Source organism: Vibrio sp. SCSIO 43155, assembly GCF_023716605.1.
GTDB classification, from domain to species: Bacteria; Pseudomonadota; Gammaproteobacteria; order Enterobacterales; family Vibrionaceae; genus Vibrio; species Vibrio harveyi.
The window spans coordinates 2130354-2186829 of the sequence record NZ_CP071852.1; the positions used below are offsets into that span (position 1 = coordinate 2130354).

Annotated in this window: 72 protein-coding genes and 2 pseudogenes (2 of these 74 only partly in view); 7 read left to right on the forward strand and 67 right to left on the reverse strand. The window is 39.6% G+C overall.

Annotated elements, in window-relative coordinates:
* The 33 genes from J4N44_RS09810 to J4N44_RS10065 all read right to left on the reverse strand — a co-directional run.
* Positions 1–525, reverse strand: partial view of a hypothetical protein gene (locus tag J4N44_RS09810; RefSeq protein ID WP_074050591.1) — the 5' portion only. It extends 9 nt beyond the left edge of the window; 525 of the gene's 534 nt are visible here — the first part of the coding sequence; the start codon lies at positions 523–525; its stop codon lies beyond the left edge, outside the window.
* A gap of 87 nt (positions 526–612) precedes the next feature.
* Positions 613–1134: a hypothetical protein gene (locus J4N44_RS09815; RefSeq protein ID WP_074050592.1), complete on the reverse strand. Its 522-nt coding sequence runs from the start codon at positions 1132–1134 to the stop codon at positions 613–615.
* A 140-nt stretch (positions 1135–1274) separates the two neighbouring features.
* Positions 1275–1730: a hypothetical protein gene (locus J4N44_RS09820; RefSeq protein ID WP_206225550.1), complete on the reverse strand. Its 456-nt coding sequence runs from the start codon at positions 1728–1730 to the stop codon at positions 1275–1277.
* Between the two features lie 143 nt (positions 1731–1873).
* Positions 1874–2362: a hypothetical protein gene (locus tag J4N44_RS09825; protein ID WP_074050594.1), complete on the reverse strand. Its 489-nt coding sequence runs from the start codon at positions 2360–2362 to the stop codon at positions 1874–1876.
* 139 nt (positions 2363–2501) lie between these two features.
* Positions 2502–3362 carry a hypothetical protein gene (locus J4N44_RS09835; protein ID WP_074050596.1) on the reverse strand — a complete coding sequence of 287 codons (861 nt, stop codon included), beginning with the start codon at positions 3360–3362 and terminating at the stop codon, positions 2502–2504.
* Between the two features lie 692 nt (positions 3363–4054).
* On the reverse strand, positions 4055–4420 hold the full coding sequence (locus J4N44_RS09845; protein WP_306301152.1) for a zinc ribbon domain-containing protein: 366 nt from the start codon (positions 4418–4420) through the stop codon (positions 4055–4057).
* A gap of 182 nt (positions 4421–4602) precedes the next feature.
* The gene (locus tag J4N44_RS09850; protein ID WP_252044379.1) at positions 4603–4887 is read right to left on the reverse strand and encodes a MazG nucleotide pyrophosphohydrolase domain-containing protein; all 285 of its coding nucleotides are present in this window, start codon (positions 4885–4887) and stop codon (positions 4603–4605) included.
* Positions 4888–5037: 150 nt separating this feature from the next.
* Positions 5038–5673: a hypothetical protein gene (locus J4N44_RS09860; RefSeq protein WP_252044380.1), complete on the reverse strand. Its 636-nt coding sequence runs from the start codon at positions 5671–5673 to the stop codon at positions 5038–5040.
* Between the two features lie 118 nt (positions 5674–5791).
* Entirely contained in the window at positions 5792–6559 is a 768-nt protein-coding gene (locus J4N44_RS09865) for a hypothetical protein (RefSeq protein WP_131815243.1), read from the reverse strand.
* A gap of 125 nt (positions 6560–6684) precedes the next feature.
* Positions 6685–7890, reverse strand: coding sequence for a hypothetical protein (locus J4N44_RS09870; RefSeq protein WP_252044382.1), 1206 nt, complete (start codon positions 7888–7890; stop codon positions 6685–6687).
* Positions 7891–8024: 134 nt separating this feature from the next.
* Positions 8025–8378, reverse strand: coding sequence for a hypothetical protein (locus J4N44_RS09875; RefSeq protein WP_041852923.1), 354 nt, complete (start codon positions 8376–8378; stop codon positions 8025–8027).
* A 152-nt stretch (positions 8379–8530) separates the two neighbouring features.
* The gene (locus tag J4N44_RS09885; RefSeq protein ID WP_205461632.1) at positions 8531–9193 is read right to left on the reverse strand and encodes a hypothetical protein; all 663 of its coding nucleotides are present in this window, start codon (positions 9191–9193) and stop codon (positions 8531–8533) included.
* Positions 9194–9373: 180 nt separating this feature from the next.
* A complete protein-coding gene (locus J4N44_RS09890) occupies positions 9374–9604 on the reverse strand; it encodes a hypothetical protein (RefSeq protein WP_005446124.1) in 231 nt (76 codons plus the stop codon).
* A gap of 1 nt (position 9605) precedes the next feature.
* Positions 9606–10073 carry a Tse2 family ADP-ribosyltransferase toxin gene (locus tag J4N44_RS09895; RefSeq protein ID WP_252044383.1) on the reverse strand — a complete coding sequence of 156 codons (468 nt, stop codon included), beginning with the start codon at positions 10071–10073 and terminating at the stop codon, positions 9606–9608.
* Between the two features lie 150 nt (positions 10074–10223).
* Positions 10224–10871: a hypothetical protein gene (locus J4N44_RS09905; RefSeq protein WP_252044384.1), complete on the reverse strand. Its 648-nt coding sequence runs from the start codon at positions 10869–10871 to the stop codon at positions 10224–10226.
* Positions 10872–12015: 1144 nt separating this feature from the next.
* A complete protein-coding gene (locus J4N44_RS09925; protein ID WP_353505863.1) occupies positions 12016–13500 on the reverse strand; it encodes an MATE family Na+-driven efflux transporter in 1485 nt (494 codons plus the stop codon).
* Positions 13501–13624: 124 nt separating this feature from the next.
* On the reverse strand, positions 13625–14233 hold the full coding sequence (locus J4N44_RS09935) for a hypothetical protein (protein ID WP_047517920.1): 609 nt from the start codon (positions 14231–14233) through the stop codon (positions 13625–13627).
* Positions 14234–14374: 141 nt separating this feature from the next.
* A complete protein-coding gene (locus tag J4N44_RS09945) occupies positions 14375–14656 on the reverse strand; it encodes a hypothetical protein (protein WP_252044385.1) in 282 nt (93 codons plus the stop codon).
* 8 nt (positions 14657–14664) lie between these two features.
* On the reverse strand, positions 14665–14913 hold the full coding sequence (locus J4N44_RS09950) for a hypothetical protein (RefSeq protein ID WP_103187132.1): 249 nt from the start codon (positions 14911–14913) through the stop codon (positions 14665–14667).
* 158 nt (positions 14914–15071) lie between these two features.
* Positions 15072–15485, reverse strand: a complete 414-nt coding sequence (locus J4N44_RS09960) for a hypothetical protein (protein WP_045598181.1) — start codon at positions 15483–15485, stop codon at positions 15072–15074.
* Positions 15486–15648: 163 nt separating this feature from the next.
* Positions 15649–16239 carry a cold shock and DUF1294 domain-containing protein gene (locus tag J4N44_RS09970; RefSeq protein ID WP_252044386.1) on the reverse strand — a complete coding sequence of 197 codons (591 nt, stop codon included), beginning with the start codon at positions 16237–16239 and terminating at the stop codon, positions 15649–15651.
* 149 nt (positions 16240–16388) lie between these two features.
* Positions 16389–16700, reverse strand: coding sequence for a hypothetical protein (locus J4N44_RS09980; protein WP_005448175.1), 312 nt, complete (start codon positions 16698–16700; stop codon positions 16389–16391).
* A complete protein-coding gene (locus J4N44_RS09985; RefSeq protein ID WP_252044388.1) occupies positions 16697–17323 on the reverse strand; it encodes a nucleotidyltransferase domain-containing protein in 627 nt (208 codons plus the stop codon). Before J4N44_RS09985 ends, J4N44_RS09980 begins: the two co-directional genes overlap by 4 nt.
* Positions 17324–17325: 2 nt before the next feature.
* Positions 17326–18135, reverse strand: coding sequence for a pentapeptide repeat-containing protein (locus J4N44_RS09990; RefSeq protein WP_252044389.1), 810 nt, complete (start codon positions 18133–18135; stop codon positions 17326–17328).
* A 132-nt stretch (positions 18136–18267) separates the two neighbouring features.
* A complete protein-coding gene (locus J4N44_RS09995; protein ID WP_252044390.1) occupies positions 18268–18789 on the reverse strand; it encodes a hypothetical protein in 522 nt (173 codons plus the stop codon).
* A gap of 140 nt (positions 18790–18929) precedes the next feature.
* Entirely contained in the window at positions 18930–19379 is a 450-nt protein-coding gene (locus tag J4N44_RS10005; RefSeq protein ID WP_252044391.1) for a RipA family octameric membrane protein, read from the reverse strand.
* 141 nt (positions 19380–19520) lie between these two features.
* On the reverse strand, positions 19521–20063 hold the full coding sequence (locus J4N44_RS10015) for a hypothetical protein (RefSeq protein WP_252044393.1): 543 nt from the start codon (positions 20061–20063) through the stop codon (positions 19521–19523).
* Positions 20064–20203: 140 nt separating this feature from the next.
* The gene (locus tag J4N44_RS10025; protein ID WP_063344807.1) at positions 20204–20821 is read right to left on the reverse strand and encodes a LysE family translocator; all 618 of its coding nucleotides are present in this window, start codon (positions 20819–20821) and stop codon (positions 20204–20206) included.
* A 156-nt stretch (positions 20822–20977) separates the two neighbouring features.
* A complete protein-coding gene (locus J4N44_RS10030) occupies positions 20978–21346 on the reverse strand; it encodes a VOC family protein (RefSeq protein ID WP_045392357.1) in 369 nt (122 codons plus the stop codon).
* 678 nt (positions 21347–22024) lie between these two features.
* Complete coding sequence (locus J4N44_RS10040; protein ID WP_029858146.1) at positions 22025–22450, reverse strand: hypothetical protein; 426 nt, start codon at positions 22448–22450, stop codon at positions 22025–22027.
* Positions 22451–22598: 148 nt separating this feature from the next.
* Positions 22599–23030 carry a hypothetical protein gene (locus tag J4N44_RS10045; protein WP_252044394.1) on the reverse strand — a complete coding sequence of 144 codons (432 nt, stop codon included), beginning with the start codon at positions 23028–23030 and terminating at the stop codon, positions 22599–22601.
* A gap of 138 nt (positions 23031–23168) precedes the next feature.
* Positions 23169–24380, reverse strand: a complete 1212-nt coding sequence (locus tag J4N44_RS10055; RefSeq protein WP_069530165.1) for a DUF3644 domain-containing protein — start codon at positions 24378–24380, stop codon at positions 23169–23171.
* A 156-nt stretch (positions 24381–24536) separates the two neighbouring features.
* A complete protein-coding gene (locus tag J4N44_RS10065; RefSeq protein ID WP_226975262.1) occupies positions 24537–24941 on the reverse strand; it encodes a hydrolase in 405 nt (134 codons plus the stop codon).
* 250 nt (positions 24942–25191) lie between these two features.
* On the opposite strand from J4N44_RS10065, the gene J4N44_RS10075 reads away from it, so the two are divergent.
* Positions 25192–25515 carry a hypothetical protein gene (locus tag J4N44_RS10075; protein ID WP_025769024.1) on the forward strand — a complete coding sequence of 108 codons (324 nt, stop codon included), beginning with the start codon at positions 25192–25194 and terminating at the stop codon, positions 25513–25515.
* Between the two features lie 335 nt (positions 25516–25850).
* Positions 25851–26113 (forward strand): annotated as a pseudogene (locus tag J4N44_RS28260) (hypothetical protein).
* 206 nt (positions 26114–26319) lie between these two features.
* On the opposite strand, the gene J4N44_RS10090 reads toward J4N44_RS28260, so the two are convergent.
* The 4 genes from J4N44_RS10090 to J4N44_RS10125 form a co-directional block, all read right to left on the reverse strand.
* Complete coding sequence (locus tag J4N44_RS10090; RefSeq protein WP_252044395.1) at positions 26320–27423, reverse strand: hypothetical protein; 1104 nt, start codon at positions 27421–27423, stop codon at positions 26320–26322.
* Positions 27424–27585: 162 nt separating this feature from the next.
* Positions 27586–27936 (reverse strand): nucleotide pyrophosphohydrolase, encoded by a 351-nt coding sequence (locus J4N44_RS10100; protein ID WP_010448889.1) that lies wholly within the window; start codon positions 27934–27936, stop codon positions 27586–27588.
* 778 nt (positions 27937–28714) lie between these two features.
* Positions 28715–28972: a GrpB family protein gene (locus tag J4N44_RS10115; RefSeq protein WP_240701386.1), complete on the reverse strand. Its 258-nt coding sequence runs from the start codon at positions 28970–28972 to the stop codon at positions 28715–28717.
* 151 nt (positions 28973–29123) lie between these two features.
* The gene (locus J4N44_RS10125) at positions 29124–29651 is read right to left on the reverse strand and encodes a CbrC family protein (protein WP_005445729.1); all 528 of its coding nucleotides are present in this window, start codon (positions 29649–29651) and stop codon (positions 29124–29126) included.
* Positions 29652–29882: 231 nt separating this feature from the next.
* Here J4N44_RS10125 and J4N44_RS28210 point away from each other — a divergent pair.
* Together J4N44_RS28210 and J4N44_RS10140 are read left to right on the forward strand one after the other, a co-directional pair.
* Positions 29883–30167, forward strand: a pseudogene (locus J4N44_RS28210) (PAAR domain-containing protein); the annotation flags it as partial.
* A gap of 872 nt (positions 30168–31039) precedes the next feature.
* Entirely contained in the window at positions 31040–31549 is a 510-nt protein-coding gene (locus J4N44_RS10140; protein WP_017191342.1) for a hypothetical protein, read from the forward strand.
* Positions 31550–31725: 176 nt separating this feature from the next.
* Here J4N44_RS10140 and J4N44_RS10150 read toward each other — a convergent pair whose 3' ends face one another.
* Positions 31726–32271, reverse strand: coding sequence for a GNAT family N-acetyltransferase (locus tag J4N44_RS10150; protein WP_017634131.1), 546 nt, complete (start codon positions 32269–32271; stop codon positions 31726–31728).
* A gap of 236 nt (positions 32272–32507) precedes the next feature.
* On the opposite strand from J4N44_RS10150, the gene J4N44_RS10160 reads away from it, so the two are divergent.
* A complete protein-coding gene (locus J4N44_RS10160; protein WP_252044398.1) occupies positions 32508–32792 on the forward strand; it encodes a type II toxin-antitoxin system TacA family antitoxin in 285 nt (94 codons plus the stop codon).
* Positions 32789–33067, forward strand: coding sequence for a type II toxin-antitoxin system RelE/ParE family toxin (locus tag J4N44_RS10165; RefSeq protein WP_069523642.1), 279 nt, complete (start codon positions 32789–32791; stop codon positions 33065–33067). The genes J4N44_RS10160 and J4N44_RS10165 overlap by 4 nt, the downstream gene beginning before the upstream one ends.
* Before the next feature lie 682 nt (positions 33068–33749).
* On the opposite strand, the gene J4N44_RS10180 is transcribed toward J4N44_RS10165, so the two are convergent.
* From J4N44_RS10180 to J4N44_RS10290, 15 genes are all read right to left on the reverse strand, one after another.
* Positions 33750–34484 carry a hypothetical protein gene (locus J4N44_RS10180; protein ID WP_252044399.1) on the reverse strand — a complete coding sequence of 245 codons (735 nt, stop codon included), beginning with the start codon at positions 34482–34484 and terminating at the stop codon, positions 33750–33752.
* Between the two features lie 145 nt (positions 34485–34629).
* Entirely contained in the window at positions 34630–35535 is a 906-nt protein-coding gene (locus J4N44_RS10190) for a hypothetical protein (protein WP_181146209.1), read from the reverse strand.
* Between the two features lie 149 nt (positions 35536–35684).
* On the reverse strand, positions 35685–36464 hold the full coding sequence (locus J4N44_RS10200) for a hypothetical protein (protein ID WP_252044400.1): 780 nt from the start codon (positions 36462–36464) through the stop codon (positions 35685–35687).
* A gap of 120 nt (positions 36465–36584) precedes the next feature.
* On the reverse strand, positions 36585–37106 hold the full coding sequence (locus J4N44_RS10205) for a GNAT family N-acetyltransferase (protein ID WP_252044401.1): 522 nt from the start codon (positions 37104–37106) through the stop codon (positions 36585–36587).
* A 149-nt stretch (positions 37107–37255) separates the two neighbouring features.
* Positions 37256–37570, reverse strand: a complete 315-nt coding sequence (locus J4N44_RS10215; RefSeq protein WP_171343458.1) for a hypothetical protein — start codon at positions 37568–37570, stop codon at positions 37256–37258.
* 140 nt (positions 37571–37710) lie between these two features.
* Positions 37711–37992 (reverse strand): hypothetical protein, encoded by a 282-nt coding sequence (locus J4N44_RS10220; protein WP_252044402.1) that lies wholly within the window; start codon positions 37990–37992, stop codon positions 37711–37713.
* A 156-nt stretch (positions 37993–38148) separates the two neighbouring features.
* Entirely contained in the window at positions 38149–38697 is a 549-nt protein-coding gene (locus J4N44_RS10230) for a hypothetical protein (protein WP_252044403.1), read from the reverse strand.
* A gap of 111 nt (positions 38698–38808) precedes the next feature.
* Positions 38809–39225: a GNAT family N-acetyltransferase gene (locus J4N44_RS10235; protein ID WP_252044404.1), complete on the reverse strand. Its 417-nt coding sequence runs from the start codon at positions 39223–39225 to the stop codon at positions 38809–38811.
* 140 nt (positions 39226–39365) lie between these two features.
* Entirely contained in the window at positions 39366–40022 is a 657-nt protein-coding gene (locus J4N44_RS10245; RefSeq protein WP_252044405.1) for a hypothetical protein, read from the reverse strand.
* Between the two features lie 146 nt (positions 40023–40168).
* Positions 40169–41113 (reverse strand): Abi family protein, encoded by a 945-nt coding sequence (locus tag J4N44_RS10250; protein WP_252044406.1) that lies wholly within the window; start codon positions 41111–41113, stop codon positions 40169–40171.
* A gap of 231 nt (positions 41114–41344) precedes the next feature.
* Complete coding sequence (locus tag J4N44_RS10260; protein WP_025523672.1) at positions 41345–41845, reverse strand: hypothetical protein; 501 nt, start codon at positions 41843–41845, stop codon at positions 41345–41347.
* A gap of 144 nt (positions 41846–41989) precedes the next feature.
* Positions 41990–42814 (reverse strand): hypothetical protein, encoded by an 825-nt coding sequence (locus J4N44_RS10270; protein ID WP_252044407.1) that lies wholly within the window; start codon positions 42812–42814, stop codon positions 41990–41992.
* A 228-nt stretch (positions 42815–43042) separates the two neighbouring features.
* Entirely contained in the window at positions 43043–43318 is a 276-nt protein-coding gene (locus J4N44_RS10275) for a hypothetical protein (protein ID WP_107286947.1), read from the reverse strand.
* Positions 43319–43577: 259 nt separating this feature from the next.
* Positions 43578–44066 carry an HNH endonuclease gene (locus tag J4N44_RS10280; protein WP_252044408.1) on the reverse strand — a complete coding sequence of 163 codons (489 nt, stop codon included), beginning with the start codon at positions 44064–44066 and terminating at the stop codon, positions 43578–43580.
* Positions 44067–44721: 655 nt separating this feature from the next.
* Positions 44722–45141, reverse strand: a complete 420-nt coding sequence (locus J4N44_RS10290) for a hypothetical protein (RefSeq protein WP_005536771.1) — start codon at positions 45139–45141, stop codon at positions 44722–44724.
* A gap of 253 nt (positions 45142–45394) precedes the next feature.
* On the opposite strand from J4N44_RS10290, the gene J4N44_RS10300 reads away from it, so the two are divergent.
* Positions 45395–46042: a hypothetical protein gene (locus tag J4N44_RS10300; RefSeq protein ID WP_252044409.1), complete on the forward strand. Its 648-nt coding sequence runs from the start codon at positions 45395–45397 to the stop codon at positions 46040–46042.
* A gap of 162 nt (positions 46043–46204) precedes the next feature.
* On the opposite strand, the gene J4N44_RS10310 is transcribed toward J4N44_RS10300, so the two are convergent.
* The 14 genes from J4N44_RS10310 to J4N44_RS10425 all read right to left on the reverse strand — a co-directional run.
* Positions 46205–46618, reverse strand: a complete 414-nt coding sequence (locus tag J4N44_RS10310) for an RDD family protein (RefSeq protein ID WP_140364920.1) — start codon at positions 46616–46618, stop codon at positions 46205–46207.
* 158 nt (positions 46619–46776) lie between these two features.
* On the reverse strand, positions 46777–47286 hold the full coding sequence (locus J4N44_RS10320) for a hypothetical protein (RefSeq protein WP_252044411.1): 510 nt from the start codon (positions 47284–47286) through the stop codon (positions 46777–46779).
* Positions 47287–47434: 148 nt separating this feature from the next.
* Positions 47435–49030 (reverse strand): tetratricopeptide repeat protein, encoded by a 1596-nt coding sequence (locus J4N44_RS10330; protein ID WP_252044413.1) that lies wholly within the window; start codon positions 49028–49030, stop codon positions 47435–47437.
* A gap of 248 nt (positions 49031–49278) precedes the next feature.
* The gene (locus J4N44_RS10340; protein WP_252044414.1) at positions 49279–49494 is read right to left on the reverse strand and encodes a hypothetical protein; all 216 of its coding nucleotides are present in this window, start codon (positions 49492–49494) and stop codon (positions 49279–49281) included.
* Between the two features lie 301 nt (positions 49495–49795).
* Complete coding sequence (locus J4N44_RS10345; protein WP_252044415.1) at positions 49796–50452, reverse strand: hypothetical protein; 657 nt, start codon at positions 50450–50452, stop codon at positions 49796–49798.
* A 164-nt stretch (positions 50453–50616) separates the two neighbouring features.
* A complete protein-coding gene (locus J4N44_RS10355) occupies positions 50617–50883 on the reverse strand; it encodes a hypothetical protein (protein ID WP_252044416.1) in 267 nt (88 codons plus the stop codon).
* Positions 50884–51104: 221 nt separating this feature from the next.
* A complete protein-coding gene (locus J4N44_RS10365) occupies positions 51105–51389 on the reverse strand; it encodes a MazG nucleotide pyrophosphohydrolase domain-containing protein (RefSeq protein WP_038863851.1) in 285 nt (94 codons plus the stop codon).
* Between the two features lie 122 nt (positions 51390–51511).
* A complete protein-coding gene (locus tag J4N44_RS10370) occupies positions 51512–52156 on the reverse strand; it encodes an 8-oxoguanine DNA glycosylase OGG fold protein (RefSeq protein ID WP_252044418.1) in 645 nt (214 codons plus the stop codon).
* Between the two features lie 146 nt (positions 52157–52302).
* Positions 52303–52602 (reverse strand): hypothetical protein, encoded by a 300-nt coding sequence (locus J4N44_RS10380; protein WP_025613421.1) that lies wholly within the window; start codon positions 52600–52602, stop codon positions 52303–52305.
* Between the two features lie 166 nt (positions 52603–52768).
* Positions 52769–53713, reverse strand: a complete 945-nt coding sequence (locus tag J4N44_RS10390; protein ID WP_252044419.1) for a D-2-hydroxyacid dehydrogenase family protein — start codon at positions 53711–53713, stop codon at positions 52769–52771.
* Positions 53714–53849: 136 nt separating this feature from the next.
* Positions 53850–54248 (reverse strand): hypothetical protein, encoded by a 399-nt coding sequence (locus J4N44_RS10400; RefSeq protein WP_252044420.1) that lies wholly within the window; start codon positions 54246–54248, stop codon positions 53850–53852.
* 135 nt (positions 54249–54383) lie between these two features.
* Entirely contained in the window at positions 54384–54926 is a 543-nt protein-coding gene (locus J4N44_RS10405; RefSeq protein ID WP_252044421.1) for a DinB family protein, read from the reverse strand.
* Positions 54927–55068: 142 nt separating this feature from the next.
* Entirely contained in the window at positions 55069–55677 is a 609-nt protein-coding gene (locus J4N44_RS10415; RefSeq protein ID WP_047517920.1) for a hypothetical protein, read from the reverse strand.
* Positions 55678–56334: 657 nt separating this feature from the next.
* On the reverse strand, positions 56335–56476 hold the final stretch of the coding sequence (locus tag J4N44_RS10425) for a hypothetical protein (RefSeq protein ID WP_252044423.1). Its footprint extends 635 nt past the window's final position; only the last 142 of its 777 coding nucleotides appear in the window; its start codon lies beyond the right edge, outside the window; its stop codon occupies positions 56335–56337.

Consider the following 56476-nt stretch of genomic DNA (forward strand, 5'->3'; position numbering starts at 1 on the left):
CTGTGCCTTTGCCGCTCTTCTAGGTGCACTATCAATATGAAAGTCAGTCTTTAATATCCACTCAGCACCATCCACTTTATTCATAAACTCTTCTATAGGGTCGAACCTCTTTTGAAAAGTCTTTCCCTTTACTTTTCGAAGGTGATCTTTGAGGAAAGAAGTTATTCCCTCGATAGGGCAAAACACTATTTTCATAAGTTTCCCCTCATGCATAAGACCGCAATAAGCTCCGGAAAGACCCTCAAAATGCTTATCTACGAGCTGTTCAATTTCCCCCTCTGGACGTGCATGACCAAAATTGAAATTAAACTGATTGTCGTGACTTACTTTGTATTCAAACCGGAGCCCATTATTATCGACGCCATCTGCACCCTTATCGCCAAGCTCCAATTTATGCCCAAGGTAATTAGCCAGCATTATCTCGCCAATTTTTCCTTTAGCTAACCCATTTCCTAGCCCCAATTCTTTCGCACACTTCAGTGCATTTGAAAGATGATTTACTAACTCTTCATATTCTTTAGACATAATTAAAAATATAACGCCCGATTAAGTAGCCCGAAACGCACAATGATAGTTTCTGCATAGCGCTGTAACCATTGAAATACCTGCAAACTAAAAATGCCATGCGTTGAGGGTCTGTTTAAATTGCTTGTTATGTGCCCCTTCTTTAAGTGTTAACTTCTCGCCGTTCAAAAAGCGCTTATGGTGCACATACGGTTCTAGTAAAGTCCACGACTTAGAGAAATCTGGTCCCCACATTTTAGCGAAATGTTCTTTGCTGATTAATTCAGACATAGCCATGTATGATAACCGTTGCATTAAGATGCTTACCCTATATGCCGGATCAATTGTCTCTCTCGACCATTGAACTTCATAATCAGTACTACCTAATTCACCATGAGCGTAAACTCCCGCTTCATGTATTTTTTGCGAGTCAGGTTTAATATTTTTCATCTCCTCCATAGCCCAGAGAAGCAGACTACTATCTCGATTTTTAACTTCCACCCGAATCGTGCGATAAGCAAAAATCACAGATACTAGAAGAAAAACGTTTATAAACAACATTAGAATGGAAGTAATCGCTGAAACGCCAGACCAATCAAGAGGTGTATGTACAACTTTTATAGAATCCATTTATTCCTCGAAACTCAAAAAACACATAACGCCGCATTAAGGTGTGAGCGGCGCTTGGCTATACTTGAGCGAAGCGAAACTGCCAAGCGTTGCGAATCACTCTTAAATGCTTTGTTATGCTTCTGGATTCAAGTTCCAAGCTAACAGTTTTCGGCATACTCACCGATTTGAACAATAACTTTTTCTAAAATGGATAAATACTCATAGTTAGCTGTGTACTTGGTCTGAAAACCATAATCAGCTTGAAGCGCTTTCACATACTTTCTTTGTTCCTGACATCGTTCAGACATCAGTTTGTACAGTGTGTTTCGGTTTTCAACTACTTTTGAATACTGAGTTTTCAATTCAGACAACTCATTTTGTGCTTCTTTCAACTCCCTAGTAAGATGTTTGTTATCATTTTCAAATTGAATTTTATACATCTCTAAGTTTTTAGTTGCTAACTCTAGGTTTTTCTTATCCAACTCAGTCTGAACATTGTAATAAGCAAGACCGAGCCCAAAGACAAGCGCTCCGATAACAAAGCCACCAATCCAAAACTCTTTAGTCCCGATTCCTTTCAAAACATCCTGAATACTAGGTGCACTTACTGCCATAGTTATTCCTTACTTGTTGGGAAGCATAACGCCCAATTAAGGTGTGAGCCACGCTACCACGACACTCAATTTGGACGCCTTAAACACTGAACTAGAACCAAACCAAAAATGCCAAACGTGGTGAATCACTCTTAAATTGTTTGTTAGGCATTTATTTGCGGCGGATAGATGGCATCAGCTCGTTTGAAGTGTTTAGTTTTAGATAATTTGTAACCACTATTCACACCAAAGTGCGACTGAACTTGAGCCGACGTATATCGGTAGAATACATATTCACCATTTTCATCTTCCGCATGCCTATGCACACTATTTGTCCCGAGCACAACAATTAGCTCATCGTATTTTTCTGGCTTTCCTAGATCTATATTTTTAGCATCACTTGAATTGCTAAACTTAACTTGTATTTTGCTTTGTCCATCCGTTGCGTCAAAATCCTGCTTCGTTCTTTCGTCTACGAGTTTGAGGTTTTTAAACACTACTGTACAGAGATACTCACCAATATCACCTAAAACGTTGTACGATCTGATAACTTCAAGTTCTCTTAACTCTCGTAATAATTCGAAGTACTCATCCAATTTAGCTTTTTCTTTGTTGACCATATCACTAAATACCATTTGAGATAGATGTTGCATAACTCATGTTGATGCCTAACGCCTTGTTAAGGTGAGAGGCACGCAATACATAAGCCTCCGCATACCACCTTAATCACTAAAACCGACGCATAGTAAAAATGCCACGCGTGCCGAATCACTCTTGAACAATTTGTTATGTTTAATCTGCCAACGCTTTATTGTAGGCTCCACATTGCTCTTTTAAGGGGCATGGGTCTGGATAACTCACTGACATGCATAAACCACTATGAACGCTTAGATTTTCGACTGGCTTTATTGAGCGCATATATCCCCGCCCTTGATAAATACCACATAAGACCTTGCTCTCAGATAACTCCAGAGCACTATATAGAAAGTCAAAAACACGCTCTTGCAACGTTAAAACGTATGCGTACACACCATTTATATATTCCACAAAGTCTTCGATAATGAGTGAGTTACTACCAGCCCCTAAGGCGGAGTGCATATAGCGAATTTTCTGGGTTTCATGCTCCATGCTACAACGCCCCAAACTACCATGAGTAAACTCTGTTCTATACGTTCTTAATTGGCAGAACCATTCATTATAAGCGGTCGACAGCAGGTTATTCAGCTCAACTGGAAACCCCTCACCATACTGTTTTTGATTGGCTTTCGAAAACAATTTACTTGTGGACTTTTTCTGAACACCTTGCACAGATTTATAAACGCCGTAGATAACATCACGAACACCATCTAACGCGGCATAAAGCTCGTTTATGCAACACTCTGAAACAGCAGCAAACCTTCGGCTGTATATAGCAGGAGTATGACCTTTGTCTTCAAGTTCCTGCCTGTCAATTTCGAATCCCTTCGCTAAATCATTTGCGACCTCGGCTAAAGTAAGAAATTTCTCTAAATGATCTGCCGTAGCTTTAATACCTGCTCTGTACTTTCGCTCATCATCCAAATTTGAACAGGGAAACAACCCAACTTTTTGTACCGCATTCATCTGCTCTGGAGCAAACATCAATAAAAACTTCTCATGACCACCAAGCTTCATATTAGCTCCTTAAACATAACGCCGCATTAAGTGGTGAGCAACGCAGACCACTGAACTAAAAGCATAGTGCCGTAAACACCGAAGCTAAAGCAAACCGAAAATGCCAAACGTTGGGAATCCGTCTTAAATGCTTTGTTAGCTTATTACCCGACAAGCCCACCAAACCTAAGCACCACCTTACTTTGCACAAGGCACTGGACTTGATTCCAAGCACTTAGACGATAACTTCAAGTGATGAACTTTGAATTGACTTGAACCAAACTAGAAACGCCAAGCGTGGCGTCTCACAGAACTTCATCCACTGAAGCTGAGATTATACTTGCTACTTTCAAATGCAGGACTCAAATATTAGTGCTGATTAGGCGGACTAAACATTACCGCTAAGCAGCCACAGAATCACGTTCATGAAAGATTAAAACAGCGCCACTTCAATACAACAGTCAATCTGATTCGGAAGATTTTAGGTTGCCCAATTTTGAGTTAGAAACGATTAAAAGCACAGAATTACAACCAACGCACTGATCTACCATGAGCTAGATTTGCTTGATTTTGATGTTCATAAGCTAACGCCCTGTTAAGGTGTGAGCAACGCAATACCAAAGCTCCCGCAAGCCACCTTAAACACTAAACGCAACGCATAGTAAAAATGCCACGCGTTGCGAATCACTCTTAAACAGTTTGTTATGCCTATGCTAGCCACCTAGAAAATCTAATATTTTTTGTCCAGTACCTAGACCTCGTTTGTAAAACTCAGTGTGACCGCAGCTACTGCATGATAAGAAATAAAAACGGTGTTTGTTGTAATTGAAAAATGTACTCCAGAATCCACCACTGGCTCTTAGCTCACCAACCTCATATGACTCTGAACCACATTTATCACAGCAGTATTCAAACTTCGATTTCACTTTGTCATTTCCTAACAGGTGGTTTGCCATCTGCTTGTTTGCAAGCTCTTTGCCTAAAGACCCGCACTTTTCACACTTCAATGATGAGTGTTCATTGCTATGCCCGCACCCAAAGCACTCCCATTTACTATCCATATTACCTCTTATAGGCATAACGCCCAATTAAGGGGTGAGCCACGCGACCACGATACTCAATTTAGACGCCGTAAACACTAAGCTTGACCCAAACCAAAAATGCCAAGCGTGGGGAATCCCTCTTAAATTGTTTGTTATGCGCGAAGCTAAAGTTAAACAAATAAATCAAGTTTATTAAACAACTAGCTCAAACATGGTTTTCAGCGATCATACTTAACTTTGTTTAAGTGTTCCTTTAGAGCATGAGTTCTTTCAAGATCAACACCATGAATATTTGCTAACGCACTAATGTAATAGAGAACGTCATACAGTTCCTCAGCAATGCTGCCTTTCAATTCGCTAAGGTCAGGTTGCCCGACTTTTTCCTTACGAATTGCTTCTGAAAGCTCACCAACTTCTTCAATTAACTTGAGGAAATACTTGTCTGCCAACTCTGGCTTATGGTCAAACTTCTTAATATGAGCTTGCAATTCTGATAGTTTCATAATGTCCTCATTGCCAATTTGTAGACTAGCGCATAACGCCCTGTTAAGGGGTGAGCAACGCAATACCCAAGCCGCAGCATACCACCTTAAACACTAGAACCAACGCATAGTGAAAATGCCACGCATTGCGAATCCCTCTTGAACAGTTTGTTATGTAGCGGTTTGCTCCTTAAAACTAACAATAAGCCTTTGCTCAATTTCAGATAAGCGGCTATACACCATCCGGATGTCACTTCCTGCAAACTGAGCCCCCATCAACGCTGCATCAGTTAGGTCATTACATTGTGTTAAACAATATTCAAGATCCTGTTTCACCATAGAATCTAGAACCGCACCATACTGGTTAAGAAAGGCATTGATTGCTTTTTTTAATTCTGTGGTTCGTTCATCGAGTTTACAATAATCATCGACGAACTCTTGTGTGGGATCGATGTAGCCACCTTTTTCAGGCTGTAACTTTCGATTCATTGATACAAAAGCAGAAGCTGCCTCTAGTTCCAATTCAAACAAAAACTCTGACTTTTTTAAACGAACTTTAAGCAACTCGGAATCTGTCAGTAACTGACTACGCAAGATCTCTAACGCAGTTTCATGCTTTTTTTGAAGCTCAGACAGCTCTTTTTCATGAGCGCGTTTCAAATTATCTAATTTTTCTTGGTATTCCGCTTTTTCTCTGATGGCTATACGAGTAGACCAAACCTTCCCTAACCAGCTTGATAATCCTGTTATTGCTACAGACCCTGTACCAAGAACAACAACTATGTGCTCCAATATAAATTCTGTCATTTTTTACCGTATTATTTATAGCTACATAACGCCGCGTTAAGGTGTGAGTAACGCAATACAAAAGCCTCCGCATTACGCCTTAAACACTAAAACCAACGCATAGCAAAAATGCCACGCGTTACGAATCACTCTTAAACGCTTTGTTATGTGAAATTTTCCCCAATCTTTCAGATACATAGTCCTCTAGCCCATCAACAAACTCATAACGAATGTTGAGTATATGCAGCGCAAAGTCAATCGCACCTTTATTGCAAGCGGTGTTAATTTTGTCGTCTTCACCTCGAGCTAAAGGGAATAGGTTTGTTATATTATTCCTTAGCACAGCAAGCTCGTAATAGAGCGTATTGTAAAACCTCTGATTGTTATCGTTTCGTCTACAAACCCAGTCAAGCCTAGAGCTATGTACTTGCAATTGATTTAGAATATTTGCCAAGTATTTTGCAACCTCGGGAGTAGCGTATCGAATACACTCTTGAATGGTCGTCAAATCACTAGTATTGAGCTCTGGCGGGCTTATCTGCTCTCTGGCTTGTCTCGCTTTCTGATAGAAATTAGCCTGTTGTAAAACTTCTGCACTACTATCAACGTACCTAAGTAGAGAGTCTAATTTTTGTGGTAATAATGCCCTAGCGGCTACAAATTCTCGAGCTCTCTGTATTTCAGCAGTAAAACTGGCAATATTAAAAGCTGTAATGCTTGATATAAACGCTAGAACACCTGTGTTTAAGGTTTGCCAATCTAACCACACTTGGTGCACATATTCCCAATCTCCGTAGAACCAAGGTACAACACACATCGAGATAAAATATAAAAATGTTGCCGGGACACCTATGTAATTTAATAACCAAACAAAAGACTGTGGTCTTAACAAACCAATACGACTCAAAAAAGTTTCCTCATTTTACATAACGCCGCATTAAGGTGTGAGCGACGCTTGGCTATACTTGAGCGAAGCGAAAATGCCAAGCGTTGCGAATCACTCTTAAATGCTTTGTTATATTCGTTTTTAAGTTATCGACTTTCAAATATTGGTACATCCGTAACAGCAAAGCCATCGACAAAGTGTTTAGGAAAAAGAACACCCGCCCTACCCGTTTTTTCGTTCCAACCAGGATTTTGAGTGGCTAGAAACTGTCGTACTATTTGATCGGTTGGTTCATCTAAACACATTAGAACGTAAGCAATAAAATCTTGAACCGTTTGATAATCTTCAAGTGCTTGTTCAGGGGAAGAAATACTCAGTGACGCAGTATGCACCTGAGTAAACATATCTTTGAACTCAGCAAAGATAGGCGTATTTCCTTGAAAATAGCATGTGTCATATACCGACTTTTTAGGGTCAATATTGCCATGTAAGAGATCATTCCGCTTGTTAAATAGCGAATGTAATTTCTTACATGAATCTGCATTGTTGTAATCTACGGGATGAGCGAAGCCACTACAGTTTCGATGTAGCTGCTTAACTCGTATATCTATATTCTGCCTTACAATACTCTCATATAGGCGCTGATCTTTTTTTACATCACTATCCGCAAGCAAAAATATCAAAGTATTTACGAAAGACTCAGCATACACTGGGGCGAGAATTCTGATCCCAAATGCTAAAGATGTCGCTTGAACATAACGTGCGGATAGTTCTTCAAATACACCCTTGTTTTCCGGACGAACCTTCCCCTCTGCGGGGCAACTATCAAGTTCTAGTGCTTCAAGAGCACTAACTTGATATTCGATCATAGATTTATTGTGATAAAAAGGATTAGCAAATAAACTCCACTTTTCTAATGTCGTTCTAAATTGACTAATCTCTTTTTTGTAGTTCATAAAGTCTTGCTTTATGTCACTTAGGAACGAATCTAATGCATATTGATGATCTAAGAATTTAAAACCATGCATTACCTCAATTCTGTAGTTCGCGCACATTATATCTACAGTTTTGTTTTCATAGTGAAGCGTATAATGCCAATGAAACAAATTATCACTATGCTGGTTTTTAAATAAGTTTTGCATCCCGTTTGGAGCGCCAAAACGTGCGTTGAGGTAACAATAAATATCTACAGGCTTTACATTCTTTATCAGAAACCACAATGCAATTCCCTCTTGATCTGCACTTTCACAGACACTAGCTTGAACTGTCCCTGCTTCTTTCAAATCTAGATACTCTTTGGCAAGCTCTTTTGTAGGTCTGCACTCAAATTTAGATATATCAAACTTATCCATTATTACCTCGGAGAATATAACGCCCTGTTAAGGGGTGAGCAACGCAATACCTAAGCCGCCGCATACCACCTTAATCACTTAAACCAACGCATAGTGAAAATGCCACGCGTTGTGAATCCCTCTTGAACAGTTTGTTATGTAGCGATGCTCGCAAGGACACAAACCAAGAATGCAGGCACGCCAGCTATGAGCAGTTTGATACAAAAGGCTGTATTTTCTGAGAACCGCTCATCATCGATTTCGTCCGCAACACTACGGTCAACCATTGAGTCTGTAATCCTATCAACCTTGTCGTCAGACTGCCCCATACCACCCAGAGGTGGATACATGAAAAATAAGGCTGTCGTTCCCCATATAAGCATTACGATGAAAAATGCATAGTCCGATACAAACTTAAGTCCAAAGAAGCCTGTAGACATCTCTAGACCAACAACTATTACGGCTGCTATTACATTCGCAACCAATACAAATCGAACTAAACCAAGCATTTATACTCCATTTCTTACCTAGCTACATAACGCCGCATTAAGGTGTGAGCAACGTACTACAAAAGCCGCCGCAAGCCACCTTAAACATTAAACGCACCGCATAGTAAAAATGCCACGCGTTGCGAATCACTCTTAAATGCTTTGTTATGTGTTTAATCTCTCTCCCAACTTGCCAAACAACCTGGTTCCGGAATGTACTGGCTTTCTGTTTCACTTCCAAGAGACTCAAGAGAAGTCAATGACTGTGTCACAAGCCTTGCTTTCTCATTCAGAGCTTTCTGAGATTGCCCATAATTACTCAGGTCGTTTCCACTCAAAGTTACGCCTGATGAAAACTTAAGAGCAATATCTAAGATATGCTTATGAATAACAATTCCACTTTTCTCATAAAAACATCTTACAAAGATTCCCCCATCTGTAAACAGCTTACCGGTATCATCTAACTTTGTAAGGCGGAGGTTATCGTAGTATTTGAATGAGATGTCACGCTTACCGATAAGGAAATAAAGTGTGGCTTTCGCATTTGATTTTATAAAAGCACACTTCCAAGAGGAAGTTCTAGGAATAAAAGCTTCAAAACCTAAGTCTTGCAGATTCTCAATAAGGGTATCTCTAGTTATCGGCGCCTCTTCAATACTATCAAACTCGACACCAAACTTTGTGATAACTTCTGACACCTTTGCTAGTTCACCGGTAGCTAAGAGATGCCTTAAATGATCCGCATCAGTTTTGTGCTCAGGACAGGGAACTAGTGGAATATCAAACGTTAGTCCGGCGATATTCACTTTGATATAACGAACGACTTTAGAACTCATAAAACCACCACAGAATGAAATACGGTTAATTATACTCATTCTGTGACGTTATTTAAACACATAACGCCGCATTAAGGTGTGAGCAACGCTACCACGAAACTAACCATACCGCCGTAAACACAAAACCCAACGATTAGCACGAAAAATGCTAAGCGTTGGGAATCACTCTTAAATGCTTTGTTAGCTCTCTGCTTGTTCAGGTAGCAACTGCTCAAGCTTCAAACCATATTCTGCTTCATTGCTTTTATATTCATCTTTCAAATATTCAAAAAACTGAGTCAAATGAACTAAGTGTTCCTCATAATCTTCACGTTCTCTCAAAGTTTCACTATGTAACAAGTTTTGATTATATAGAACAGCGTCTCTAACTGCCGATAATAGCATCGGTACATATGGCTTAGGTATATTCATCTTACGCAGCCTCTCTTACTGCTAACTTCGCTAATTTACTTAATAGTAACTTAAACTTTGACAAGGGCATATCATAAGCAGGAGCGATAGTGTAATTATACGCACCAAAACGAGGGTTATACTGATCTTTAACTATCGCCAACCCAGAAGGTAAAGGTGTGCCCTCTGGTATCCGATAGTGCTGCCAATTTGGCCCCTGTGGTATCCCTGGTCTATCAAACGTACTGATGCCTCTTGGCCGGTCCTTCACTAAAACTCTCGCATCAGCTCCCATTCCTTGAATAGTAATATCAGCAGGTCTAGGTCTACCATTTGAAAGAAGGAGAGTATCTTCAATTAGTTCAAAAAGCCCCATACCTTTTTTAACATTTAGTCCTCTCCACAAATTAAGAGGTACTTTACCTTCATAATAGTTATGAATTTGCCCCTTATCTAACAACACATCTTTTAGCAATGTAACAGTTTCCATGTTTCCTCCTTTTGCTTAAATTTCCGAGAGAGCTAACGCCCTGTTAAGGTGTGAGCAACGCAATACCGAAGCTGCCGCATACCACCTTAAACACTAAAACCACCGCATAGTAAAAATGCCACGCGTTGCGAATCACTCTTAAACAGTTTGTTAGCTTTTGTTTAGCTCGCCCCAAAGCTTAAGAGCATCTGCAAATGGCAAAACAACGTCTGCATAAACCCAACAAGAAAAAGATAAAATAATACAGAACCAGCCTATAGATACACAATTGTTGTGAGTGAATTTAGAAAACCCTTTACCTGATGATATCTGTGATGATGCACTTCTCAACATAAAGGTAAATGCAAAGAGTAATGCTGGTATTAATAATGCTGCTAGATATTTAGTATTTCCCTCCAAACCAATATACAACACTACTCCAAGAAATGTGGAACTAGTACCTAGCATAAAAACAATTGGTTTATTCGTAAGCCATTTCAATTTTGGTATGAATGGCAGAGCAGAAAAAATAAAATCCCTTTTTTCTGGCTCGAAATCAAACTTGAGTAGATAAAATTGAATGCCATAAACCAGAAACATGGGTACACAGCCACCTACCAAAGTTTCAAGCCACCAATCCTCTACTGATACTAGTTCTTTAACAAATGGTTCAAGCTCTTGATACTTTGTAAGGTAATCACCGTCAATCAAAAAGCCAGTAAACCAATAGCTAAAAAATGTAAATATTATTATTACTATTGCAGCTACAACTATAAATCTGTATTTAATAAGTAAGTTAAAAAGTGCTGTCAGTTTCATTATTACTTCCAATGTAAATTCTCACTCGTTAAAAAGCTAACGCCTTGTTAAGGTGTGAGGCACGCAATACCGAAGCCTCCGCATACCACCTTAACCACTAAAGTTAACGCATAGTAAAAATGCCACGCGTGCCGAATCACTCTTAAACAATTTGTTATGTGCGTGCTTAAATTAAGCACCTTTACTCTCTGAACAGCTAATCGATATAAGAGGCTACCGCAACTGCACCAAAATAGAGTTCAAGAGCGAAATAAAAAGTACACTTTTGGATACTTTCTTCTTTAAAAGCACTTTAACCATCAGAAGTGTGACAATGATGTATACGATGGCAACTAACATTCTATCCCTACATGTAGCCTGAGCCTAACCATGAACTATTCAAGTGACGAAATTTAGCAACCCGAACAATCAAGATGTTGGAAACGCAAAAAAGATATACAAGGCTGCACCAAATACCGAGCCAGCCATGAACAAACCCAACTTTATTGCAGTACTTTTATTCGATTCCTTTTTGGACATAGTAATTCCTTTTTCCTAATTTAAAATGACTTTTATGTACATCTATACGTCATCAACACCAAAGCACATAACGCCTTGCTAAGGTGTGAGTAACGCAATACAAAAGCTACCGCACAGCGCCTTAATAACATAAGCCACCGCAAAGTAAAAATGCCACGCGTTACGAATCACTCTTAAGCAATTTGTTAGTACATGCGCTACTTCTATTTATGCGCTCCAAGATATTGAAAACTGAGATGATATGAAAGGCTTTGAACACTGAAGTGAGACGGGTAGCTACAAAACTTTACCCCGTCGGGAAGACGAACGTTGGCTAGAAGAAAAACGTACTGAACTCCCCTACTTTTATTGGCTTCAAATTAAAAAAGGATTCGATCCTCGCACTTCGACGGCAACGCCAAAGAAAGACAATTCTGACTTAGTAAAAACCATGAAAAAGAAGAAGCGTCAAAGAAATAGACTAAGAGTTAAAAACCGTAAACGGTGAAATCAAAGCGAATACTCAGCATATAGTGCCACCGGAAAGAACGTGAAAGGCACTAACTTTAAGGTGTAAAGACGAGCGCCAAAACAGATAAACACCAAAACTTATGACCTTTGATGTCAAACCCGTACTAACGCCCTGTTAAGGTGTGAGCAACGCAATACAGAAGCTACCGCATGCTACCTTAAACACTACACGCAACGCATAGCAAAAATGCCAAGCGTTGCGAATCACTCTTAAACAGATTGTTATGTTTTTCTTGCACTGCACCGTGACAAGAACAAAACCGTCATTCTTTCGATTACGATGTATGTGATATAGCAGCCATGTAATGATGGCATCAACTGTCATCCCTACACCAAACATTAAACTAATAGTTTCAAGGTTAGGGGTAAACATGCCGACTTGGTAACACACAAAAGCACTACCATAGAATAAGCTGTTGACTATTAACGATTGATAGAGCATTAGATCTGTACGACCAATACCATAGAAGTAACTATCAATAACGTTATTCAGACTAAATACGATATAAAAAGCTACTAATAACCACACTAGTTCAATGATACTGCTAGGGTCTGCAATACCCATTACATTAGATATAAATCCACTCCACATTGGTGATGTTATTACCCAGACAAGAACAATTCCAACAGTTAGCCAAAGGTAACTCTGAACTCTCACTTTTGATAGACCACTATTTGTAGCGGCATCTTGCGTAACCAACTTACCTAAAGCTAATACTGGAAGTAACAACCACCCCCAAATAAATTGATTTGCTATCCAGTATGTACCTGCCTGCTGAACCTCATTCACTAGTTGTAAGATCATAACAATGAATGCAGTATTACGAACAAGCGACTCTAAACCTGACTTCCACCCTATTTTTACCCACTCTTTAATCCATACACTCTGTCGTGCATGTTTTTTAGAAGAGCTAGAAAATAAACCAGACTTAACAAAGTATATCGTTGTAACAGCAGCTAAGATTGAATTAACAATAATATTGCTAAATGCTACACCATTGACACCAAAGTTCCGGGAAAATGGTAACTGACTGACTAATAAACTATCGCACAAAATCATTAACAGTACTTGTATAGACAACAACTTATACATCGTTTTTTTCTCATTTTTCAAAACAAGAACCAATAAAAAAAAAGCATATATACTTGAAATAAGTATTGCTAATGATTCAAGCCTAATATAAGCCACTGTAGCATCAAACAACTCTTTCTGTTGTTGCATAGCAACAACTAAATTTTCTGTATAAGTGATAACAAAGAGCGTTACAAAAAAATAGCAAGACAGTATGATTTTTAGGGCTTTTTTACCCTTATAGTTAAAATTAGCACTATCCGATAAAGACTTGCCTAATAGATATGACAATGGAACTAATAAAGCTTCACTAAGCACTTCATATCCAACATTTAACCATGCAACTTGTGCTGCGATACTAAATGTCCAAGTATTTGGGATGCTCCCTAAAAAGTAGATTCTTGTTGTAGAGTAAATTAATGGCATAAAGCTAGTTAAAGCCAACACAAGCCAAAGTCGGTAATTTATTGATTTTATATCATTTTTGATCACATAAACTTCCTTGTGATAGAAATCTGCCGAAAACATAACGCCCTGTTAAGGTGTGAGCAACGCAATACTGATGCCACCGCATACCAACTTAAACACTAAACGCAACGCATAGTAAAAATGCCACGCGTTGCGAATCACTCTTAAACAGTTTGTTAGTATTTTATCTTCCAGTAATGTCACTGAAACTTATAACTTTCTCCATAGGATCTACCCAACGGTAGTATTGTTCTCCCATTTTCATAGCACCGTCATAATTACAAGACCTTTCAGAAGGTTCAGCATCAATAGACTTAATATAAAACCTATCGTCATATACTGATTTGTAACAAACTCCAAAGTTAACTAATTCTAGAAGTTTTTCAAACTGCTTTGATTTTTTAAAGCTTTTTAACTTAATCAGCTCAAGTTTTTTATCTTCTTTCACTACAACAAAACTATTGAAGTACTTAATTTGATAGTCTTTCGGATCCAGTTTTAGATTATTGTCTCTTATTGCCATTGCAATCGGCGTAGCTATACTATCAAAGTCAGTCATTCGTCCCATCTTTCCGTCATAGTAAATATCTACTCCGGTAATAACAGCAGGACCAAGTCCATCATTTCTGATAGCCATTTTTGATTTTTCATAATCAAATATCATTATGGGCAGTACTGACATCTTATTATGTTCTTGTGTTAACCAGTACTGTAATCCCGTAAATAAAAGAGCGGAAACAGCAACAACTATCGATACTATTTCAAGTACATTTTTTTTAATTAGCTCTTTCATAACTCTCCCAAAATACTAACGCCCTGTTAAGGTGTGAGCAACGCAATACCGATGCCGCCGCATACCACCTTAAACACCAAACGCAACGCATAGTAAAAATGCCACGCGTTGCGAATCACTCTTAAACAGTTTGTTATGCAATTATTCCTCAACCGCCTCTAAATGATGGAACTCATCATAAAGCTTCCCACTCTCCATGAGAGCAGACTTACTTAACTGTTTAAATTGTTCTAGAGTGAGAGCGTTTTTGGGGCTTGCTCCATCAACCAACTTTACATATATCTGCGCCTTTTCTTCATCAACACTAACATCTAAATTCTCGTCATCAAGAATGGAAACCAGCGCTTGAGCAGAGCAATTTAGTGCCATTTCAAAATACTCTTGATCAACTTCATCACTTTTGAATACTGACAAAATAAACATAAAACCACCTACTCGTTTCTAGACACCATTCTCAAACGCATGCTGCTTAGTTCTTCGATTAAGATTTCAAGCTGCTCGATGGAAGTTGCCACAGGATGACCAGTAATGGAATCGCGAAGGATGTCATGAGAGTCAATGAAGAATAACTCACTTTTAATCACTTCACGATAAGAGCTATCATCCAATGCAGACATAGATGGGATATCCATAGCTCTAATTTTTTCTTCTAATTCAACATAATGAACATCATTTTTCATATTATTTACACTCTCATCGTTGATTGTTGTTCGAATTGCATAACGCCCTGTTAAGGTGTGAGCAACGCAATACCGAAGCCCCCTGCATACCACCTTAAACACTAAAACCAACGCATATTAAAAGTGCCACGTGTTGCGAATCACTCTTAAACAGTTTGTTAGTTGGTGGATGCCAATGCTAACTGAAGACCTTCAACGTCTTTGCACCCAAGGTAAATATTTTTGCCACTAGACAACTTTAATTTAAGGGCTTTACCTACTGAAGCATTGTACAGCCAGCCGTCCTTTAACATACGAACTCCGATGCCCTGATACCACTTAGTTTCATAAATTGAAACTTCTGTAATGCTTGAAACTTCGACTTCCTTACGAAGAAACCCAAGACCAAAATACCAGCAAACTTTATTCCCATTTACTTCGATCGTCATCGAGTAAAACAATGTTCCTATAACAAGGTTGATTGCCAAAGCTATGAGCACACCTCCGATATAACTAGAGGTAAAAACTATAATCGCACTGAGAATCAAAAGGATGGTTATCAATGCTTTGTTAACTTCCGATTGTTTATACATAGCTTCAACTCCTTGAACCAACTAACGCCCTGTTAAGGTGTGAGCAACGCAATACCAAAGCCGCCGCATACCACCTTAAACACTAAACACAACGCATAGTGAAAATGCCACGCGTTGCGAATCACTCTTAAACAGTTTGTTAGCCCACATCTCACCGCTAGCGCTAGAACCAATTGCTAATCAAGTTCTGAACGAACACCGAACCTGATGGCGTGAATGTCCAAACAAATGCTCCAATATTTACGAATATCGTCAGCCACAAAATCGATTTAAATGGCTGTTTTTTCGACTTATGACGAAGTTGATTTTGAGCACATAATGCCCCCATCCAACCACCGAGTAACGATAAAAGATGAAGCGTATTTTCTGGTGTCCGCCATTTGCCGTTTTGAGCGGCATTTTTATCTCTTGCGTACATTACGTAGGTTACAATGGACATCAGGATATAAGCTGCAATGAACAGCTTCTCACCACCTAACATGAGCACAGCTGTACTCGCTAAAACCAAGTAAACGATGCTAAACATGATTGTTGAAGGTACCGAGCCGGAACCTAGAATTGTTACATTAGTGGCATTGTAACGCCCTTTTTTGTCTTCGTTAACTTCAAATTTAACTTCATCATCGACCTTAGGACGTCGACCTTTACTCTGAACCGTTGATATATGGAGAAAAACTCTTAATTCACCATTTAATGCCGAAATGAATCCATAACCTTTTGAGTCATTCCACTCTACAACTTTACCTTTGATCATCGAACTCTACTTTTTATTTCTCTCTTGTGGGCTAACGCCCTGTTAAGGTGTGAGCAACGCAATACCGATGCCACCGCATGTCACCTTAAACACAAAACGCAACGCATAGCAAAAATGCCAAGCGTTGCGAATCACTCTTAAACAGATTGTTAGCCAGCATTTTGTCGGAGAGCACTCATTTCTCGACTTATTTGAATTAAAAGATCTTCTACATCTTTCGATAGTTTCTTGTAGTCTTCCGTGACTTGCTCCTGACTTTTATTAGCCAAGAAGAACAGTTTCTTAGAAGCCTGAATAACTAGATTTACATGCACTGCCTTAGGGTCTATTTGGTTTATAGAAACCCATCTGTTGATCGATTTTTCTGTCAAACTGAATAGAGGTTCCTCATATAAGTGGAAACTATTTACAATCTTCACAGCTTCTCGCTGCGATTCAATTCTATTTCTAAATTCACTCATACTTTATCGACTCTTCTTATCAATGACTGCATCCAGCATTCTATTTGGGGAAGACTTTCAATTGCTGCAAACACTTGAGGCTCTGTAAGAGAACTTCCAACACCTCGTGTGCAGAGAATTCTAGCGGACTCCAGCACATCGAATACTTCTCTATCGATTGGGACACTTAAAGCACCTAGGTTTATGCTAGAGCGTCTTGAAAAATCAGGACGTTCTAAATATGCCAACGAGTAACATGAAGCAAAGTTTCTCATTGCCAAAAACACTGTCGATAAATCAAACTCCCGGGACAACGCCGACTCATTTATTGAGTAACATGCTGATTTGAATATTTCATAGAACTTAACACAATCAGACTCACCATCAGAATAAGCGCTAGGGCAACCCAACTCACTCAAGAAGTTCGAGCTATCTTGTGAGAATACTAATTTCGACTCCAGATGAAGGTGCCAAGCAAAAGGATTACCTTGTTCCCAGAGTTCTTTGACTCGGTCATACGAATAAATTGAATAATCCGATGGATTTATGTTATCTAATTGACCTTTTGCAATGATCAACATGTCAACATCAGAACCTATGTCAATGTCACCTCTACATATAGAACCAAAAGCATAAATATGCACAATTATCTCCTATTAAAACGTTTAATGATAATTGACATAAAGAAGCCAAACATGATCAGTCTTGTAGCAAATACTAGAGCTAAGAAAGCACCAGAATATTCAGATGTCCCATTTATACCAAATAAAATTTGAGGAGACTTTATAAATGATGCCCAATAATTACTAACCATATTGGGGTCACCGTAATGAATCACGTCGTACATTGTTATTGATAGCAGAACTAAAAATACAGCCCTAAATAGCTTGTATGCGCTCTCACCATTCCCCCAAATGAAATCTAACAGTTTGAACTCCAGCCATTCCACAAAGAGAGACGCCCTAACAAATCCCTTATATTTATTCCTATAATACGACTCTTTTGAGCTCCAAGCCTTGTGTAGATGAACTTCTGTAGCCTTTAACTCGATACTAATAGCTTTATTAGCAGCTTTAGCGTCACCAAGCTGCTGATAGTTCGTCCGAAGAGAGCGCGCAAATTTCAACTTTAGATTTTCAGAACTGGGACAACCACTTTCTAAAATATCTGTATCAATTTGAGTTTTTTCAAAAGTTGCATAATCGAACTTACACCCATTGAAAGCAGAACCGACTAGATTGCTATTTATGAACCTACAGCCCGTAAAATCACAAGACTCAAAAGTACAGTTTCTTAAGTATGCAGCGTCAAAAATGCAATACTTGAAATCTACATTTGTAAAAACGATGCGTAGCCCGACAAGGCGCACAAAAAGAGTGTTAGAGTAACCACTACCAACCTCTTCTTCCTTGAACATCTTGTCAGTTAGAGTTTTTCTTTGACTATCATCTAACATGTAATATTAACTCTCGTTTATCGATTTATCGTGCTGGCTAACGCCGCATTAAGGTGTGAGCGACGCTTGGCTATACTTGAGCGAAGCGAAACTGCCAAGCGTTGCGAATCACTCTTAAATGCTTTGTTATGTTTAAAGCATATTCTTGCGCATTAACTCTTTACAAACTCGCCCCAACAACTGGGAGCTATTCTCGATATGTGCTCTCGATTGATTATATACTTCGTCGATATTAACAGTCCTTCTAGCAATCTCGCCTGAATTTGCTGCCCAAATTATTGGCATTTTTTTAATACAGAAATCATTACTATCGAACTCCACTTTTGGGAAGTACAACCCATGAAGCATCTCCATTTTTGATAAGGATTGCTCAAAACGTGAGTATACAATGGGGTCATTCGAGTAATATCCACTTTCACGTTTGAACTTCATAAGCTGAATGTCAGTGACCAATTGATCGCAAGCATTAGTATAAGCAATCGAAGCCTCATAAAACTCTTCGATTTTCTCGCAGATTATCTTCTTTCGCTCACGACGATTGGAGTACCACTGGTTTACGCCTAATACGAATAACGCTACTAAAGTTGAGACGGCGATAGATAAGGTTGTTGCTATATTCTCATCCGAGAACAGTAAGTTAATCGATTCAGACAATGTGAAATTTTCCTCGTTAAACATAACGCCCTGTTAAGGGGTGAGCAACGCAATACAAAAGCTGCCGCATACCACCTTAAACACTAAAACCAACGCATAGTAAAAATGCCACGCGTTGCGAATCCCTCTTGAACAGTTTGTTATATGATCGGTAGCTCAACCCCAAAAAAGATTGCCACTACCTTAATAAACACAACTGTCCACGTAGTGATAAACAACAACATAATGATGGAATAAAGCGCACTTTGGCTTCCGTTTTTATGTTTGATGTTTGTGTGTTGAACCAATCCGAGTTCCGCTTCTAACTCTTTACAGCGAACGTATTTTTGATTACGTATATTTCTGAACTGACGAGCAAACAACCAAGAACATAAAATCAAAAACACCCCAATCAAACAAAACAGCAGTATGACTACTCCCAACTCGTTGTCAGTAATGTTATTTAGTACGAAGCCAAGGAGTACCGAACTAACACCCCAAGTTAACGTTGATACCGACCAAACTAAGTTATCATGATGTTCAGCAGAGTTTTGTGCCATCTCATATTCCAACAGCTTGTTCTCATTATTTACTCTCTTAAACCTTTTCATAATCTCTTTCTCAAATAGATGATATAACGCCCTGTTAAGGTGTGAGCAACGCAATACCTAAGCTTACGCATACCACCTTAAACACTAAAAGCAACGCATAGCAAAAATGCCAAGCGTTGCGAATCACTCTTAAACAGTTTGTTATAGCTCACTAGCCTGTTGTGCCATTAGAACTTTAAGTTCCTTTGCTTTATTGTCGAAAGCTTCTTGAGCCTTGATTAGTTCATCCAGTTTTGGACGCTTGAAACTCCGGTTTTCACGACAATAATCTAGTACTTCATCGCGCAATTTGATTAAGTTTCCGAATTCTTCGAACAATTCAGGGAAGTGTAGCTGTAAAATGGTTTGCAACTTCTGAAAGTCTCCTTTTTCCTGAAGTCGATTTTCAGTAGATAATTTCATTGCATTTTCTGCCGTATTTGCGCCTTTATAAACGGGAATAAAAACCAAGCACACACCCTGTAAGTCAATTTCCCACTTTTGAAAAAGTAGATGCAGCTCTTCCAATTTTGTTCGCTTAAATTCGATATTTTTCAGCTCTAATGTATTTTTGTGCTCAAGCTTTGATCTTTGGTGATTAACAAAACTTGTGACCATCACGCCTAGTAGAGTACCAAGAACCCCCAAACTAGCTGTAATTAAAGGAGTGTAATTTAACACCGTCGACTGTACCTCTGGTTCCACGATTATCTCCTGAGCTATAACGCCCTGTTAAGGGGTGAGCAACGCAATGCCGAGGCTCCCGCATACCACCTTAAACACTAAACGCAACGCATTGTAAAAATGCCACGCGTTGCGAATCACTCTTAAACAGTTTGTTAGTTTTATTGCTGGCGACTCAGTAACAAGCTTGCTCCAGACATAGCCAAAAAAGTTGCACAACCTCTATTGAAGCGCTTTGCCATTTTCGGCTTCGTAAACCATTGCCTTAAGTAAATTCCAAATATCGCATAAATCGATATTGCACCCATTTCTAAAATGAGGAACGTAGCCCCTAAAGCAAAGAACTGTTCATTTACACTCGCTGAAACATCGACGAACTGTGGTAGAAAGGCGGTAAAGATTAAGATCGCCTTTGGATTACCGGCGGCTAGCAAAAATTCTTGTTTAGCCAAACCTAATCGGTTGCGAGTATTTTCTAGTTCAGAAACAGGACTTGCTTCCGAACGCCAAAGATTAAAGGCAATCCACAACAAGTAAGCCGCGCCCACAATTTTAATCGTTAGAAATAGAGTCTCAGAAGCATAGAGCACGACTGCTAAGCCAGAAGCAGCCAAGGCAATCATTACAGCGAATGCAGCAATACGACCAAGCCCAGCAATAAAAGCGGACTTGAAACCGTAACAGCGAGCATTGTTCATGGACAATAGATTGTTTGGACCAGGAGTCATATTGAGCGCAAAACACGCAGGTATAAAGAACAATAACTTCCAGATTTCCACAATATTTCCTCCATAAAACTAACGCCCAATTAAGGGGTGAACAACGCCACCACCCAACCTAACGCATTGTACCGTAGACACTAAATTTGAAGTAGAAACAAAAGTGCCAAGCGTTGTGAATCCCTCTTAAATTGCTTGTTATATGCGTAGCTTCGGCTACATAAAGACTGCTTCAATTTTGTTACCGTCAACATCGCGGACAAACGCTGCATAGTAAGTCTCACCGTATTCTGGACGCAAACCAGGCTTACCGGCACACTCACCACCAAGCTCTAATGCAGTAGCATAAAACTGGTCAACAGCTTCTTTGTTTGGAGCATTGAAAGCAATGTGAGTTCCATTACCTGAAGAGGCTGCATTTTCACATGGGCGACCTACCCAAAACTCAAAGTTTTCGCCGTAGGCAGCCGCGACATTCTCGATGTAGTGAGCCCGTTTTATGGACAAAGCAGATAGAACTGAATCGTAAAAAACCACCGCAGATGGCACATTTGAAACACCAACTGAGACATGATTTAGAATCATTTTAAACTCCCTTTTACTCACAGATTTTGAAAGCATATAACGCCTTGTTAAGGGGTGAGCAACGCAATACCGAAGTTGCCGCATACCACCCTAATCACTAACACCAACGCATAGTAAAAATGCCACGCGTTGCGAATCCCTCTTGAACAATTTGTTATGTGAACATGCAAACTCAGTATCCAATATCTAGGATCAGAAGCAACGTTAATAAAAAAGGAGACCAGTACCATATGCTCCCTTTCCATTGACGAACTACTAAAGTTTAGTACAGCAAAGCTACAATTAATACTAGCTCTAGGAAAAGCTGGAAAGGAAAGAGCAACAATGAGTAAACCATCCCATATCCAGGAGCTTGACCTGCTTCGCTAGAGTTACTCATTACACCGTCGATAAAGTGCTCGAAATATAAGTAAATGAAATGGTTCAGTGTTAGTGCAACTAAAACAAACCTCACAATGCTGACGCTCCAAGCTTATAATTTGAAATAGTATTTGTTCCAGTTCAGAAACTGTCGAGCATCATATTTTCATAAACTCGACATCAATCTCAGTTTTGTTCACATAACGCCCTGTTAAGGTGTGAACAACGCAATACCGATGCCGCCGCATACCACCTTAAACACTTAAACCAACGCATAGTGAAAATGCCACGCGTTGCGAATCACTCTTAAACAGTTTGTTATGTGCGTTTTCCCAACTTAACTCTCGAAGCAGCCCTATTGGCTAAACGCAAGCTTTTCAATTGCTCTTTACGGATTGCTTGTTCATCTGGATATACTTCAAATATCCAGTGTCGAAATCCAATACCACAAACTAATCCACCCAAAGCAGCAATCACCCCGCAAATATAAGGAAAATATTTCCTATCTTCACTCACGACTTCAATTTTCTTATTCTCAATCGAAATACGGTCTTTCTTAACACTATCAGCTAACTCATCTTGGGCTTCAATAATTGAAATTTTCTCAGCTGCTTGAAAAACGATATCGTTGTATTTGTAAGTTTGACTGAGTAAGAAATAGAGGCTGAAAACGAAAATTACAGCTCCGACAATCGCCATTAACTTGTACGGATTGTCAGTTGGGACACTTAAAGATGAATTCATACTCAATATTCTCATTTTATCGCTAGCACATAACGCCGCGTTAAGTAGTGAGCAACGCGGGCACCGAACCTAAACTATTGTGCCGTAAACACTAAAATCAAAGCAAACCGAAAATGCCGAGCGTTGCGAATCTGTCTTAAACGCTTTGTTAGGGTTCATTTTTAAGACGATTAGCCAGATAATTTATGGACTTTGCAAGTTTACCTAGGAACCAGACATTCATTACTTCTACACTGTCTTTTTCATAGATATACCGCCATTCAACAAACGCTGATCTAGCTTTTTTAAGTTCATAATTAAAGTCTTCTGATTGATACCCGCTACCCTCAGCAATTTGTATTTGATAGTGTTTCGGTAAGGATCTGTAAAGATTGAATAAATCATGTCCTTTCTTTTCAATACCGCACTTTTTCAAAATTAATTTCAAGCCGACTTCAGATGAAAAAGCAGCACACGTAATAGCAGGAAGAGCAATAGTATTCTGCATCTTCATTTCTTGCTCTGGATCACAGCGATTAAAGGCTTCTAAAAAAGCATCACAAGAATCGTAATATGCCCACAGCTCATCTTGATATTTCATCTATTGTGCCCTCATGAACCCTAACGCCCTGTTAAGGTGTGAGCAACGCAATACCGAAGCCGCCGCATACCACCTTAAACACTAAAACCAACGCATAATAAAAATGCCACGCGTTGCGAATCACTCTTAAACAGTTTGTTAGGCTTTTTTTCGACGGTTCCGGTGACTTTTTAATGCACCGTCCAGCCAATTTTTCTGGTTAAGATTATTCACAAACCATTCAATGAAAGCCTCAGAGTACCTGTGACGCCCATCTAACTCATAGTGATAGTTAGAGCGCTTGGCTTTCTGAGTTTTGTTCTTCTTTACAACAGCTTGAAAAGAATAACTTGTAATTTTAAAGAGTGTTTGTCGAACGTTAATTTCTGCGATTGCTGTGTTCTGATGGTATGGGTGGGTAACATCTGGATCTTTAGTTTCGCGGATGATAATTGCTTTCTCACCACCATCACTCAGTGACAAAGATAAGTCACTCTCTGAAGACTTTTTGGTTAACGCTAACTTGTAGTCTACAGAAATCGAAAATTCATCAGAGTCACATTCTCGTGCCATTTCTGTAAATTTGCCCAGAAAGCTTCTCACTTGAGTTGCGGTTAACTCACCATAAGTTTCTTTGATTACTGCGACTTCAGGTTCACAGCCATCGACAATAAGACTCAGTAAACCAACGCTTTGACCCGCTAATGGGCTATTGCCCATTAGCGCTTTATAGCGTTTTTGATAATTCAGTACTGTTGCTTGGAACAAACGAGATAATTGAGGTTGTAACTCTGGTATTAGCAGATGAATCGCATGGTCTCTAAGATCAATCAGCGTTTCCAAGTTTTTAGCCACATTGTCGGATGACTCGAGCAGCTTACACATAGCTTCACGAATGCTAATGCTGAAATCACCCTCTTTAAAAATACTTGATGCACCGTCTCGTTTAGCTAGTTCCGACTTAAGCATGAGTTCCCATGCATTTACCATCATAATGGTAAATGCTTCAACTCGGTTCCCCAGTGTTGGACGGTTATAAACTTCAAGCGCTAACGTAAAAGCATCATGACTTCTTTTTATCAGTTGATCCGAGAGAATTTCATCAGGTGATTTGGACTGTGTATTCAAACTCTGGGACATGAGCCTGAAAAACTCGTCATTAGAGAGTTTATTGATACCGCTGCATTTCCATAGAGAACGACTCACTTTAACGATGTACTCGCCCTTGAGCTTTTCGTTGAAGTATTTGTTTACAGAGCTAACACTATAACCGACTGATTCCGCCACTTCTTTAGCTGTAAATTCACTACCTTTTTCCTCAAGCTTTCGGAGTTCATCCAATAGCTGAAGAAGCATACCCTTTTTAACCATGTTGATTATTTCTCCAAAAGCCTAACGCCCTGTTAAGGGGTGAGCAACGCAATACAGATGCCTCCGCACACCACCTTAATCACTAAAACCAACGCATAGTGAAAATGCCACGCGTTGCGAATCCCTCTTGAACAGTTTGTTATGTGCGTACTTACGTTATGCACCAAACTGTTTTATACGCTTAGCGCCAATAAAAAACTGATACTTACTTTGTTGAAGTAAGTCTAAATGGCGCTCAAACATGGGTACGCCATTGGATAAAGAAAGGTGGTAGACGAGTCCATTACCGACATACACCCCAACGTGTGCTCCGTATGAGTCAGTAGAGTCGTTGTACATCATGATATCTAGCGGCTTAAACTCAGTGACCACCTCACTAAACTCCGAGTCATCCCACAATTCACTAGAACGGTAGTTAGGTGGATTTAGACCGAAGTCTCTGAGCAGGTTATAAGCAAAGACCTGACAGTTAGCTCCAAGCGTTAAGTCTGAATCATCTTTGCAACCCGGAATGCGGGATGAAACGTATCTTACATTTTTGAATCTGTCGGGAATATCCATTTCCATTTTCTCCCAAAGCACATAACGCCCTGCTAAGGGGTGAGCAACGCAATACCGATGCCGCTGCATACCACCTTAATCACTAAAATCAACGCATAGTAAAAATGCCACGCGTTGCGAATCCCTCTTGAGCAGTTTGTTAGTCGCGAGGCACCGAGCGACAATTTTAAGCCGAACCAAACTTTGCGAACAACAAACTTTATGTGCTTTGATGCACTTTAGTCAGGCGTAGTCTCAAAGCGGCTATTCAATGAAACCACTTGGAACAAACAACGCCGCAGAAAACGAACTGACAACACCAAAAAGCGCTTTTGGAAAGCCAATCTCACAATGCGGACTTTCAACAAAATCACTGAAACCACGTGGAACTTACCACACCAGAGAAAACGTCATTTCAGCGAGTAAATCTGCTTTTGTAACAACAAATTCAACGAGCGGAGTTGCAACCAAAAACAAACTCTCGATTGCCCTGCTATGTCAGCACCAAAGAACAAAACAACCGCGAGGACACTTGCAAAACTTTGGACTTAAAACAGCTGAAAATGAGTTTGGACCAACGACGATGAACCTGTGAGCCGAACAATCAGCAGCCAAATTTTGAGCTTAGAAACATGATTGTGATTACCAGCTTTTTCTGGCGACTAACGCCCTGTTAAGGGGTGAGCAACGCAATACAAAAGCCGCCGCATACCACCTTAAACATTAAAACCAACGCATAGTGAAAATGCCACGCGTTGCGAATCCCTCTTGAACAGTTTGTTAGTCGCGAGGCACCGAGCGACAATTTTAAGCCGAACTAAACTTTGCGAACAACAAACTTTATGTGCTTTGATGCACTTAAGTCAGGCGTAATCTCAAAGCAGCTACTCAATGAAACCACTTGGAACATAAAACGTCGTAGAAAACGGACTGACAACACCAAAAAGCGCTTTTGGAAAACCAATCTCACAGTGCTGACTTTCAACAAAGTCACTGAAACCACGTGGAACTTACAACACCAGATAAAACGTTCTTTCAGCAAATAAATCAACTTTTGAACCAAGAAACTTACCGAGCAGAGTTGCAACCAAGAACAGACGCTCGATTGCCCTGTCCTGTCAGCACCAAAGAACAAAAAACCGCTTGGACACTTGCAAAACTTTGGACTTAAAACAACTGAGACTGAGTTCTGATCATCAATGAGGAGCCTTTATAGCAAACAATCATCAGCCAAAATTTTAAGCTTAGAAACATGATTTTGATTGCTAGCTTTTTCTGGCGACTAACGCCCGCTTAAGTGGTGAGCAACGCAATACTGTGTTTCCGCACACCACCTAAATCACAAAAATCAACGCATAGTAAAAATGCCACGCGTTGCGAATCCGTCTTAAAGCGTTTGTTAAACGTTTTTTTGCGAAAAATGTTCAACCACCTTCATTCCGACAACAGTATTTTTATGATCAAAGAAGCCCAAATATTTTTTCAGATCTGATGTACCGCTGCGGCTAAGAATCAATTTATTAACCATGGAACGAATGCCAAATTGGTTTACTAGTGTGTTTAGTGGCTGTCCTTTTACAGCCACCTTAAGTACACCAATACCGGCTGTGAATGTAGGAGCGTTAGAGTCTACGGAGCCAATTGTTGAATCAACGTACAAAGAGATAGATTGAAGAATTTTGGAAAATTTATTCATGTCTTTATAGCTGCCATCACTTAATGCTTGCTGATAGCAATTTAACCAATCTCTTAGCTCTTGGTACTCACTTCTTAATTGAAGAGCCACTTTAATCATATCACTCGCTGTATTTGACTCTTGTATTACTCTGATTGGCAATGGAAGCATGTTTACATTTAATGCATATAACTCACTACCAGCATTGTGTAATGAAGCTATAGAAGCTCTTTTCTCTGAGACTAGTCGGTTTAGTCTTAGTACTGAGTCTTCGTTTGAAACCATTATTCCAGCATCAGTAAAAAAACGCTTTCTCACAGGGTGCGGTGTATATCCTTTTTCATAAACAAAACCTCTAGCCAACATCCCTGCACCACCCCATAAAGTTTGGGATAAATAACCATGAGGAGCATATCTATTTTGAAGAAAACCTACACGGTTTTCTTCGTGATCTTTCTTTAAATCTGATGTTAGACTTAAACGGTCAATAAATTCGTCTCGTGGTCCTTGCAGTCTTTTATAGTCCACTAGAAAAGGATAAGGTCGGATGACACCTTGAGATACAGCTTCTTGAAATGGATTACCTTCATGATTCCAAGCATGGATGAACTTTTCTTCAACTAAAATCTGATCACGTAAAATTATATCAGTAAGCAAATCAAACAGTGCTTCAGTATTAATGATGGCACTCAAGCTATCTTCGTAAGAATAACTGTCATTTTCTTTATCGATTGCTATGTAATGTGATTTGCTTTCGTCAATACCATCGGTTAATAATTCACCAACATTTTGCAGTGACCAATTATCCGAAATTACACTTTGACTCATTTGCGCCCCTTTAAATACTACTGCTCTGAAGTTGATAAAAACGTTTAACGCCCTGTTAAGGTGTGAGCAACGCAATACCGAAGCTCCCGCATACCACCTTAAACACTAAAACTAACGCATAGTAAAAATGCCACGCGTTGTGAATCACTCTTAAACAGTTTGTTAGTTTTTACTATTTCCACTGAGCTCAGCAATGACGTCATCTGGTGTGACAACACGTGTTAACAAGTGAGTGATGCCTGGATCTTCAATAGGTTCGAGAGCATAAACTGGTTTGCCGAGACCTAAAGCATAACCAATATCCATTGCTACACTTTTTCCGACATATCCACCAAAGTTTAGAATGTAGGTAATTTCGGCTTCTCGAATGCGCTGCAAGCAACCATCAATACCATTAGCTTGAAGAGGCTCAGAGATAGTAGTTTCAATACCTGCATTGACCAAAGTTTCTCGTATAGCCAGCATCTTTTCTAGATTTTTGAAACTACCAGCAATATAGACAGACTTGCTCATACAACTACCCTATTTTTGTGTAAATTTTCATGTAAACACTAACGCCTTGCTAAGGTGTGAGTAACGCAATACAAAAGCTACCGCACAGCGCCTTAATCACATAAGCCACTGCAAAGTAAAAATGCCACGCGTTACGAATCACTCTTAAGCAATTTGTTAGTACATGCGCTACTTCTATTTGTGCGCTCCAAGATATTGAAAAGTGAGATGATATGAAAGGCTTTGAACACTGAAGTGAGACGGGCAGCTATAAAACTTCAACTCGATTAAGAGACGAGAGTTGGCTAGAAGACAAATGCACTGAGCTTCCCTACTTTCACTGGTTTCAAATTAGAAAAAGATTCTTTCCTCGTACTTCAACAGCCACGCTAAAAGTAATCAAGGTTCTCTTAAAAACCACCACGAAAATGAAGAAGCACCAAAGAAATAGGCTAAGAGTTAGAAACCGTAAACGATGAAATCAAAGCGAGTACTCAACATATAGTGCCACCGGAAAGAACGTGAAAGGCACTAACTGAAAGGTGTAAACACGAGCGCCAAAACAGATAAACACCAAAACTTATGACCTTTGATGTCAAACCCGTACTAACGCCCTGTTAAGGTGTGATCAACGCAATACCGATGCCGCCGCATACCACCTTCAACACTAAACGCAACGCATAGTAAAAGTGCCACGCGTTGCGAATCACTCTTAAACAGTTTGTTAGGTTTATGATTTTACGATGTAAGTGACAGTATTCTTTGAATATAAGCTGCTTTAGCCTCAGGATAATCTTGCCTACTGACGCCATTTGCAACTAAGCCCTGTTTGAGGGCATTGTACTCGATTAGCAACTCTCGGTTTTGCAATTGAGCCTGGGATCGCTGTACTACCTATATGATAAATTGCCACACCGCTCAAATTAGGCGCAATCGCGCTAACAATGAGATCATAGGCTTCAGACCATGTATGGACGTAGTCGATTAACTGGACTGTAAAACGCTCTAGCCCTACACCTAACTCCTCAAGTCGCTTTATCAACTCAGATTTATCCACTTTAACTTCCCATGTTAACTCGTAAACCTAACGCCCTGTTAAGGTGTGAGCAACGCAATACCAATGCTTCCGCATACTACCTTAAACACTAAACGCAACGCATAGTAAAAATGCCACGCGTTGCGAATCACTCTTAAACAGTTTGTTAGCTTTACGCAAAGTCCAGCGAATAAGTAAATATGCCACATGATCTACACTTGAACTTGTAGATTGCTGGGTTTCCACCTTTTTCATAGTAAGTGACTATTTGATGCCACTCATTAATACCTATTAGCTGATCGTTTAGTAAAACCTCTAATTCAGCGTCTTTTACCTGTAATAGATCAGACTTCTCTGCATCTCCATGAAATTCACAAGCATCGCCACAGTGCGATAGCCACACTTCTTGCTGCCATGAAATATAGCTTGGAGTTCTCTCGCAAACTTCCTTCACCACAGACTTATCAAGTCTAGCTTTCATCAATGGATGTGGATCAGCAAACTCTCCGTCGAATTTCTTCGCCGCCGAGCCATCAGAAATACACCAGGGACAAATAGTTTCTATGTCATGCTCAGAGTAAATAGTAGAAGTTGCCCTGTAGCCACGACTGACACCACAACATTCACAATTTGCATCTGTAACTTCTAAAGCACCCGTTTTAATGGGATCTGGATGATACTTAAATGTTGGTAATTCCATTGTGCCTCCGAGTAAAGCTAACGCCCTGTTAAGGTGTGAGCAACGCAATACAGTAGCTCCCGCTTACCACCTTAAACACTAAATACAACGCATGGTAAAAATGCCACGCGTTGCGAATCACTCTTAAACAGTTTGTTAGGTGATTTGCTTCCAAATATTACACCAGCCAAAGAAGATAGTTTCCTTACAAGGGCTAAGATATGCAACCTAACCCACAAAAAGGATGTTTTCATGGGAAAACCCGCTGCAACATTAACATCAATGCACGTCTGTCCCAAGGTTACTGCTAAAGTTCCGCATGTGGGAGGCCCTGTAGTCGCTGGCTCACCCAATGTAAAAATTGGCGGTCTGCCAGCTGCTCGTAAAGGCGACCGCCTCATCTGTGTCGGTCCCCCTGATTCCATAAGCCAAGGATCTGGCTCCGTATTTATTAACGGTAAACCCGCAGGAAGAATGGGAGACTCAACCAGTCACGGAGGCAAGATTGTCATTGGCAACCCCACTGTCTTAATCGGTGACAAATATCGAGCCGATAAACAACCACCACCCAAAACTTATGAAGAAGCGAAGCAGCGCTTGGCGGAAGCCAAGTCTTATGTCGATGCCGCTCGTGAAGGTGGTGCAGCATTACCGGGTTCACCTTACACCACTGCGGATAAAAGAGAAGTGGTTGCAAAGGGCTTGGATGAGCGTTTCTTATTTCGAGTGGTCGAATCAGAATGGACTGGGGACAAGGGCTATATTGGACCACCCTCAGAGGGAAAGACCAGACGATATTGGACTACCACTTTTACACAAGCAGAGCATGGCGATACTGACCCAGAAGCAATATGCAAAGCAGTCGGGCGAGACTATGACCCAACATGCGATTACACCATACTGTTGATTGACCATGAAAAAGCCGCCGAACTCGGTGATATGGTCAGTTTTATCCCTACATACGGAGAGATGGGAAAACACGCAAAGACACAACTCGGTAGCGAGTTTTCAGACAGCCTTGATTTAATTGAACCATGTTTGACTCCAGAGTTCAGTCGCTATTATGAGCAGGTAAAAGTAACAGCTAAAGAACGCGGCATCGACATTAAGAAACAAGAAGATTTTACTAAATATTGCAAAAAGCTCGACTTTACTACGAACCAGACTGACACGTTGCGAACCCGATACCAAATAGAACAAGGTTTAGGCGCAAACCAAGATTTTCTCGGTAACGGCGTGACTAAGGATTTAAATGTTAAGTATGATACGACGCCTTTTGGCGACATTGATGATGAACTGGAATACGGCCCGCCCGAAACCTTTACGTGGGATAAAAACCCACAAACGCTAGGAGAACTAGAGAAGGCAGGAGCCATTATGAGGATTAATATCGGAAACGGAGCAGACAGATGAAGCAGTTTAAAGAAATCAACCCACTCACAGTTGCTCAAGACCCAAACTTGATTGCTACGGTACCGGATGATGAAGAAACAACGAAAAACTTTTACTTTTTATTGGTTGATGACTACATAATCCTTGCTACCGCGAAATACTTTACCGATAAGCTAGACGGCGAAAGCGAATGGCTACACTACCAAATCGAGTTCCCAAAATATGGCTTGCGGTGGTTCTTAGACACCTTAGAAGGTAAGTTTTTCAAAACCGAAGCCGAAGGCGGCTTACCCAAAGGCACATTTAATGACGAAGGGCTTGTAGACGGTGAACGGTTAAAGCTGAGGCGTGCTTTTAATGCCGATGGCAATGGCGGTGGTGGATATGCATTTATAACACTCGACCGAAAAGAACCCGAAAGCGTTTGGTCTAAGTCGTATACCTTTACTGATTCGCTACTGTTTGAGCATGGAATGATAGACACCATGAAGTTGATTGCTAAAAAAATCGACTTAGGACAACTATAACCCCACTAACCTCCGAACCTCAATTTTGTGGTTCGGAGGTTAAGTTATGAGAAATCACCTAACGCCCTGTTAAGGGGTGAGCAACGCATTACCGAAGCCGCCGCATACCACCTTAAACACTAAAACCAACGCATAGTGAAAATGCCATGCGTTGCGAATCCCTCTTAAACAGTTTGTTATGCGTAATTTTTGACGTACTTTGTCATTGCTGTTTCCGAGACTGACAAACCGTCGATTCTATATTGATCTTTGAACTCTCCAACAACATTGAACCCTGCCTTTAGGTAGAGGTTCTTTGCTGGGAAATTCTCTGATAATACACAAAGATCAAGCCAGTCAATTTCAGCTTTTTCTTGGCAGAAATTTATAACAGCATCAATGAGTCTTTGACCAAGACCTTGCTTCCGGCAAGAAACATCTACGCCCATACCTAATAGAACTCTGTGAGAACAGCTTTCATCACTGTGGTGGCGAAGATCGATATGACCTTTGATATTTCCAGAGGTGTCTTTTACAACCCAAAGTTTTCTCCAACCTAAGTCGCCAAACTGATGAGAAAAGCCTTGGATAAACTTATCTTTTGTTGTTTCTGGAATTTCACTTTGCTCTCTGGACATTGGCTGGAAAAGAGGAACTTCTCCATTACCATTTTCAGACAGCTGATTTTCTAGATACACAAAGAATGAATCTAAATCCGATTTTTCCGCTTCTACTACTTCCATCTAATTCTCGGTACTCCATCAATTACGCATAACGCCCTGTTAAGGTGTGAGCAACGCAATACCGAAGTCACCGCATACCACCTTAAACACTAAACGCAACGCATAGCACCTTAAACACTAAACGCAACGCATAGCAAAAATGCCACGCGTTGCGAATCACTCTTAAACAGTTTGTTAGTTGCCCATCTCAAAGCCTAGTGCTAACATTTGTACACACACCAACAAAGGAATATATCATGGACACTAGAATTCAATTTCGTGTTGATGAAGAAACAAAACGCCTAGCTCAACAAATGGCTGAAAGCCAAGGTCGAACTCTAAGTGATGCTTGCCGTGAACTTACAGAGCAACTCGCTGAACAACAAAGAAAAACATTATCTCACGATGCATGGCTAACTAAACAAGTAAACCTAGCATTTGAGAAGTTTGACTCAGGAAAATCCGTTTTCGTTGAGCACCAAACTGCTAAGTCTCGAATGGAAGAGCGCAAAGCCAGAATCCGTAATCGAGGTAAGCAATGATTTTATGGGAAGAAGAGTCACTTAATGATCGTGAAAAGATCTTCGAGTTTCTCTATGACTTTAACCCTGATGCGGCAGAAAAAACTGACAACCTCATTGAAGCAAAAGTAGAAAACTTGCTTGAACAACCTTTAATGGGTGTACAACGAGATGGCATCCGCGGACGATTGCTCATTATTCCTGAGATTTCGATGATTGTGTCTTACTGGCTCGAGGGCGATATCATCCGAGTTATGCGTGTACTCCACCAGAAACAAAAATTCCCTACGGATTGATTGCTTCCTCTGGGGAACTAACGCCTTGCTAAGGTGTGAGTAACGCAATACAAAAGCTACCGCACGGCGCCTTAATCACATAAGCCACCGCAAAGTAAAAATGCCACGCGTTACGAATCACTCTTAAGCAATTTGTTAGTACATGCGCTACTTCTATTTATGCGCTCCAAGATATTGAAAAGTGGCATAATATGAAAGGCTTTGAACACTGAAGTGAGACGGGCAGCTACAAAACTTTACCTCGATTGAAAGACGAAAGTTGGCTAGAAGAAAAATGCATTGAACTGCCCTACTTTCACTGGCTTCAAATTAGAAAAGGATTCGATCCTCGCACTTCGACGGCAATACCAAAGAAAGACAATTCTGACTTAGTAAAAGCCACGAAAGAGAAGAAGCGCTAAAGAAATAGGGTAAGAGTTAGACACCGTAAATGGTGAAATCAAAGCAAACACTCCGCATATAGTGCCACTGGAAAGAACGTGAAAGGTACAAACTGAAAGGTGTAAAGACAAACGCCAAAACAGATAAACACCAAAACTTATGACCTTTGATGTCAAACCCGTACTAACGCCCTGTTAAGGTGTGAGCAACGCAATACTGAAGCTCCCGCATACCACCTTAAACACCAAACACAACGCATAGTAAAAATGCCACGCGTTGCGAATCACTCTTAAACAGTTTGTTAAGCCTTGGTAGCTAACAAGTCAACACAGTCGAGTTTTTGAGAAAACTCTTCACACTTTGCTCTCCAAGAAGAATTGAACTCGTCAAAATTACTGTCCGAGCCGCAGTCCCAGGTATTTAGTGTCTCTACAATTGCCCATACTGAAGGTTCTATGCTCAGCACTTCATCATATAAATAAAATGCAACTATACGATTTAATTCACGATTTGTAGAGCTAGCTTCAAGTAACTCCATATTAGACGATAACCAATCAGTAAACTCTTTACTGGTTTTAAAAGTCTGAGTCGCCTTAGCTCTCAGGTTTTGCACATAATCATCTATTGCGCCTGCAAAACTAGGGGTTACTTTCCCTAACGTGAACTCGGTCCAATGTTCAGCCATATAAGACAACACAGCAAGAGAGGCTGCCTCACAGAAGCTTTCTTCTAGCCATTTAAATTTATGATTTCTTTGTTGACTGTGATTAGAGTACAAATGACAGATTTCGTGGGCTAATTGGTAAGCAACTTGAGCCCAATACTCACCAGAATCACACGATAGGGTAATAACAAAGTCTCCATCAACTTTGTCGTAATGAGCTAAAGGATAGCCCTGTAGAGGATTATTATAGGTACGGATATCGCAGTCCAATTCATGACCAACAAAATTGGCAAATATCTTGTATGTAAATGTTGCTATTTCCTGTACTGGAGCCAACGATTCAACACCCCAATCACCAATTATTTTTATCATTGTAACTCCAACTTTATAGGAAGAGGCTTAACGCCCTGTTAAGGGGTGAGCAATGCAATACCGATGCTTTCGCATACCGCCTTAAACACCAAACGCAACGCATAGTGAAAATGCCACGCGTTGCGAATCCCTCTTGAACAGATTGTTAGGCACCTGTTTCAGCACTAGAGAAAAGTTCTAAAAATGTAGTTTGACCACTTTTTTCACATTCATACTTTTCTTTAGCAACGAGAGCGTTTGTTTTAATTACATCTTTATCAAGAGTAGCTAAATGAGCTTCTAACTTTTCAATTGTTGTAACTGTATCTTTCACCTGTTTCAATGTTGGCTCCATTCTTCCATGTGCAGCCATATTTCTTACACGCCTTATTTCAATCAAGTCATCGATAAGCTCAGCAGGAATAACTAACCCCATAGATTCATACGTGCCACGAGTCAGCTCTACCGTTGAAACACGTCTACGGCGATAGTTTAGACCAACTTCTTCAATGAATAGGTCTAACTCCTTTTCGAAATATGTCCACGCAGCTAGCAGAGCACCAAGTGGGTGTAATTTTGCTAAGTCTTTTAGCTTATCTAATTCTTGGTCATTTGTAGGCTCGTTCATTCGAAAAGCAATCAAGTCAGATTCATCGGTAAACTGCTTAATGATTTCGTCGTACTCTTGGTCATAGTGCAATTTGAGAACTTCTTTGAAAAAGGTCTGAGCAATGTTCATATAAAATATGCTCGTCAATTCATTAGGAGAGCCGAACCGATGCTGCAGAGCATTACGTTCATCAACTAAGAGTTCAATTTTGTTCAACAACGGTAATTCAACATTATGTTTCTCTAAAGATGACAAACAGCCTTGAATTGTTATTGTCTCTTTAGGGTTTTTATAGATCGAATCGCCAGCATCTAGAACCAAGTCTTTCAGTATTAACTCAACGGCATTCGCAAGATGCAATATCAGTAGTTTTCGATCTAGCTCCTTTTTTCCGTTGTAATGGGTAATTGAGTGCCCAATCAATTCCATCGCACTTTGAAAAAGTGGTGATTCTATAGCCATATATTCCTCTTAATTTTGTTCTCTTTGGTGCCTAACGCCCTGTTAAGGTGTGAGCAACGCAATACAAAAGCCGCTGCATACCACCTTAAACACTAAACGCAACGCATAGTAAAAATGCCACGCGTTGCGAATCACTCTTAAACAGATTGTTATAAATTTTTACCCATTAAGCTTCTCTCTATTATTACTTTATTCAGCTTCGATGATAAATCGGCTTCCAAGTCGATGGAGGCTTCCCCTGTTATAATTTTATTCGCCGCTTGTAAGTACTTGTGCTCAATAAGATTTAAAACCCAAGCAATTCGCTGAAATTTTAAACCGTTAAACTCATCAAGCTCATCTTTTGAACAGAGTGAGGAAATTAGGTTTTTACACAGTTTATCTTCCCACCAAATAGGAACATTTTTATTTTCACGACCACTTTTTATTACATATGAGATACGCCCGACTAGTTGTCTGTAACCTGCAAATAGAGACCATAAATAGTCTCCAGCGTACAACCTATTGGACGACTGACGGTTTAGCTCTTCGGAAAAAAGTGCAGCAATGTCGGACTCCTTTATATCTACTACATTGTTATTGTTATGGGTGCCAAAATCAGTACCGAACTCTTTCTCAACCAACACATCGACGACAGTCAAAATACTTGGTTTGAGTTCTCTTATAACTAAAATTCCAGCCCATAATGACTCTATAGCGTTAAGCGTACGCTCATGACTTAGGTTGTTTTTGTGGCTGTAATTAGCTTGAAGCATTGATAATAAACTCGACTCTTTATCAATGGATGCCTTTAACTCAAGTAGTCGCTTATCATACTCATGCTTGATACTGTTTTTTAGCCGAGTTTCAAACCAAGACTTTAAGAGAAAGGAGACAATCCCACCACCAACGCCGCCTGAGAAAATGTATACAATGATATCTAAACTCATAACCTACCTAAATTTATAACGCCGCATTAAGGTGTGAGCGGCGCTTGGCTATACTTGAGCGAAGCGAAAACGCCAAGCGTTGCGAATCACTCTTAAATGCTTTGTTAGCCCTGTGGTTGACTAGTACATATAACCTAGCCAATCAAAATGACCAACACTCCACTGCTTATCTCTGAGTGGTTTCACATACAGTTCATCAATATGCTCTACAGCAACCCCAAAATTGGTGTGCTCGTGAAGCCTTAACCAAGACTGCATACACTGAACTTTGTTAAAACCATTTGATGAGTAGAAATCATGTAACTCAGATATAAGGATTATGAAATCCACATCTTTAGTTTCAGCAAATGCCGATAATTCTGACAACATAAAAGAGCCAATACCTTGCCCTCGATAACGTTCGTCAACACAAAAGTCAATTACGCCTAGAACCTTATGTATTTCCCCACCGACACTAACAACGCGATAATCCAGTCCAAGATAGCCAACCAGCTGTTCACCTTGAAAATGAAGGGCACGCATATGAGGTAACTGCTTAAAGTAAGAACGACTTACTTGGTTGTCTGGAAAAGCTTGATTTCTTAATGCTTCGATTGCCTTATGATGCAATTCTGAAACATCTATTTCTTGTACGATTTCCATATCGTTTCCTCGAAAAGGGCTAACGCCCTGTTAAGGGGTGAGCAACGCAATACCGAAGCCACCGCACACCACCTTAATCACTTAAACCAACGCATAGTGAAAGTGCCACGCGTTGCGAATCCCTCTTGAACAGTTTGTTATACAAATGGTTAATTGGATTCTGCGGTCTCTTTAAAGACTAGGTTAAGAGGTTTAGCTAAAGAGTAAATCCACAAACCAAATGCTACAAAGCACCACATAAACAACGCTAGGAAAAAACTAAATATTGGCCACATTGCTAATGCTAGTAACAGACCTGATACACCCGTTACTGGTGTTTCTTCCCACTTTACAGTCTCCGCACCAAATATGGATGCGATGCCACACATTAAAAAGAAAACAAAGAAGCTTAAGCTAAAGCCGATAAAAAGCATTTTGAAAAGAGACCTTTTCGATATTTTCTTAACTGTAATTTCCATTTTCATCCCTGTATTTGTATAACGCCGCATTAAGGTGTGAGCAACGCTACCACGAAACCTAACCATACCACCGTAAACACAAAACCCAACGATGGAATGAAAAATGCCATGCGTTGGGAATCACTCTTAAATGCTTTGTTAGGTATTTATTTGTTGAGCGCACTTTCGAGTTCAGAAATTTTTGATTCTGCTAATGGGATGAGGAAATCCTGAACTTCTTTTGGTCGAGAACTGATTCGTAAAATAGCATTTTTTACAACCTTTATTGAGCTCTTAATATGTACTTCATCCATTTGCTCCATGGACATCACATTACCATTTTCGTCCTTCCAGATGCCATCATCTGTACGGTCTGGATGACCTAAGAAGTAAAATTGCCTTTCGAGCAATGAATCAATAACACTTTGTACTTTCTTTTTTCTATCCATAATTAACCTTTTAAAACATGAATACCTAACGCCCTGTTAAGGTGTGAGCAACGCAATACCGAAGCAGCCGCATACCACCTTAAACACTAAAACCAACGCATAATAAAAATGCCACGCGTTGCGAATCACTCTTAAACAGATTGTTATGCATTTAGACTAGAAGCAAAACAGCTTCACTATATCATCACGCTTAATAACATAATGTTTGTTAGGGGTTAATATTAAGTTCATGAATTCTTTAACCACTTTATCTATGAGCGCTTCGTTAGCATTATGCAATTCACATACTTTTTCCCAACATTTATCCGCTAGCTCCCACCGTTGCTCGAGCTCTTTACTTTGACAGGTATCATTTGGGTACTTTATCCCACGCCATACAAATGCTAACTCTGTGAGCTTGCTATTATCATCTGAGCCATCAGACTCTAAAACTTCAATACTATCTCTCTCGTCGATAGCGCATTGAAATGCCGTCCCAGCATACAAAACCGAAGCTCGCTTGAATATATAATCGCTAGTATCCTCGAGGGAGCAAAGGCTGGGATTTAGATCTATATGAGATGAAGCTTGATGATAATACTGCCCATTATTCGCTATAGATATTTGGATAGAGATATCACCGGGTTTAAAACCCAATTGATGCGCAATAAACCAATGACCGAGCTCATGCCTAATAACTTTTTCTTTATAGTTTTCATCCAACATTTTTATTACCACTTGTGAATGCATAACGCCGCATTAAGGTGTGAGCAGCGCTTGGCTATACTTGAGCGAAGCGAAAACGCCAAGCGTTGCGAATCACTCTTAAATGCTTTGTTATGTGATAATTTCACTACCACGTTCCAGCACCCAACAACGCTCGTTTTTGGTGTAGCCAATTTGTCCATAATAGTCATTGGCTGCGGGTGCGGCGATTAAAAACAGTTTACATGTAGGCTTAATTTGAGCTTGAGTTTGAACTTGTAATTGCTTGCCTATTCCCGACCTTTGGTACGATTCATCAACCGCTAGGTCGGACAGGTAACAACAATAATGGAAATCCGTAATAGAGCGAGCAATACCAACCAGTTTAGAACCATCCCAAGCAGTGATTATAAGGTTACTATTGTCCAACATACCCTTGATACATTCGATATTTTCTATTGGTCTGCGCGTCCCCAACGTCGAGCGCTGAAGCAAACTAATAAACTCGTCAGCTGAGATCTGCTGGTTAACTTTGTATTCGATATTCAATGTGACCTCCTTATCACATAACGCCCTGTTAAGGTGTGAGCAACGCAATACCGAAGCTGCCGCATACCACCTTAAACACTAAAACCAACGCATCGTAAAAATGCCACGCGTTGCGAATCACTCTTAAACAGTTTGTTAGCTTAATTTTCCAATAGGTAGTGGTAATTTTTTCTTGTTATTGAATACCTATCTAATAACCACTTTTCGTACTTCAATTTTTGCTCCCGAGTTGAAAAACTGAGCGATAAATCAGGGTGCTCTCCCAAATAAATAGCAAAGTCTCTATCTAGTTCGTGACCAACATATTTTCGGTAAAATGGATAAAACTCAGATGGTAGCGGAACAAGCTTGTACTTTCCCGAATCGAGAAAAATCGCCACATAACACTTTGGCATTTTAACAACTTTCTCTAAATATAATGTGTTATGCACATTGCATGGTTTGTATGGCAAAAAATACCCATATAGGTGAACCACCTTTGAATACGGTATATCAAAGTTCACAACTGAACCATTTGGTTCTAAGGATATATCTAAATTATCATTTTGAGTGGACTGAAAACCGTATTGATCGCTATCGACAAGCGAAAAAAATGACTGATGGTCAAAATGAAGTCCATTCTTACATCTAGATTTTGTGACTAAGAGAACATGCTTAACTTTTATATGTGCATCTTTATGGTTCCTAACAAGTATGGAAATATTACTGTCAGTATTGTGTGTAGATACTTTGATTGACGGATTCTTTTTGTAGTACCAAAACGCAACGGGAGTTAGAGCAATGATTAAACCTACCATGCTATACACGAATTCAATAGACTCACTCAACTAAACCTTACTCCTATTAAGCTAACGCCGCATTAAGGTGTGAGCGACGCTTGGCTATACTTGAGCGAAGCGAAACTGCCAAGCGTTGCGAATCACTCTTAAATGCTTTGTTATGTTTATCGCCAAAATTGATCAAAAAACCATCGCTCAGGGAAGCCAGCAATCCATAAGTGTTTTTTTACCGCAGGATACTTATGAATTATTTGATAAATATCGTATCGAATAGATTCATCTAATTGCAAAGTTTTAGATATGACATGAAACATCGCTAAAGTCGTATATAGACGATTATCATTAGACGGAGAAATGGATAATTGTGGCACAATACGATTTGGGGCTCGATAATTACAACTCCATACCCTGTTATGGTGGGCACACCTGTTGCGAATGTCTCTTATTGATTTTAACCACTGATTTAGAGTTTTTAGATTATTTGCTCCAAACTCTCTGGCTAAATCATCGAGAGAGTTTTGTCTAGATGTAACTTGAAACGGCGTTTTATCAAGAGAATCGTATATATTCATGATGTTGCCAAAAGTGGTCAACTCTCCTGCAACCCAAAAAGGTGGTAAGAACTTATAAGCAGCATTGGTCGCATTATAATAGTTGTCTTTAAAATGAGTTGCGTAGTCTTCTCTGCAAGTGACAAATGCACTTGCGATAGACTGCCTAAAACCTGAAACCTTGCCATAGAGCTTAGACTGTTGAAAATTGCTATCTACAAGATACCAATAAGGCTCGTTCTGAGTAGAAGTAACTACTTGATCCAACCTTGTGCGAAGTTTGACTTCGACTCTACAGATCAATTTAAGCAAATAAATCCTTAGCTCTTCATCAAAACGATAAAGTTGAACTCCATGCTCAAAATAAGTATCAGGTTTGAACTTTTTACCACAACTCTGTAGATAAGGGTGGAGGTAGATTTTAAAACGGTAGTAGTTAATAGTTTCTAAAAATCGTTCTGCTTTACCCTTGTCATGGAAACTAAGCCCCTTAGCTTCAAGTGCAGAGATCAGCTGAGGAGGAAGCAGATACGGTTTGTCATATTTTTTATACGGCATATACTTCATCTAAAAAAAAAGCCCACTGACGTTCCCGTGAAGGAAGGTAGTGAGCGTGGTTGTTTTCAATTATATGTGCATTAGCTTAAAAGTCAACATGTAAACATAACGCCCTGTTAAGGTGTGAGCAACGCAATACCGAAGCTACCGCATACCACCTTAAACACTAAACACAACGCATAGCAAAAATGCCACGCGTTGCGAATCACTCTTAAACAGTTTGTTATGTGATTAATTTTTACCCAGAACTTTGTATCCCCAACGCTTATTTAATAAGTCACTGACAATGTAAACATTAAAAGGAGGTTGAACTTCTGGTAGCACAACTAACATAGAGTTTTTCCATACTGTAATTCCATTCGTTGTCTCGTATGACGCTACGCTCGCACTACCTTGCTTCTTCGCCAACACATTTCCAGCTTCGTCAACAACTACAGTTTTCCACCACTTCGTATCTGCCGATTCAATTGTTGGTGTTTTAACATGTGCCAGCAAATATCCATTTACCGGAATCTTCGAATAATCAGGCTCTTCAAACGCTAGTTCCGCTTTCTTTTTCTCGATTGCTCTTAGCGTATCAACATCGTAGTAATCAACATACGCAATTGAACCAAAGTCGTTAGGATCTTCGATGTTTTGGACTATATTTCCATTAACGGCACGCGTCGTGCCCAGATTTGAACAACCAACTAAGACAAAGCTCAAAATCAAGCCTACTACTATCTTATTCATTTTTTCCTCGATTGATGATTAATCACATAACGCCTTGTTAAGGTGTGAGGCACGCAATACCGAAGCCTCCGCATACCACCTTAACCACTAAAACCAACGCATAGTAAAAATGCCACGCGTGCCGAATCACTCTTGAACAATTTGTTAGGCTTTGGAATTTACCCCTTGAGCTTCTTTAAGCAAAGCTTCTGACTGAGAAATTATTTTTGCTGCTCGCTCAAGTGATTCGTTATCAGCAACATCACCATTTAATGTAACAGCAAAAGACTCCAACATTTTAGTCTCAAGCTCTTCCAGTAAGTAGTGACAACTATTAACTCCAAATTTGTCTATGTTTTCACTTTGGTGGGGAAGTGCTAGCTTTACTAGTTTTACTACACTCTTACTGTCTGTAAAATCTTGATCTAAACCTAATTTCAGGAGTTCCACCTGTGCAATTGAATATGTCAGAATAGCCTGATACGCAGCATAGTAAGCCCAAGAAACTACTGATACAAATGGTCTTTGCTTTGCAGCCAATGACATAGCATTTCCTAATTTTTCCATATCATATTTACACACGGTTTCGAAAAACGTTACTGCCTTTTGATCAGTAGCAGCAGCTTTGATGGCTGCGTCATAATCAACTTGCGACATTGTCGAAGATGTGGACTTTGCACTTCCTAAAACTAAAACAGCCTCCCAAAGCTGTTCAATAGCTGTCATTTGGCGAGAATACAGTGTTGTATATCTGGCACTTACTTGAGAAAGAACTTCACTTTGGAGAACATCTATTCGTTGCTCGCTCTTGTTAAGATCTGATTTATAATTATCTTCGGTCTTTCTCAACTGTGACTTAACACTTTCCAGTTCTTGACTATATTCATGAGCAATAGAACCTTTTAAGCGTGTTAAAAGCCAACTTTTAGAGAGCCATATCACACCACCTAAGATTGATGTTGTCGTAATAGCTGGAAACCACTCATTCATAATTCACCTTGCTAGTTTGATGTGAGAAGCCTAACGCCGCGTTAAGTGGTGAGCAACGCAGACCACTAAACCTAAATCATTGTCCCGTAAACACTAAAGCTGAATCAAACCGAAAATGCCAAGCGTTGGGAATCCGTCTTAAACGCTTTGTTATACGAATTTTCCCGATTGGATCAATGGATTAAATTAAAGTTTAAGAATCTGGCTACTTCATTTGAAGACAATGATTTACCCCCAACCCAATGCATGCCCTTTTCTCACCATCAACCATGTGAAAAGCATCGATACCAGCAAAGTTGACACAAAAGTAAATTTAACTCCCCCAACTAGCGCTGCCACCATAAGACCTGCTGCTGTAGCAATAACCCGCACTTCATACCCTAACATATTGCGAGATTTACAGGACACACAAGCCACAATGTAGGAAGCTATCATTGACACTCCAAAGATCAAACACTCAATATGATTTGGCGTGTCCACATAATCTTTAAACAGATACCACATAATTATTGTCACCTATCTTTTAGCACCAAATGCTCCAGAACCTAAAAATATTTATCTTGGATTGAGGATCAGATACTTATTTGAGTGAGCATACTTGGAGCTCTGCCTGACACTTGCGTCCGCTCGCATTCGTATAACGCCGCATTAAGGTGTGAGCAACGCTACCACCAAAACTAAACCATGCCACCGTAAACACGGAACCCAACCTTGAACCGAAAATGCCAAGCGTTGGGAATCACTCTTAAATGCTTTGTTAGTTTCATTTGCCGATTTTTGGCACAACATGTTTTTCAAAGGCTTTTCTTACCGAGGCTAACTTCCATTCAACCTTAGCTCTTTTTTGTTCTAGGATGTGCAGGCATGTCGCTCCTACAGACTTCAAAACATCAGCGGGACTTTTACCATTTATGATTAAGTCACTCATGCTTATCTGGCTAAATTCTCTACTAGTAGTTGAGTTGCAAAACTGACAAGCTGTGACAGTATTTAGCGCATCAATTTTCTTAGCCAACGAATTACTTTCAGTAAATGTTAAACTGGGAAATTTACTTTCTATTTCAGTTTTTATCTGCTTCAAGTATCCGCCCTGCGACTTACCAATCAAGTGCTCAACTGTCATTTGTCGCCACAAGTCGAAGTCCAATGAGCCACCACAGCCGCAAAGTTGACACACACCTTTACAACGAACATGTACTTCAGCAGAGTATCCAAACAATGACTGACAATTTTTATAATTATATTCACTCATGAGCTTTCCAATGAAACTAACGCCTTGTTAAGGGGTGAGCAACGCAATACCGAAGCCGCCGCATACCACCTTAATCACTAAAACCAACGCAAAGTAAAAATGCCACGCGTTGCGAATCCCTCTTGAACAATTTGTTATGTGCGTACTTAAATTAAACACCTTTGCTCTCTGAACAACTAATCGATATAAGAGGCTACCGCAACTGCACCAAAATAGAGTTCAAGAGCGAAATAAAAAAGTACACTTTTGGAGACTTTCTTCTTTAAAAGCACTTTAACCATAAGAAGTGTGACAATGATGTATACGATGGCAACTAACATTCTATCCCTACATGTAGCCTGACCATGAACTATTCAAGCGACGAAATTTCGCAACCCGAACAATCAAGATGTTGGAAACGCAAAAAAGATATACAAGGCTGCACCAAATACCGAGCCAGCCATGAACAAACCCAACTTTATTGCAGTACTTTTATTCGATTCCTTTTTGGACATAGTAATTCCTTTTACTAATTTAAAATGACTTTCATGCACATCTATAAGTAATCAACACCAAAGCACATAACGCCGCATTAAGGTGTGAGCGACGCTTGGCTATACTTGAGCGAAGCGAAACTGCCAAGCGTTGCGAATCACTCTTAAATGCTTTGTTATGTTTAATTACCCACCGCAAGTTCGGATATCTTTGTTTTGCCATTAACTGAATCGACAAGTCTAATGTATTTACCTTGATGTGCAGTCCAGAAAGCGCACCCACCTTGAGTGTCTGTGCTAATTAATGATTTTAAAAACGACTTTTCGTCCTCGGTGTCAACTGCAACCTTCTTTCCTGGCAATATCGTTAAAAGAGTGTTTCCTGAACCAACCTCAACCGTTTCGTCTATTGCGAGCTTTCCTTCTTTGGTTATACAAAATGCGTAGTTCGTATTAATCTTGGCTTTGTCACCTACAACAAGATCATATACATAAACCTTCCCTGTCTTTTTTGAATAATCTTGAATATCTATATCCCACAACACTTCAGATTTGCATGTGAATGAAACAATCATTGGAACTAATAATGCTAAGATTTTCATTTTTACTCCTTGTTAAGATGAAACATAACGCCCTGTTAAGGTGTGAGCAACGCAATACCGAAGCCGCCACACACCACCTTAAACACTAAAATCAACGCATAGTAAAAATGCCACGCGTTGCGAATCACTCTTAAACAGTTTGTTATGTGATGTTGCGCTAAATCATTTTTACTAAACTACATACAGTTTAATATGCGCAACATGTTCAATAAACAACATTTTGATAATGAATAAAAAGATATATCTTACTCTAATGTTTAGTGCATTAATGGCTGGTTGCTCATCAAGCATCCCTCTGAACTCTTACCCAACAACTGAAGAGTTTACTTTGCCTCAGTTAGATACTGTTACACAGGTCTACGTAGGCGACTACATGATCGATGAAGGTGTAAAAGTAACGGACGATTACCTTGTAGTTAAACAAACTGTTGATGGTGTGGCTTATGACATTGGTAAAGGTGATTACAAACACCTAGGTACAGAGAAAAGTGGGAAAATGTATTTCTCACACTTTTCAACTAACGGTGGTTATGTAATTCAAGGTCCCTTGATTGATCCTCCTTTTGCGCTATCCCCAGATGACAAGAAAGGATTATGTGTATCAACAATTTTTGTCAAAGACGCCACTTGCTACGAAGAAGCACAATCCGAAGTGGTGAAAAAATCAATTGATTCACCGTCTGCTTTCCAAAGAACACTAATCTATAATGGTTCGGTTGGGAAAAAGATTAATATTTCCTACCGCGAATTTTCAGGTGGTAATGCAAGACAAGCGTTTACGAATGATGTTGAGTATGACATGAGTAAATCAAACACAATCAACTACAAAGGCGCTGAAATTGAAGTGATTAATTACGATAACTCTTCAATTACCTACAAAGTTAAAAAGTACTTCAGATAATGATTTTAGCTCCGATTAAAGATCGGAGCTTCTGCATCACATAACGCCCTGTTAAGGGGTGAGCAACGCAATACAAAAGCCGCCGCATACCACCTTAAACACTAAAACCAACGCATAGTGAAAATGCCACGCGTTGCGAATCCCTCTTGAACAGTTTGTTAGCTAATTTACTACAACGATTGTTTTCGCCAGTTTGTCACCTAGTCTCTGTCTTCTTTTACCTAGAATAAAGATCGCATCAATCATGCCGATTATTGGTGTCAAAACATTGCGGAAAAATGACTGAGGAAAACTACAACTTTTTCCTGTAACTGAATCTATAACTGAGATACCTAGTAGCTTCTTACCAAGGCTTTGACCTTTTGCGAAACCATCAGAAAGCAGGAAATAAAAAGCAGCGGCAGAAAAGGCGATTAAGCCAGATGAGTCTTGGGATAAACCAATTAATGTACCGAACCAAAGAAAGAAAATGAATATTGCGGCACTTATTGCACCATCAATGATTTGCCCTAAATACCGAAGACCTGGGCTTGCAAGCCTATGCGATTCGATAATCGAATCTCTATCTGTTTCCACTTACTTTTCCTCCATGTGAGTTAGATGTCGAATAAATTTGCTAACGCCCTGTTAAGGTGTGAGCAACGCAATACCGAAGCCGCCGCATACCACCTTAAACACCAAACACAACGCATAGTAAAAATGCCACGCGTTGCGAATCACTCTTAAACAGTTTGTTAGAAGTTTGTTTTTTTATGCATCATATCAGACAGTAAGCATTTCATTTGAAAGACTTTTTCAGCCATAACATTACTTAGACGCTCAGACTCTTTGTTGTAAGTTTCCAAATCCACCTCATTAAATGAGTCGATCACTTCATTGTGATAGTTAACTAACTCAGCTTCAATTTCACAAAACTCTTCGATAAATTCTTCCATAAATGGAAAATACAACTCTAACAATGCGACTACTTTATCACTGCACTCTGAAGCTTGCTCTCCTAATACTGACTCTTTAATCTTCTCAAGATTTGAGTCACGTATAGCTTTATAAAAAACGATAGCTTCATTTGTATAAAGGGTCTCAACCCTGTTTAGTGCTTCAAATGCTTGCTGTACGGTTTCTCTGTACAATTTATCGTGTTCTCGTCTATCAGATTTACGTTGGACAAAGTACACCCCAAGGAATGTCAAAGCACCACCAAGTAAAGTCTGGAAAAACGGCATAAACTCTTTAATTTCTAACATAAACTTCAATGCTAACCTGATTGAAAACTTCTAACGCCCTGTTAAGGTGTGAGCAACGCAATACCGAAGCTACCGCATGCCACCTTAAACACTAAAAGCAACGCATAGTAAAAATGCCACGCGTTGCGAATCACTCTTAAACAGTTTGTTAGGCATTTTTTCGAGAAAGCCTTACTATCCGTTCGCTTCCATTCTCTGTTGAGAAGACATTTATATGACCATCATCAACATAGCCTAAACATTTAGTTTCAAAGCTACCTAAACCCACTAGTAATGTTGATTTAGATTGGTCCATTGCTTCTGACTTATAGTGACCTTGAAAAGTTGCCCCTGTCACCTTGCCTCTTATCGAAAACTTCATTTTAGTATCTGATAAACCTCCAACGGAGTCCCACGTCAAGTTTATTTGGTCACTACAATTTGAAATGTGTTTTTCTTGATTTTCTATGCTCCACGTACCATCGAATTCCGCACATTTGCCCACATAATACTTTTCTGTGTACTTTCTATAGTGCGCTTGTTTTACCGACGCTTTTCGCTGGATTTCTTTCCATTTGCTTGACTCTTCTTTTTTAACTGTTTCGATTCTAGACATAAGACTGTAGACATTCTTGTGAACATCTTCCATTTCTAAAGCCTCGTTCGCAATACGTTCAGCCTCGTTAATAAAACCAGCGTCCAATAATGCATAACCTTGATTTGCCATAGCGAGAGTTTCACCAAGTACTGCAGCTTTGCCATAGAGCTCTATCGATTTATATTTACAACCACTTTCTTTAGCCTGAACACCAAGATTATTCCAAGCAATAGACTTTTTTGGACTAACACTAGTTAGAAGCACATAGTTGCTGATTGATAGCTCGTCAATTCCGGAATTACTTGCGTTATACGCCGAAGTGAATACTTCATCTAAATTTTCGGGATCATTTTCAACTGATTTGTCCCTACAGTATGACCCAAGAACTTTGTTACCTAAGTCTTCTTCAATTAGAGCCAAAGTAGAATATATAGATGCTTTCAGTACACCTTTTTCTACTTGCTCCAATAATGGCAGCACTACACTCTTAGCCATATCTAAATCGCCATTTGCTCGATAAGCTTGAGCTAATTGTTGTGACGCATTGACTGTTAAGTGTAAAGACTCAAACTTAGGTAATTCTGTACTCCAAAGATCAATATCTCGCTGGTATTGTTTACTGTCATGTAAGCAAAAAGATAGCCATGTCAAACTGTTGTATCGAAGCTCTTCTGTTGGGGCTTGCTGAGAATGCTTTTCTAAATTTGGAATCGCGTCTCGATCATTAACTTTACTGAACAGTAAATAGAAGTAAATACTCTTGTCTTTGTGGAGCTTAGTTTCATCTTTTGCGTTTAGCTCATATTCTTTGAAAACTTTATTTGCTCTTTCAACATCATCGTTTTCCAAAGCGCTGTCTACTTCTGAAAACCAATTTGTCACGCCATCTTTACTAACAGAGACTTCAACTTCCTGAGGCTTTTCATCATTCGCTTGAGATTCGTCTTTTTCTTGAACTTGTTCACTCTTACTCGGAGACTCTGCATTCAAGCCCAGCTTTGATTCACCGTTAGAGTAATGAAAACCTGTTAGCCTTTTAAGAAAGTCTGATAACGCATCCCTAAAGACCACCATAAAAACGATTAAAGCTACCCACCCAATATTGTCTGATAGAAAATTGGTGATAACAGATAACCAACCTGGTATATCATTCATTTGTTCTTTCATTATTGTTCTCAATTATCTTGAAATGCCTAACGCCCTGCTAAGGGGTGAGCAACGCAATACAAAAGCCGCCGCAAACCACCTTAATCACTAAATTCAACGCATAGTAAAAATGCCACGCGTTGCGAATCCCTCTTGAGCAGTTTGTTAGTTTGCAAACCCAAAGCGTTGATTTTACTTTATTTTAAACTTTGCAAACAACAAGCATTATGTGCTTTGATGCACTTAAGTCAGGCTTAGTCTCAAAGCAACTAGTCAATGAAACCACTTAGAACAAACAACGCCGTAGAAAACGAACTCACAACACCAAAAAGCGCTTTTGGAAAGCTAATCTCACAATGCGGACTTTCAACAAAGTCACTGAAACCACGTGGAACTTGCCACACCAAAGAAAGCGTCACTTCAGCGAGTAGATCGGCTTTTGTACCAACAAACTCAACGAGCAGAGTTTCAGCAAAAAAGTTCAACTCAGTTAACCCAAAAGTCGCCGCACCAAAGAACAAATCAACCTTTGAAACGATGCTAATTTTGGGTTTACACCACGCAAGTTAACACTGAAATGAGTGCCGATATGACTGTTTCGACTTTAAGCTTTTACCACTAGATCTTGCGATATAGTTACGTTTTTCCTCTTGCAAACTAACGCCGCATTAAGGTGTGAGCAACGCTACCACGAAGCTAAACCATGCCACCGTAAACACAAAACCCAACGATGGAATGAAAAATGCCAAGCGTTGGGAATCACTCTTAAATGCTTTGTTATGTGAATTAGAATAAATCAATAAAACATTGAATAGATTGACTAAAACATTGATAGTAAAGTTCTAAAAAAATAATCACTGCAACTAAAAGCACTGCCAATATCGTTAAAGCTATAATCCTTAAGGCTTTAAAGAAATTCGATATATTTGTCTTTGCTAATTTAGCATTGTTGTATAAAAGAACAAAACTCAAACCTATATACACAAATATACTAACAAGGAAAAATATAAAATCCCAAAAACCAGCCTTATTCTCAAAATGTCCATGTGTTAGAGCTACAAACTTAAACATTGATAATGTTATTGCTACAGACAATAAGCTTCTAGACAACCGCCGAAAAAAACCAAATACATATGGAAAAAATATATTGGATATTCTCGATTTTTTACTTCGTACAACATATGAAATTATAAAAGCCACAAACCCTAAAAATAAAGAAAACATCCATACATGATTGTTAAATAAGGCTTCGTATGAGTATTTAAGTCCGGCTTTCAAGTCTAGCCATGGTTGGTCATCAACCTTACTAGCTTGATATATTAGATAATAAAAAATAACAAAGTTAACTATTAATACTTCTAACGTATCAAAGGCTACGGCTCTCAAATCTCTAGCCGTTTTTTTGTAACCAAGCTCGGTTTTTTCTTTCTTTCTATCTATCAACGATTAATCCTCTACACTAAAAGTCACATAACGCCCTGTTAAGGGGTGAGCAACGCAATACCGAAGTCACCGCACACCACCTTAATCACTTAAACCAACGCATAGTAAAAATGCCACGCGTTGCGAATCCCTCTTGAACAGTTTGTTAGGCGCGTAGCCACGTTTTATAACTGAATCTCAACTTTGTTCCGTACATATGTAGGGATAGACAACTGCTCATCTATATCTTTGAACTTTGGCTGTTGAGGCATCAATTCTATTATCGCGTTCAGTTCTTCAAAACTGATACCGACAACTCGGCAAGCAGTCATCAAACCATTTATAAAGTGCTTTTTATACTGCTTTTGCTGTTGCTCACTTGCAGGAATAGACGAGTACAATTCGCACTCTTTAGTTAATAAGGCTAGAAGTTCTTTTTTTGAGGTTTCCATATACAAACTCAGTTACTAGATAGTTTGGACACATTATCAATGATTTAAGACATAACTTCCAAGAGCTTGATCTGACGTTGTAAACCAAGCGCCTAACGCCTTGTTAAGGTGTGAGGCACGCAATACCGAAGCTTCCGCATGCCACCTTAACCACTAAAATCAACGCATAGTAAAAATGCCACGCGTGCCGAATCACTCTTAAACAATTTGTTATACGCGTCCTATCGGTTGTACTTAGCTTTATTCAAAACTTCTTTTAGTTCATGCGTTTTCTCAAGGTTTACACCGTGAATATTGGCTAGAGCACAAACATAATACAAAACGTCATATAACTCTTCTGCGACTGAACCTTTGAGCTCATCTAGCGTTGGTTGCCCACTTTTGCCTTTGCGAATAGATTCCGATAACTCGCCAACTTCTTCGATTAGCTTTAAAAAATAGTGTTCAGATTGCTCTGGCGCATAATCGAATTCTTTTATATGACTTTGTAACTCAGATAACTTCATAACGTCCTTTTTGTATCATTTTTCATAAAGCGTATAACGCCGCATTAAGGTGTGAGCGACGCTTGGCTATACTTGAGCGAAGCGAAACTGCCAAGCGTTGCGAATCACTCTTAAATGCTTTGTTAGGTATGTTGTTTTAGGTTTTGCCCAAACATAAACAAAAACATCTCTGCCTGTGCTGCTGTGCACTCTGAAGATAGTGCAAAATCGTTCATAATTTTCAGATACTCAGGATAAAGGTTTGGAGCATTTGTATAAGTTATACGCTTCATGCCAGCAAACTCTTTATAAATACCTGTATTGATGGCTTCAATTACACGAATGTCCAAAATTAGTGGCTCATGCCCCTCAATTTTACCTCCAACAAAATAGAGAAATTTTGAGTATGTAGACAACCCTAACCCACTAATTTCTTTTACTTTGTTGTAGTGTATTTCCCAGTCATCAATACCTTGCGATGCACACTTTAATAAAGAGGCTATCTCAGGCAATTTCTTGATAATCTTTGAGAAGTTGTTGCCCCTCATGCCTGATGAGTAACCCCATAGAATCGTTGATATTATTAACTTGTTGTAATCCTGAGTGTCTGCGATGTCTTTGAGGTCTTGCCTGCGTAGTTTTACATTCTGTTCACCAGAAAATATAGATTGTATTGTATTCCAAATTTCTGGGTGGCTCTCTTGATACTTTTCCCAAGTAGCTAGTTTTGTACCAATAGCATGGTCTGCTACAGGCAAATGACCAATCAAGGATTTGTAATTTTCCATAGTTCCCTCTGAATACCTAACGCCCTGTTAAGGGGTGAGCAACGCAATACCAAAGCCGCCGCATACCACCTTAAACACTAAAACCAACGCATAGTAAAAATGCCACGCGTTGCGAATCCCTCTTGAACAGTTTGTTAGAGCGCAACTCACAGGTTGAACAGAACTTTCAAAAGAGAATTAACCAAGGAAGAAATTCCTAGAAATAGCACTACTGGCAAGCCTATCGCGATTATCAGTTTAAACTCGACAAATTGACCTACAACGGCATCACCATACCTACCACCCAGAAACTTTCTCGATTCGTCACCTACTGTCGATTTGACTTCATCTGTAACTGTCTTGCGATCTTCACCAATGAATTCTTTAAACAGCATAAAGCCGAAAGGAGCTATAATAATGCCGGCGATAAGATATGAAATGTATTCAACTATATCGGTCATGTTCATACTTTTTTCTCCTGCGCTCTAACGCCCTGTTAAGGTGTGAGCAACGCAATACCTATGCCGCCGCATGCCACCTTAAACACTAAAAGCAACGCATAGTAAAAATGCCACGCGTTGCGAATCACTCTTTAACAGTTTGTTATAACAACGATTTCTTCGATGCCGATGTTTATGCCTTACCCTGCTCGAAAGCTAAAATATTCTCGAATGCTATTTTGAAGTAAAGCTCATAGCTGTTTTGCTCTACATACCCTAAATGTGGGGTAGCCGTAACGTTTGCTAATGACAATAAAGGCTCGTTATCAAGCGATGCTGGTTCATTGTCAAATACATCAACGGCAGCTCGTTTAGTTGAGACCGCCGCCAGCTCGTCGTATAGCGCAGAGTTTTCTACAAGCTCTGAGCGACTAGTGTTTACAAATAAAGAGTCGGGCTTCATTAAGCTCAAGTCCTGAGCTGTTACGCACGCCCGAGTTATTTCATTCAGACGTAAGTGAAGTGACACAATATCCGAACAAGAGAAAAATGCTTCCTTTGAAGCGACTGCTTCAAAGCCATGTTCAAGCGCTAGATTTCTAGATCCCTCACTACCCCAAACAACAACTGACATTTCAAATGCTTTTGCATATTGGGCAATTCGTTGTCCAATTTTTCCGTACCCCCAAATACCAAGCTTCAAGCCCTTTAAAGTGCGACCTAAACCAAGCACTCCAGAGTTTTGCCATTTATCATTTTGGAGATTAGCTGAATAAGTTGGTACGTGGCGACTTGCCGCCATAATCAGCGCCCAAGCTAATTCCGAAGGAGCAACAGGAGAGCCACGCCCCTCCAACACCTTTACTCCATACTTTTCGCATAGGTTGACATCAATATGATTGCTGACTTTACCTGTTTGACTGATAACTTTAAGGTTAGGTAACTGTGCAAGCAGTGACTCTGTAATCACTGTCCGTTCTCGGATTAAAACAAGAACCTCGGTGTCTTTTAGCTTAACTACCAACTCCGTTTCAGGAAGTGTTTCGTTTAAGATGGACACATCGTGATGTGATAGTAATTCGAAACAATCTAACGTTCTAACCACATCCTGGTAGTCATCTAAAACTGTTATTTTCACGGAACTCTCCTTGTTGTTATAACGCCCTGTTAAGGTGTGAGCGACGCAATACCGATGCTGCCGCATACCACCTTAATTACTTAAACTAACGCATGGCAAAAATGCCACGCGTTGCGAATCACTCTTAAACAGTTTGTTATATTTTTTGTTCTTTGAGCCATTCACATTGTTTTATTAACGTCTCCAACTTAACTTCAATACCTTGATCTTCCGCTTTAACCCAATCGCGAGGGTCAGCCCAACCCATTGCTTTGACTTGTGCAGATTGAAACAATTTTTCATCAAATCGATAAATTGCATTCGCAGCGTCTTGCCAAGCCTTAGAGAGTTTTTCTTCTCTGCAACGATCTTGCTCGACTTTTAATTCCCTACGATCATACAAATAACTCTTTGTTAAAATTAATGCGTCAAGAACTACATTAACTGCATCATCCCTATCTTTGATTTCTTTCTCTGAAAGGGATTTCTTATCTTCCCAAAATTTCAAACCTGCAATTAATGCTGTAAATGTTGCAGGTAAAACAACTACTGACATCTGTCCTCCTGAAAATATAACGCCGCGTTAAGTAGTGAGCAACGCCACCACCCTACCCAAACCATTGGGCCGTAAACACTAAAGCTGAATCAAACCGAAAATGCCGAGCGTTGCGAATCTGTCTTAAACGCTTTGTTATGTACGTGCTCCCTCTGGCACGATCATAGGCAGGTCTGTACAGCCAAAGTCTAAACCAAACTGACTTAACAAACAGGTTAGCTGACCTCTATGATGCGTTTGATGATTGAAAATATGTTGGCAGAACTCACCAACTGTTCGTTCAATTACCTGCCCCTCTGTTGTCGTGTATCTGACTATTTGGTTACAGCTATCAGCGGTAAACTGATTAGTGATTTCAATGTAGATCGAGTCTACAAGTTCTCGTAATTCAGAGAGTTCGCCTAGATTCGAGGCAAACGTGTCAGAAACTGACTTAGAAACGGGTAATTTCTCTAAAACTGTAGCTTCAACTGATACTAACCCATTTGCTACAAGGCGCTGTAGCATAATCAAGTCACCGAACAAGATATGATTCCAGTGAGCCATGATGGTAGGGAAAAATGAGTTGGTATTCTGATGCAACTGCTCATGAGTCAGCTTACTACAAACACCAAGTAACTGCTTATTCATTCGCTGATTATACAGCGCCAACGTTCTGAAATTTGAGGATAAATCCATTTGACCTCCAAAGTACATAACGCCCTGTTAAGGTGTGAGCAACGCAATACTGATGCCACCGCATACCAACTTAAACACTAAACGCAACGCATAGTAAAAATGCCACGCGTTGCGAATCACTCTTAAACAGTTTGTTAGTATTTTATCTTCCAGTAATGTCACTGAAACTTATAACTTTCTCCATAGGATCTACCCAACGGTAGTATTGTTCTCCCATTTTCATAGCACCGTCATAATTACAAGACCTTTCAGAAGGTTCAGCATCAATAGACTTAATATAAAACCTATCGTCATATACTGATTTGTAACAAACTCCAAAGTTAACTAATTCTAGAAGTTTTTCAAACTGCTTTGATTTTTTAAAGCTTTTTAACTTAATCAGCTCAAGTTTTTTATCTTCTTTCACTACAACAAAACTATTGAAGTACTTAATTTGATAGTCTTTCGGATCCAGTTTTAGATTATTGTCTCTTATTGCCATTGCAATCGGCGTAGCTATACTATCAAAGTCAGTCATTCGTCCCATCTTTCCGTCATAGTAAATATCTACTCCGGTAATAACAGCAGGACCAAGTCCATCATTTCTGATAGCCATTTTTGATTTTTCATAATCAAATATCATTATGGGCAGTACTGACATCTTATTATGTTCTTGTGTTAACCAGTACTGTAATCCCGTAAATAAAAGAGCGGAAACAGCAACAACTATCGATACTATTTCAAGTACATTTTTTTTAATTAGCTCTTTCATAACTCTCCCAAAATACTAACGCCATGTTAAGGGGTGAGCAACGCAATACCGATGTTGCTGAAACCACCTTAATCACTTAAATCAACGCATTGTAAAAATGCCACGCGTTGCGAATCCCTCTTAAACATTTTGTTATGTGAACATGTAAAAGTCAGTATCCGATATCTAAAATTAAAAACAACGTAACTAAAAAGGGAGACCAATACCATATACTCGCACGCCATTGATGAACTACTAGAAATTGATACAGCAAAGCAATAATGAAGACTAACTCTAGTAACAACTGAACAGGAAAGATTAGCAATGCATAAACTATCCCGTACCCAGGAGCTTGACCTGCTTCGCTAGAATTGCTCATTACACCATCGATGAAATACCCAAAATACAAGTAAATGAAATGGTTCAGAGTTAGTACAACTAAAACAAACCTCACTATACTCATGCTCCAACTTTTTGGTTTGAAACAGTATTTAATCCATATAAGGGACTGTCGAGTATCAAATCTTTATAAACTCGACGTCAATCTCAGTTCCGTTCACATAACGCCCTGTTAAGGTGTGAGCAACGCAATACAAAAGCCGCCGCATACCACCTGAAACACTAAAACCAACGCATAGTAAAAATGCCACGCGTTGCGAATCACTCTTAAACAGTTTGTTAAGTGCGTACTTTAGTTTGAAATACGGTATTTTCGAAGTTGTGGCAAATCCCTCGCTTAATATTGTACTTTTTGAACACATACTGCTCTATTTTGTCCACTTCTCTTCGATTAATCTGACAATCAGCGACATATGCCTTT

What these genes read in the sequence shown, in the direction of transcription:
- J4N44_RS09815 (WP_074050592.1), bottom strand. Translation starts at nt 1,134, where the DNA reads ATGGATTCTATAAAAGTTGTACATACACCTCTTGATTGGTCTGGCGTT.
- J4N44_RS09820 (WP_206225550.1), bottom strand. Translation starts at nt 1,730, where the DNA reads ATGGCAGTAAGTGCACCTAGTATTCAGGATGTTTTGAAAGGAATCGGG.
- J4N44_RS09825 (WP_074050594.1), bottom strand. Translation starts at nt 2,362, where the DNA reads ATGCAACATCTATCTCAAATGGTATTTAGTGATATGGTCAACAAAGAA.
- J4N44_RS09835 (WP_074050596.1), bottom strand. Translation starts at nt 3,362, where the DNA reads ATGAAGCTTGGTGGTCATGAGAAGTTTTTATTGATGTTTGCTCCAGAG.
- J4N44_RS09845 (WP_306301152.1), bottom strand. Translation starts at nt 4,420, where the DNA reads ATGCCTATAAGAGGTAATATGGATAGTAAATGGGAGTGCTTTGGGTGC.
- J4N44_RS09850 (WP_252044379.1), bottom strand. Translation starts at nt 4,887, where the DNA reads ATGAAACTATCAGAATTGCAAGCTCATATTAAGAAGTTTGACCATAAG.
- J4N44_RS09860 (WP_252044380.1), bottom strand. Translation starts at nt 5,673, where the DNA reads ATGACAGAATTTATATTGGAGCACATAGTTGTTGTTCTTGGTACAGGG.
- J4N44_RS09870 (WP_252044382.1), bottom strand. Translation starts at nt 7,890, where the DNA reads ATGGATAAGTTTGATATATCTAAATTTGAGTGCAGACCTACAAAAGAG.
- J4N44_RS09875 (WP_041852923.1), bottom strand. Translation starts at nt 8,378, where the DNA reads ATGCTTGGTTTAGTTCGATTTGTATTGGTTGCGAATGTAATAGCAGCC.
- J4N44_RS09885 (WP_205461632.1), bottom strand. Translation starts at nt 9,193, where the DNA reads ATGAGTTCTAAAGTCGTTCGTTATATCAAAGTGAATATCGCCGGACTA.
- J4N44_RS09890 (WP_005446124.1), bottom strand. Translation starts at nt 9,604, where the DNA reads ATGAATATACCTAAGCCATATGTACCGATGCTATTATCGGCAGTTAGA.
- J4N44_RS09895 (WP_252044383.1), bottom strand. Translation starts at nt 10,073, where the DNA reads ATGGAAACTGTTACATTGCTAAAAGATGTGTTGTTAGATAAGGGGCAA.
- J4N44_RS09905 (WP_252044384.1), bottom strand. Translation starts at nt 10,871, where the DNA reads ATGAAACTGACAGCACTTTTTAACTTACTTATTAAATACAGATTTATA.
- J4N44_RS09925 (WP_353505863.1), bottom strand. Translation starts at nt 13,500, where the DNA reads ATGTTTTCGGCAGATTTCTATCACAAGGAAGTTTATGTGATCAAAAAT.
- J4N44_RS09935 (WP_047517920.1), bottom strand. Translation starts at nt 14,233, where the DNA reads ATGAAAGAGCTAATTAAAAAAAATGTACTTGAAATAGTATCGATAGTT.
- J4N44_RS09945 (WP_252044385.1), bottom strand. Translation starts at nt 14,656, where the DNA reads ATGTTTATTTTGTCAGTATTCAAAAGTGATGAAGTTGATCAAGAGTAT.
- J4N44_RS09950 (WP_103187132.1), bottom strand. Translation starts at nt 14,913, where the DNA reads ATGAAAAATGATGTTCATTATGTTGAATTAGAAGAAAAAATTAGAGCT.
- J4N44_RS09960 (WP_045598181.1), bottom strand. Translation starts at nt 15,485, where the DNA reads ATGTATAAACAATCGGAAGTTAACAAAGCATTGATAACCATCCTTTTG.
- J4N44_RS09970 (WP_252044386.1), bottom strand. Translation starts at nt 16,239, where the DNA reads ATGATCAAAGGTAAAGTTGTAGAGTGGAATGACTCAAAAGGTTATGGA.
- J4N44_RS09980 (WP_005448175.1), bottom strand. Translation starts at nt 16,700, where the DNA reads ATGAGTGAATTTAGAAATAGAATTGAATCGCAGCGAGAAGCTGTGAAG.
- J4N44_RS09990 (WP_252044389.1), bottom strand. Translation starts at nt 18,135, where the DNA reads ATGTTAGATGATAGTCAAAGAAAAACTCTAACTGACAAGATGTTCAAG.
- J4N44_RS10005 (WP_252044391.1), bottom strand. Translation starts at nt 19,379, where the DNA reads ATGAAAAGGTTTAAGAGAGTAAATAATGAGAACAAGCTGTTGGAATAT.
- J4N44_RS10030 (WP_045392357.1), bottom strand. Translation starts at nt 21,346, where the DNA reads ATGATTCTAAATCATGTCTCAGTTGGTGTTTCAAATGTGCCATCTGCG.
- J4N44_RS10040 (WP_029858146.1), bottom strand. Translation starts at nt 22,450, where the DNA reads ATGAATTCATCTTTAAGTGTCCCAACTGACAATCCGTACAAGTTAATG.
- J4N44_RS10045 (WP_252044394.1), bottom strand. Translation starts at nt 23,030, where the DNA reads ATGAAATATCAAGATGAGCTGTGGGCATATTACGATTCTTGTGATGCT.
- J4N44_RS10055 (WP_069530165.1), bottom strand. Translation starts at nt 24,380, where the DNA reads ATGGTTAAAAAGGGTATGCTTCTTCAGCTATTGGATGAACTCCGAAAG.
- J4N44_RS10065 (WP_226975262.1), bottom strand. Translation starts at nt 24,941, where the DNA reads ATGGATATTCCCGACAGATTCAAAAATGTAAGATACGTTTCATCCCGC.
- J4N44_RS10075 (WP_025769024.1), top strand. Translation starts at nt 25,192, where the DNA reads ATGAAACCACTTGGAACAAACAACGCCGCAGAAAACGAACTGACAACA.
- J4N44_RS10090 (WP_252044395.1), bottom strand. Translation starts at nt 27,423, where the DNA reads ATGAGTCAAAGTGTAATTTCGGATAATTGGTCACTGCAAAATGTTGGT.
- J4N44_RS10100 (WP_010448889.1), bottom strand. Translation starts at nt 27,936, where the DNA reads ATGAGCAAGTCTGTCTATATTGCTGGTAGTTTCAAAAATCTAGAAAAG.
- J4N44_RS10125 (WP_005445729.1), bottom strand. Translation starts at nt 29,651, where the DNA reads ATGGAATTACCAACATTTAAGTATCATCCAGATCCCATTAAAACGGGT.
- J4N44_RS10140 (WP_017191342.1), top strand. Translation starts at nt 31,040, where the DNA reads ATGAAGCAGTTTAAAGAAATCAACCCACTCACAGTTGCTCAAGACCCA.
- J4N44_RS10150 (WP_017634131.1), bottom strand. Translation starts at nt 32,271, where the DNA reads ATGGAAGTAGTAGAAGCGGAAAAATCGGATTTAGATTCATTCTTTGTG.
- J4N44_RS10160 (WP_252044398.1), top strand. Translation starts at nt 32,508, where the DNA reads ATGGACACTAGAATTCAATTTCGTGTTGATGAAGAAACAAAACGCCTA.
- J4N44_RS10165 (WP_069523642.1), top strand. Translation starts at nt 32,789, where the DNA reads ATGATTTTATGGGAAGAAGAGTCACTTAATGATCGTGAAAAGATCTTC.
- J4N44_RS10180 (WP_252044399.1), bottom strand. Translation starts at nt 34,484, where the DNA reads ATGATAAAAATAATTGGTGATTGGGGTGTTGAATCGTTGGCTCCAGTA.
- J4N44_RS10190 (WP_181146209.1), bottom strand. Translation starts at nt 35,535, where the DNA reads ATGGCTATAGAATCACCACTTTTTCAAAGTGCGATGGAATTGATTGGG.
- J4N44_RS10200 (WP_252044400.1), bottom strand. Translation starts at nt 36,464, where the DNA reads ATGAGTTTAGATATCATTGTATACATTTTCTCAGGCGGCGTTGGTGGT.
- J4N44_RS10205 (WP_252044401.1), bottom strand. Translation starts at nt 37,106, where the DNA reads ATGGAAATCGTACAAGAAATAGATGTTTCAGAATTGCATCATAAGGCA.
- J4N44_RS10215 (WP_171343458.1), bottom strand. Translation starts at nt 37,570, where the DNA reads ATGAAAATGGAAATTACAGTTAAGAAAATATCGAAAAGGTCTCTTTTC.
- J4N44_RS10220 (WP_252044402.1), bottom strand. Translation starts at nt 37,992, where the DNA reads ATGGATAGAAAAAAGAAAGTACAAAGTGTTATTGATTCATTGCTCGAA.
- J4N44_RS10230 (WP_252044403.1), bottom strand. Translation starts at nt 38,697, where the DNA reads ATGTTGGATGAAAACTATAAAGAAAAAGTTATTAGGCATGAGCTCGGT.
- J4N44_RS10245 (WP_252044405.1), bottom strand. Translation starts at nt 40,022, where the DNA reads ATGGTAGGTTTAATCATTGCTCTAACTCCCGTTGCGTTTTGGTACTAC.
- J4N44_RS10250 (WP_252044406.1), bottom strand. Translation starts at nt 41,113, where the DNA reads ATGCCGTATAAAAAATATGACAAACCGTATCTGCTTCCTCCTCAGCTG.
- J4N44_RS10260 (WP_025523672.1), bottom strand. Translation starts at nt 41,845, where the DNA reads ATGAATAAGATAGTAGTAGGCTTGATTTTGAGCTTTGTCTTAGTTGGT.
- J4N44_RS10270 (WP_252044407.1), bottom strand. Translation starts at nt 42,814, where the DNA reads ATGAATGAGTGGTTTCCAGCTATTACGACAACATCAATCTTAGGTGGT.
- J4N44_RS10275 (WP_107286947.1), bottom strand. Translation starts at nt 43,318, where the DNA reads ATGTGGTATCTGTTTAAAGATTATGTGGACACGCCAAATCATATTGAG.
- J4N44_RS10280 (WP_252044408.1), bottom strand. Translation starts at nt 44,066, where the DNA reads ATGAGTGAATATAATTATAAAAATTGTCAGTCATTGTTTGGATACTCT.
- J4N44_RS10290 (WP_005536771.1), bottom strand. Translation starts at nt 45,141, where the DNA reads ATGAAAATCTTAGCATTATTAGTTCCAATGATTGTTTCATTCACATGC.
- J4N44_RS10300 (WP_252044409.1), top strand. Translation starts at nt 45,395, where the DNA reads ATGTTTAGTGCATTAATGGCTGGTTGCTCATCAAGCATCCCTCTGAAC.
- J4N44_RS10320 (WP_252044411.1), bottom strand. Translation starts at nt 47,286, where the DNA reads ATGTTAGAAATTAAAGAGTTTATGCCGTTTTTCCAGACTTTACTTGGT.
- J4N44_RS10330 (WP_252044413.1), bottom strand. Translation starts at nt 49,030, where the DNA reads ATGAAAGAACAAATGAATGATATACCAGGTTGGTTATCTGTTATCACC.
- J4N44_RS10355 (WP_252044416.1), bottom strand. Translation starts at nt 50,883, where the DNA reads ATGGAAACCTCAAAAAAAGAACTTCTAGCCTTATTAACTAAAGAGTGC.
- J4N44_RS10365 (WP_038863851.1), bottom strand. Translation starts at nt 51,389, where the DNA reads ATGAAGTTATCTGAGTTACAAAGTCATATAAAAGAATTCGATTATGCG.
- J4N44_RS10370 (WP_252044418.1), bottom strand. Translation starts at nt 52,156, where the DNA reads ATGGAAAATTACAAATCCTTGATTGGTCATTTGCCTGTAGCAGACCAT.
- J4N44_RS10380 (WP_025613421.1), bottom strand. Translation starts at nt 52,602, where the DNA reads ATGAACATGACCGATATAGTTGAATACATTTCATATCTTATCGCCGGC.
- J4N44_RS10400 (WP_252044420.1), bottom strand. Translation starts at nt 54,248, where the DNA reads ATGTCAGTAGTTGTTTTACCTGCAACATTTACAGCATTAATTGCAGGT.
- J4N44_RS10405 (WP_252044421.1), bottom strand. Translation starts at nt 54,926, where the DNA reads ATGGATTTATCCTCAAATTTCAGAACGTTGGCGCTGTATAATCAGCGA.
- J4N44_RS10415 (WP_047517920.1), bottom strand. Translation starts at nt 55,677, where the DNA reads ATGAAAGAGCTAATTAAAAAAAATGTACTTGAAATAGTATCGATAGTT.